The organism is Butyrivibrio sp. MC2021 (assembly GCF_000621605.1).
Lineage (GTDB): Bacteria > Bacillota > Clostridia > Lachnospirales > Lachnospiraceae > Butyrivibrio.
This window is the reverse complement of sequence record NZ_JHXX01000017.1, coordinates 1-54,686: the sequence shown is the minus strand read 5'-3', so window position 1 is coordinate 54,686 and position 54,686 is coordinate 1. Positions and strand designations below refer to the sequence as shown.

At 42.6% G+C, this 54,686-nt stretch carries 42 protein-coding genes; 9 read left to right on the top strand and 33 right to left on the bottom strand.

The genetic code is table 11. The annotated features are described in order from the left end of the window. Positions 1-70: 70 nt before the first annotated feature. Complete coding sequence (locus tag T359_RS0115835; protein WP_026518315.1) at positions 71-1,252, bottom strand: helix-turn-helix transcriptional regulator; 1,182 nt, start codon at positions 1,250-1,252, stop codon at positions 71-73. 131 nt (positions 1,253-1,383) lie between these two features. Between T359_RS0115835 and T359_RS0115830 the strand changes: the two genes are divergently transcribed. Together T359_RS0115830 and T359_RS0115825 are read left to right on the top strand one after the other, a co-directional pair. Further along, complete coding sequence (locus T359_RS0115830) at positions 1,384-2,901, top strand: MFS transporter (RefSeq protein ID WP_051545537.1); 1,518 nt, start codon at positions 1,384-1,386, stop codon at positions 2,899-2,901. Then, on the top strand, positions 2,894-5,110 hold the full coding sequence (locus T359_RS0115825) for a glycoside hydrolase family 2 protein (RefSeq protein ID WP_026518313.1): 2,217 nt from the start codon (positions 2,894-2,896) through the stop codon (positions 5,108-5,110). Before T359_RS0115830 ends, T359_RS0115825 begins: the two co-directional genes overlap by 8 nt. 133 nt (positions 5,111-5,243) lie before the next feature. On the opposite strand, the gene T359_RS0115820 is transcribed toward T359_RS0115825, so the two are convergent. The 10 genes from T359_RS0115820 to T359_RS0115775 form a co-directional block, all read right to left on the bottom strand. After that, positions 5,244-5,423: a hypothetical protein gene (locus tag T359_RS0115820; RefSeq protein ID WP_026518312.1), complete on the bottom strand. Its 180-nt coding sequence runs from the start codon at positions 5,421-5,423 to the stop codon at positions 5,244-5,246. Positions 5,424-5,552: 129 nt separating this feature from the next. Then, entirely contained in the window at positions 5,553-6,104 is a 552-nt protein-coding gene (locus T359_RS0115815) for a hypothetical protein (protein ID WP_026518311.1), read from the bottom strand. A 7-nt stretch (positions 6,105-6,111) separates the two neighbouring features. Then, positions 6,112-7,134, bottom strand: a complete 1,023-nt coding sequence (locus T359_RS0115810; RefSeq protein WP_026518310.1) for a hypothetical protein — start codon at positions 7,132-7,134, stop codon at positions 6,112-6,114. Positions 7,135-7,205: 71 nt separating this feature from the next. Continuing rightward, positions 7,206-11,669, bottom strand: a complete 4,464-nt coding sequence (locus T359_RS21855; protein ID WP_051545536.1) for a leucine-rich repeat protein — start codon at positions 11,667-11,669, stop codon at positions 7,206-7,208. 285 nt (positions 11,670-11,954) lie between these two features. Then, the gene (locus T359_RS21850) at positions 11,955-12,602 is read right to left on the bottom strand and encodes a hypothetical protein (RefSeq protein WP_051545534.1); all 648 of its coding nucleotides are present in this window, start codon (positions 12,600-12,602) and stop codon (positions 11,955-11,957) included. Then, positions 12,599-13,441: a metal ABC transporter permease gene (locus T359_RS0115795; protein WP_026518308.1), complete on the bottom strand. Its 843-nt coding sequence runs from the start codon at positions 13,439-13,441 to the stop codon at positions 12,599-12,601. Before T359_RS0115795 ends, T359_RS21850 begins: the two co-directional genes overlap by 4 nt. Further along, positions 13,438-14,145: a metal ABC transporter ATP-binding protein gene (locus T359_RS0115790; RefSeq protein WP_026518307.1), complete on the bottom strand. Its 708-nt coding sequence runs from the start codon at positions 14,143-14,145 to the stop codon at positions 13,438-13,440. The genes T359_RS0115795 and T359_RS0115790 overlap by 4 nt, the downstream gene beginning before the upstream one ends. 14 nt (positions 14,146-14,159) lie before the next feature. Continuing rightward, positions 14,160-15,182, bottom strand: coding sequence for a metal ABC transporter substrate-binding protein (locus T359_RS0115785; RefSeq protein ID WP_026518306.1), 1,023 nt, complete (start codon positions 15,180-15,182; stop codon positions 14,160-14,162). A 123-nt stretch (positions 15,183-15,305) separates the two neighbouring features. Continuing rightward, positions 15,306-15,626 (bottom strand): hypothetical protein, encoded by a 321-nt coding sequence (locus T359_RS0115780; protein WP_026518305.1) that lies wholly within the window; start codon positions 15,624-15,626, stop codon positions 15,306-15,308. A 136-nt stretch (positions 15,627-15,762) separates the two neighbouring features. Then, positions 15,763-17,361: an alpha-L-arabinofuranosidase C-terminal domain-containing protein gene (locus tag T359_RS0115775; RefSeq protein ID WP_026518304.1), complete on the bottom strand. Its 1,599-nt coding sequence runs from the start codon at positions 17,359-17,361 to the stop codon at positions 15,763-15,765. 140 nt (positions 17,362-17,501) lie between these two features. Between T359_RS0115775 and T359_RS0115770 the strand changes: the two genes are divergently transcribed. Beyond that, positions 17,502-18,158: a hypothetical protein gene (locus T359_RS0115770; RefSeq protein WP_026518303.1), complete on the top strand. Its 657-nt coding sequence runs from the start codon at positions 17,502-17,504 to the stop codon at positions 18,156-18,158. Between the two features lie 32 nt (positions 18,159-18,190). Then, the gene (locus T359_RS0115765) at positions 18,191-18,712 is read left to right on the top strand and encodes a cysteine hydrolase family protein (protein WP_026518302.1); all 522 of its coding nucleotides are present in this window, start codon (positions 18,191-18,193) and stop codon (positions 18,710-18,712) included. Positions 18,713-18,778: 66 nt separating this feature from the next. Here the strand turns inward: T359_RS0115765 and T359_RS0115760 are convergent, their stop codons facing one another. The 4 genes from T359_RS0115760 to T359_RS0115745 form a co-directional block, all read right to left on the bottom strand. Then, entirely contained in the window at positions 18,779-22,075 is a 3,297-nt protein-coding gene (locus T359_RS0115760; RefSeq protein ID WP_035784731.1) for a glycoside hydrolase family 2 TIM barrel-domain containing protein, read from the bottom strand. A 102-nt stretch (positions 22,076-22,177) separates the two neighbouring features. Continuing rightward, entirely contained in the window at positions 22,178-22,402 is a 225-nt protein-coding gene (locus T359_RS20740; RefSeq protein WP_035784729.1) for a hypothetical protein, read from the bottom strand. Positions 22,403-22,479: 77 nt separating this feature from the next. Then, the gene (locus tag T359_RS0115750; protein WP_026518300.1) at positions 22,480-27,561 is read right to left on the bottom strand and encodes a DUF4132 domain-containing protein; all 5,082 of its coding nucleotides are present in this window, start codon (positions 27,559-27,561) and stop codon (positions 22,480-22,482) included. Between the two features lie 2 nt (positions 27,562-27,563). Continuing rightward, positions 27,564-27,986: a hypothetical protein gene (locus T359_RS0115745; RefSeq protein ID WP_026518299.1), complete on the bottom strand. Its 423-nt coding sequence runs from the start codon at positions 27,984-27,986 to the stop codon at positions 27,564-27,566. Between the two features lie 149 nt (positions 27,987-28,135). Here T359_RS0115745 and T359_RS0115740 point away from each other — a divergent pair, with 149 nt between their 5' ends. Then, positions 28,136-29,053 carry a magnesium transporter CorA family protein gene (locus tag T359_RS0115740; protein WP_026518298.1) on the top strand — a complete coding sequence of 306 codons (918 nt, stop codon included), beginning with the start codon at positions 28,136-28,138 and terminating at the stop codon, positions 29,051-29,053. Positions 29,054-29,101: 48 nt separating this feature from the next. Here the strand turns inward: T359_RS0115740 and T359_RS0115735 are convergent, their stop codons facing one another. The 7 genes from T359_RS0115735 to T359_RS21845 all read right to left on the bottom strand — a co-directional run bounded on the left by T359_RS0115735 (position 29,102) and on the right by T359_RS21845 (position 36,323). Beyond that, positions 29,102-29,806, bottom strand: coding sequence for a hypothetical protein (locus T359_RS0115735; protein WP_026518297.1), 705 nt, complete (start codon positions 29,804-29,806; stop codon positions 29,102-29,104). Next, a complete protein-coding gene (locus tag T359_RS0115730; protein ID WP_026518296.1) occupies positions 29,803-30,483 on the bottom strand; it encodes a fluoroquinolone export ABC transporter permease subunit in 681 nt (226 codons plus the stop codon). Before T359_RS0115730 ends, T359_RS0115735 begins: the two co-directional genes overlap by 4 nt. After that, complete coding sequence (locus tag T359_RS0115725; RefSeq protein WP_026518295.1) at positions 30,480-31,325, bottom strand: ABC transporter ATP-binding protein; 846 nt, start codon at positions 31,323-31,325, stop codon at positions 30,480-30,482. The genes T359_RS0115730 and T359_RS0115725 overlap by 4 nt, the downstream gene beginning before the upstream one ends. Before the next feature lie 91 nt (positions 31,326-31,416). Further along, positions 31,417-32,007, bottom strand: coding sequence for a TetR/AcrR family transcriptional regulator (locus T359_RS0115720; RefSeq protein WP_026518294.1), 591 nt, complete (start codon positions 32,005-32,007; stop codon positions 31,417-31,419). A 68-nt stretch (positions 32,008-32,075) separates the two neighbouring features. Beyond that, entirely contained in the window at positions 32,076-34,229 is a 2,154-nt protein-coding gene (locus T359_RS20735) for an ATP-dependent helicase (protein WP_035784726.1), read from the bottom strand. After that, positions 34,219-35,265: a M42 family metallopeptidase gene (locus T359_RS0115710; RefSeq protein WP_081795622.1), complete on the bottom strand. Its 1,047-nt coding sequence runs from the start codon at positions 35,263-35,265 to the stop codon at positions 34,219-34,221. The genes T359_RS20735 and T359_RS0115710 overlap by 11 nt, the downstream gene beginning before the upstream one ends. Positions 35,266-35,354: 89 nt before the next feature. Next, complete coding sequence (locus T359_RS21845) at positions 35,355-36,323, bottom strand: HD-GYP domain-containing protein (RefSeq protein WP_197027111.1); 969 nt, start codon at positions 36,321-36,323, stop codon at positions 35,355-35,357. Positions 36,324-36,897: 574 nt separating this feature from the next. Between T359_RS21845 and T359_RS0115700 the strand changes: the two genes are divergently transcribed. After that, positions 36,898-38,319 carry an amidophosphoribosyltransferase gene (locus T359_RS0115700; RefSeq protein ID WP_026518292.1) on the top strand — a complete coding sequence of 474 codons (1,422 nt, stop codon included), beginning with the start codon at positions 36,898-36,900 and terminating at the stop codon, positions 38,317-38,319. A 64-nt stretch (positions 38,320-38,383) separates the two neighbouring features. Here T359_RS0115700 and rhaD read toward each other — a convergent pair whose 3' ends face one another. Genes rhaD through rhaB form a run of 3 tightly spaced genes read right to left on the bottom strand, consistent with a single transcriptional unit; the run spans position 38,384 to position 41,952 of the window. Beyond that, on the bottom strand, positions 38,384-39,208 hold the full coding sequence (rhaD, locus tag T359_RS0115695) for a rhamnulose-1-phosphate aldolase (protein ID WP_026518291.1): 825 nt from the start codon (positions 39,206-39,208) through the stop codon (positions 38,384-38,386). Positions 39,209-39,220: 12 nt separating this feature from the next. Then, complete coding sequence (locus tag T359_RS0115690; protein ID WP_026518290.1) at positions 39,221-40,483, bottom strand: L-rhamnose isomerase; 1,263 nt, start codon at positions 40,481-40,483, stop codon at positions 39,221-39,223. A 23-nt stretch (positions 40,484-40,506) separates the two neighbouring features. Further along, positions 40,507-41,952 (bottom strand): rhamnulokinase, encoded by a 1,446-nt coding sequence (gene rhaB / locus T359_RS0115685; RefSeq protein WP_026518289.1) that lies wholly within the window; start codon positions 41,950-41,952, stop codon positions 40,507-40,509. Between the two features lie 120 nt (positions 41,953-42,072). Between rhaB and T359_RS0115680 the strand changes: the two genes are divergently transcribed. The 3 genes from T359_RS0115680 to T359_RS0115670 all read left to right on the top strand — a co-directional run bounded on the left by T359_RS0115680 (position 42,073) and on the right by T359_RS0115670 (position 45,848). Continuing rightward, entirely contained in the window at positions 42,073-43,041 is a 969-nt protein-coding gene (locus tag T359_RS0115680; RefSeq protein ID WP_026518288.1) for an AraC family transcriptional regulator, read from the top strand. 82 nt (positions 43,042-43,123) lie between these two features. After that, positions 43,124-44,557, top strand: a complete 1,434-nt coding sequence (locus T359_RS0115675) for a TldD/PmbA family protein (protein ID WP_026518287.1) — start codon at positions 43,124-43,126, stop codon at positions 44,555-44,557. Between the two features lie 16 nt (positions 44,558-44,573). Beyond that, positions 44,574-45,848 carry a metallopeptidase TldD-related protein gene (locus T359_RS0115670; protein WP_026518286.1) on the top strand — a complete coding sequence of 425 codons (1,275 nt, stop codon included), beginning with the start codon at positions 44,574-44,576 and terminating at the stop codon, positions 45,846-45,848. Between the two features lie 248 nt (positions 45,849-46,096). Here T359_RS0115670 and T359_RS0115665 read toward each other — a convergent pair whose 3' ends face one another. The 8 genes from T359_RS0115665 to T359_RS0115630 form a co-directional block, all read right to left on the bottom strand. After that, complete coding sequence (locus T359_RS0115665; protein ID WP_026518285.1) at positions 46,097-46,477, bottom strand: hypothetical protein; 381 nt, start codon at positions 46,475-46,477, stop codon at positions 46,097-46,099. Between the two features lie 3 nt (positions 46,478-46,480). After that, on the bottom strand, positions 46,481-47,641 hold the full coding sequence (locus tag T359_RS0115660; RefSeq protein ID WP_026518284.1) for a hypothetical protein: 1,161 nt from the start codon (positions 47,639-47,641) through the stop codon (positions 46,481-46,483). Continuing rightward, positions 47,641-47,790, bottom strand: coding sequence for a cyclic lactone autoinducer peptide (locus T359_RS22250; protein WP_081795621.1), 150 nt, complete (start codon positions 47,788-47,790; stop codon positions 47,641-47,643). Before T359_RS22250 ends, T359_RS0115660 begins: the two co-directional genes overlap by 1 nt. A 159-nt stretch (positions 47,791-47,949) precedes the next feature. Further along, entirely contained in the window at positions 47,950-49,191 is a 1,242-nt protein-coding gene (locus T359_RS0115650) for a sensor histidine kinase (protein WP_026518283.1), read from the bottom strand. Beyond that, positions 49,192-49,917 (bottom strand): LytR/AlgR family response regulator transcription factor, encoded by a 726-nt coding sequence (locus tag T359_RS0115645; RefSeq protein WP_026518282.1) that lies wholly within the window; start codon positions 49,915-49,917, stop codon positions 49,192-49,194. Between the two features lie 93 nt (positions 49,918-50,010). Then, a complete protein-coding gene (locus T359_RS0115640; protein WP_026518281.1) occupies positions 50,011-50,553 on the bottom strand; it encodes an accessory gene regulator B family protein in 543 nt (180 codons plus the stop codon). 354 nt (positions 50,554-50,907) lie between these two features. Continuing rightward, positions 50,908-52,734: an ABC transporter ATP-binding protein gene (locus T359_RS21840; RefSeq protein ID WP_026518280.1), complete on the bottom strand. Its 1,827-nt coding sequence runs from the start codon at positions 52,732-52,734 to the stop codon at positions 50,908-50,910. After that, positions 52,734-54,545, bottom strand: coding sequence for an ABC transporter ATP-binding protein (locus T359_RS0115630; RefSeq protein ID WP_155840148.1), 1,812 nt, complete (start codon positions 54,543-54,545; stop codon positions 52,734-52,736). Before T359_RS0115630 ends, T359_RS21840 begins: the two co-directional genes overlap by 1 nt. Positions 54,546-54,686: the final 141 nt, after the last annotated feature.

The following is a 54,686-nucleotide window of genomic DNA, read 5'->3' as shown; positions in this document are numbered from 1 at the left end:
TTGCAGCAAAATCTTACCACATAAAAATCGGTGATCAACGAGACCACCGATTTTAATAAAATTAAAAAACTTACACACTTAACTTGACACTCTCTGTTTCTTTTCTGAAACATTTGACGAAATAGTTGCTATCGGGGATGCCAACGTTTTCACTGATTTCCTGGATGCTCTTCTTAGTGCCTGTAAGATAATTACAGGCCTTTTTTATTCTCAGCTGTCTGAGATAATTCATTGGGCTTGTACCGGTCTCTTTTTTGAATAGCGTCATAAGATAGCTTCTTGATACGGAAATCTCATTGCAGATGTCATCTATGGTTAACTCTTTGGTGAAGTTCGTATTCAAGTAAAAAATCGCATTGTAAATTATGGAGCTATATGCATTGGTGTTGTATTCATCAATAGCGCTACAGAAATTTCTTACCATTCTCTCCTTGCTGGAGAGGATTATATCAATGCGTGTTTCCCTTGAGACTTCTCGTGTGTTCTGACCTGATAGCTGGTCGATAAGGTAGGCCGGAAGCCCTTTTTTTGCCGCACACAAGCGAAGTGTGGTTCTTGTTATTGCACAGGCAATTCTTTCGTTTTCAATAGTTGATCCGATCTCTTTCATATAGCGAACATCACGCTGCATTTTATCCAGATATTTTAGAGCACCGGTTGCGTCACCGTTTTCAACGCAATGAATAAAGTTCTGCTCATTTGCATATCGTAGCTGAAGTAGGTTTATTCTGTCCTCTCTTAGCGTCTCAGAGGTGTCGTGAACACTGTCCACAATAAAATCCTCAGGATTCCTGATCTTGTAGTTTTTAGAATCCGGATCGCAAATCTTAATAAAGCAGTTTACTATGTGTTCTGCGGACTCTACACTTAAATTAGGAAAGTGCTCTCTGTATCTTAAATAATCATCTACGGATAGCCCCTTTATACCTGATTCCTTCAGAATATGAACAGCGTGCTGCCTGGATTGAAGGACCGGAGCGAAGGGACCAAATACAAAGAAATTTCCATGTAACATAAAGACCATAATCGACAGGAAAAAAGGGTCTGTAAGTCTGTAGATAGTGAGCGTATTGATACCGGAGCGCATGGCAAGAAGAGCATCTGCTGAAAGAACCATTTGGATGCTGCTTATCATATTGCGTTTACTGAATTCCTCAGCATCTCCTCTGTTATTGATCGCGCAGAGCCCCACCTGATAAAGCTCAGTTATCAATTTTGCACTGTTTTCCATGGTATCTGTAATTTTTTCCATATGGCAAACCTGTATAGTATTATATTTCTATCTAAGGTATTTGTATTCTATTATTATTTTACACTTAATGCTATCTTAATGCTATCAAAATAAAGATTTCATTCGGGTAATGAATATCGTAGGAGGAAGAAATGTCGGATAGTATTCAGGCGAAATACCAAAAGTACATGAAAGAAGACGGAATTCACTTTGTTCCTGCTTGGAGGATTATTGGATTTTCCGGAGCAAACATGGCAGTTAATCTTTACATGGGATTAACTATGATAATGTCATTCTATTTAAATGGATATGTTGGAATGGCAGTAGTACTTGCATCAAGTTTTTCTACCATCACAAGGTTATGGGATGGTGTAACTGATCCTATTGTTGGATTCTTTGTTGATAAGTTCAAGGAGTCAGAGAAGCTTGGCAAAACAAGGCTCTGTCTTATTATGGGAGGACTACTCCTTTTCATAAACAGCTTTCTAATGTTCAATGTAACTGACAGATTGCCGGAGGGCGGACTTAGGCCGGTATTCTTCATTTTCTTTACAGCTATCTACTACATTGGCTATACATTCCTTAATATCTCCAATCACGTTGGTAATGTATGCCTCACAAACGATCCTAAGCAGAGACCTATCCTTTCAATCGTAGGAACTGTTCTTGTAAGGATCATGAGAGCAGTAATGCAGATGGTTGTGGCAGCTCTTGCTGTTAAGTATGGATCAATGAAGAGCGCTGAGCTTTTCCATGAGTACTGGCTCATCGTGGCAATCATCGCAACAATCGGAATTATTATTGCATATATCTCTATCACACCAAAGGATGTTCCTTTCTTCTCAGAGACAACACCTAAGAAGAAAGAAAAAGTTAAGTTTTCAGATTATGTTGACGTCCTTAAGAACAACAGACCTCTTCAAATGATGATTGTTGCAAGAGCAACTGACCAGTTTTCTAATACATGTAAGACCAGCGCAATTCTGCTTGTTTTGTATGGAATAGTAGCCGGCAATTATGAACTTTCAGGTGGCTGGACTCTTTACACCACTATTGTAGGTCTTGTAATGATGACACTGGGAATCGGCGCTATCGGATCAAAGCTTGGTCTTAAAAAAGCTATGCAGGTTGGATCATGGGGCGTAATCGTATTTGATGCTATCGCAATTTTGATCTGGCTGTTCATGGATCCTAAGACACTTAGCCTTCCCGGATATGTAAACGGATATGGTGAGGCATTTAGCGGATTTACAGCATTCACAATAGCTCTTTTCCTTGTAACTGTTATAGGTGGAGGCTTCCAGATGATCACAAGCTCTATCGTGCCTCCAATGATTGCAGATGTAAATGACTATGAAGCATCACGTACAGGTAAGTATATCCCGGGAATGGTTGGAACAGTTTTTTCATTCATGGATAAGCTTATTTCATCCTTTGGACCTACATTTGTAGGTGTAGGATTTGCAATGATCGGATTCAAGGAAGCATTCCCGGATCTTGATACTCCATACAGCTTTAGTCTACTTATCATGGCTATCATATTCTATTATGGATTCGAGCTGTTGGGCGCTATATTCAACGTAATAGCAATGAAATTCTATGATCTTACTCCAGATAAGATGAAAGAAATTGAAGCTAAGATTTATGAGATGAGGAAAGAGAATGCATAAGATTGCCATAAATGATGGTTGGAAATTTAAAAAGCTTGCTAACGGGAATATCAATGATATTCCCGAGAGTGCTATAGATGAGAAGAATTTTGTAAATGTAGATCTTCCGCACACCTGGCATGCTGATGGGGCGTACAGAGGCCTTACACTTTATAGCAAGACTATATCAACGGAGCCGACCTGGAAGCACGCATTTATCGATATTCCGGGAGCTGATCAGCATGCAGTGGTTTTGGTAAATGGTAAAAAAGTAGCTGAGCACAAAGGCGCATATTCTGCATTCAGAGCAAGGATTACTGAGGATATGCTTGGCCAGGATGTAAGAATAGATGTTTATCTTACAAATAAGCTGGACGATGGTATTTCTCCTTTGACAGGTGATTTCACCATATTCGGTGGCCTTTACAGAGGAATGAATCTTCTTGTAACTGAAAGCGATGCTTATTTTGATCCAACATACTATGGAACAGACGGAGTTATCATAAGAACTGGGGTAGATGGTGATGAAGGTACATTGTCTGCAGAAATTCATGCTGTGATGGACGACGCTGACAAGATTCTGATTGAAATCGTTGATCCTGATGGAAACACAGTTTCTGAAATTTCTTCAGATAGGGTAAAAGAGCTATCAACCAGAATTCCGGATGTTAAGTTGTGGAATGGTAAGGAAGCCCAAGCACTTTATCGGGTAAAGGCCAGTATTTGGAATAATAGTGAAAAGCTTGATGAGGTGGCGTTGTCCACAGGTTTTAGGAGTGTTTCCATAGATTCCGAGAAAGGTCTTTGTCTGAATGGTAATCACTTCAGAGTAAATGGTGTAGCCAAACATCAGGATTTTGCAGAATGCTACAATGTGACGTCTGAATCGAATATTGAGAAAGACTTTAGTCTTATTGACGAGATTGGAGCAAACGCAGTCAGGCTTTCACATTATCAGCACCCACAGTTTGCTTACGACATGGCAGACCGGAAGGGATATCTTGTGTGGGCAGAGATACCCATGCTCAAAATGACTGATAATGAAGACCTTAAAGAAAATGCAAAAGAGCAGCTCAAAGAATTGATTATGCAGAATATTCATCATCCTTCAATTTTCTGCTGGGGAATTCAGAATGAAATAGGCATGTTCAGGGATGCGGCATATATGTATGTCACGCTTAGAGAGCTTCGTGACATTGCAAAAGAACTGGATCCATCAAGGCTTGTAACAGCGGCTAATCTGTATACGGTCAAGTTCAGGAGTGAGCTTAATTCATCAACTGACATGATCGGATACAATATTTATTTTGGCTGGTATTACGGCAACATGCATGATTATGACGAGTACCTAGACAGATTCCATAAGGAAAGACCTGAGGTTCCTATCGGTGTAAGTGAGTACGGTGTAGATTGCAATACAAAACTACATTCAGAAAAGCCGGTCGTTCAGGATTATACTGAGGAGTATCAGGCTCTTTACCATGAGACAGTTTACCCTATATTTGAGAGCAAAGATTACTTATGGGGAAGCTTTGTGTGGAACATGTTTGACTTTTCAAGTGACATGAGGAAAGATGGCGGTCTTTTGAATCTTAACGGTAAGGGACTTGTGACCTATGACAGAAACACTAGGAAAGACGCTTTTTATTACTATAAGGCAAAGTGGAGCAGTGAAAAGTTTGTTCATATCTGTTCAAAGAGATTTGTGAATAGAAACGGTAATGAGGCAGATATCAAGATTTACACAAACTGCGATGAAGTTACACTTGCAGTAAATGGAAAAGTCTTTGGGAAAAGAAATAACAGTGGAAATGGAATAGTTCTTTTCAGAAGTGTCCCTCTGCAATATGGTGATAATACTATTGAGGTTAGCTGTGGTGATTACAGTGATAGCTGTGTATTCAGAAGAAGTGATACCGAGGATGAATCCTATCGTCTTCCAAATAGTGGCGCCGGTCAGGCGGTAAAGAACTGGTTCTTGTCCGAAAATGACTTTGTAAAAGAAGGATTCTTTTCTATTGAGGATTCAGCCAACGACCTTATAGAGAACTTAGAAGCAAGAGAAGTTCTGAAAAAATACCTTCCCGAGCTGGTTGAACTGATGCTTACAAAAGATGTAATCCCGCTTGGACTGTCGATGCAGAGCATCCTTAGCAGGAATACACCTGAAGGTCTGGATATACTTGCCCTTAACAAAGAGCTAAACCAGATAAAAAATGATCTGGTTTAATTCGAATTTTTAATCTTTTTACAGATTTAGCTTAAACCGCCAACTGTTTTTGCCAACAGTTGGCGGAGGGGATAAGGAGGGTGTTCGCAATAATCGAACAACTATTCGCAAAACCCGCGTTTTGCGAATAGTTTTACTCAACCTTAACCTTTATCTTCGCTGGATTGGCACTGATACATATTTCCATGCTTGTGCATCCCTCCGGCTCCGGAAACATCTTGCTATATTTTTCAAAATCGCGAATTATGGCCTTCTGAGACTTCAGCTTCAGTGTACCGTTTTTAAATGAACAAAAAGCTTTCTTGGCTTTCAAAGCCTTCTCGGTCTCTTTTGAAATAAAAAAATTAGCCTGTTATATACCAATTGCGAATGAGGGTTCCCATTTTCTGACGAATGACACATGAAATAGGATGAATAACATAGATATTCCGGCTATTACCGATTACTTTTTTCTGGCAAATCCAATTTTGCCGGTAACCACGGCTTCAATCAGCAATATGGTTCCCACATAAATAGTGACTCTGGCAAAATTGTCTCTGACATTAAGAAATATAGCAATTGCAACAAGAAAAACAGTGATTATTCTGCAGGCAATCACTATCTTTTTCTTCATTTTCTCATCATCAAAATCGATCAAATATAAGATAAGGCCCAGGCTGGTGCATAAAGTAAGGGTGGTAATAGCTATGGCTTTGCCTGTTCCACGGCTGTAATAGAGATACCTCAGTCCGAAAAACTGAATGAAAACAGCAGCAATCAGCACTGTTATTGATATTATCTTTTTGACCTCTTCATTTTCTATTCCCGGAACCATTGCAGCCAGTCTGAATATGCCAACAATGTTAAGGAAAGTTCCTATGGCAAACAGTACCCAGCCTAAAATCCCCATTTCATCAGGCATGAAACCAAAAACAATGCAGCCGCAAACTATCAGCGCTGAGCATATTATTAACTCTTTAATTGAAAAAGTTGGTCTGTTATTTGAATTCTCCATAGTCCCTTTATTCTCCTGATACCGACAAAACGTACTTTCCGTCAAAATTCGAATTTTGCCATGTGTTCTCTTCATCCGCTCTCGGCAGGATAAAAGAGTGGGTTTTCTCATAAAACATGGCATTCATTCTGGTTATGTCTATCAAGCCGGAATCGTCTTTTTCTATCTTGGAATAGTTAATGGTATAGATGCCATTTTCTCTTTTGATTATCTCATCAACCTGATACCCTTCGCTTCGAATCTCCTCTGCAAGGTCGAAGCCGCAGACATTTGCTAATTCTTCTTCTGAAGCAGCGGTGCCAACATATTCTTTGAAATCCCCAAGAGACTCGTCATAGTAAAAATAGTAGTTCTTATAGGTATGGCCAAGCTCCATGGCCTCTGACTCTTTGCCTTCCTCATACTCATAGAGAGCATCATAATCACTGATAGAAATGGCGTAATCATCAACATCATCGGGTTTAAAGAAGTAGCCCAGCCCGGATATTGCAGATTCCTTGCAGGCTCCGTCTTCTACATAATAAAGATGAGAAATGACATTGGTGGTAAAGATTTCGTTTACGGAAATATAGGTCTTTCCGCCAACATCAAAGGTGTCTACCATTTCAGCCACACCATCAGTAAAGCCAAGATAATTGAATATTTCAGTACACTCCTGAGCGGTTACATACCAAAGCTTTGCCACAGCATTATCCGCTGAATCTGAAGATTCGGAGGCTGTCCTTTCTAAAAGAACAAAGGCCTCTTCTATACCATCGACGTCAAAATCCCCTGTTTGAGAAAAAAGGACATCATCTTTGTCCGCTCCTGTTTCACTCAACAGTTCCTCCACGAGATCTGACTTTTCCTCTATAGATGCAGTATCTGTGCTTTCCACAGTGGCAACACTTGCTGAAACCGCAGGAGCTTCAGTTGACGCTACAGTTGAAGCTTCTGCAGGCTTATCTGATGGTGGAATTGTTTCCGCTTTGGAACATGCAGATATGATTGTTGTTATTGCCACAAGGCCTATGATAATACGCTTTTTCATGTTTTCTCCCGGTTATAAAAATCAGACATAATTATAGCACAGATACCTAGTTCTCTTTTAGAACAATAGTCTCAGCCAAAGAGCCATTTGAAAAGCCCCAGGTTTTTGGTGCCTATCTTAAAGGTTGTCTTTACGCTTCCTACTGCTTTTTCTCCGTTGCCGGAAACAATAATTGTTGCCTTTCCGCGTTTTGTATTGTTTACATATCTTACAGTATAGGAACCTTCCGGTACTTCGATAAAGCTCTTTCCATCCTTTACAAGAACTCTTATTTCCGGTTTTATCTCTTTGCCGGTATATTCCTGCTTTCCAACAGCTACGTCTTTACCCTTAGAATTTTTCTCAAGTGCAACGATCTTAGCTTCGGAAAGGTTAACAATGGAATCATCGGCCTTTCTTACAAAATATGTTGCGATTACTTCCTCGGCCTTATAATTTCCTCTTCCGCTTACCTTAACTATGATTTCCTTTTGCCTAGTGGCATCATCAAACTCTATCTTGCTCTTTTTAGAAAGCTTTGTTTCGTCATCATAGTATTCCACAGAATAATTCTTTGCATTAAGAGCTACTCCATTCATAGAAACATATACATCAGATAAATAGCTTCCGGGCTTTGTATATACTAGATCCGCAGCCTCAACTTTTGCGTTTTCAAATGGGGCAGCGCTTATAGTAAAGGTATTACTCTTAATAGCAGCATGGCCGTTGTAGTTACCAATAAATGAAACTGTATATTTTCCGGTGCCTACTGCTTTGTTATTAGAATAAGATACTGTATAGTCTCTTCCTTCTACAAGCTCATCTGATTCGCCTTCAGCTTTTGCTATAGTAACTGTAACCTTAGGTTCAACCCCATCAGGGCTATAATATATCTCTTCTGAAGGACCAGAAAGTGCTACCTTTATTTCGCTGGTCTTATCAGGAAGGACCTTGAAGGTCTTGGTTACTTTACCCATGTACTCACCGCAGCCTGTGATAATAACTGTTGCAGTTCCGGCATCAACATTCGACTTATAGCTTACAAAATAATCAGTTCCTTCGATAAGAGGTGTCTTTGAATCCCCTGCTGTAACTGTTATCTCGCCTGCTTCTTCCGGTGTTGAGCAGCTTAAAACTACAGGCTCTCCGGTATATACATGAGAAGCTGCTTTTACCTGGGCCTTAATCGTATACTTCTTGGCGCTTTCTGCTTCAAGAAGCTTAACATTTATGCCTTCTATAGTTCCTTTAAAGTTTCCTTTGCCGCTTATATCTACCGTTGTATCAGCTTTTACAGGATCCTTTACACTAAGATCCATGTCTTTAGCTTTTAATGTATAGTCGCCATAAGTGATAACAGGACTGATCTTCTTTCCGCTCTGAACAGTTATCTCTTCGGGGACACTTAAAAGTCCCTTTTCATTTGCTATGCCAAGATCTGCCGGAAGGATATAGAAATCCAAGGTCTTCTTTCCGGAGTAGTTTCCTTTTCCTGTTACGATGACGGTGGAAGCTTTTCCTTTAGTACCGACATTTACATTGTTCTTATATGATATAGTGTAGTCCGTACCCTCATTAAGTATTCCCTTTGCTCCTACAACAAGTACAGATGGTTCTATTGAAACTCCGGTAAAAACAGTCTCATACTGATTATTTGATGCGTTATAAGTAAGTCCATCATATACATCTATTGCAGTATCAAAAAACTGAAGGCTAAATTCATCAATAGGTTTTTCAGTAAACAGTGCATTGATCAAAATGTTCTTATCAACAAGGAAACGATATGTAGCCTGATCTGAAACCAGTACTCCATCTTCATACCATCCGACGAATGTCTTACCTTCCGCAGGTGTTGCTGTAACCTGACAGAATTCACCAACATAGTATATTCCTCCGCCTTCAGCAGTTCCCGGACCCTTTGATGATACTTCAACTAATAAGTCAGTAATTTCATCCCTATTTTGTGTCACATCAGGCTCCAATATATCTCCGTCATTTCCTGTTACAGATAATGATTCTTCGGCTGCATCCACGATAATAGAATCATCCTTATTCACTTTTATCTTCTGGTAGCTTTCTACCTTATCAGGAATAAGTGCTTCACCGGAATACACAAAGGTCGATATCGATACTTCTCCCTCATCATATGCCCGTGCTTCTATCCTAAAATCTCCAGTTTCCGGAAGTATTACGACCTTTTGCCCATCTTCATCCACATCCGTCAGGACTCCATCTTCGATATCAATAGCTTCATTGTCGATGATCTGGCCGACAATATTTCCCTCAGCATCTTTTACAATAATGTCTACAGGGCAATTAAAGATGCTTTTCCTTTTTCCGCTTATTTCTTTTTCATTCAGATAATCATCTATTGAAAGAGTATCAACCCAAGCAAGTGTAAGTTCCGGATAGTGGCTTATTGCAATATAAGGTGATGCCTTCTTAAAATAATTATATGCTTTGTGTACTGAAGGGCTGTCAATCACACCAAGGATTACCACTAAAGTCTTTGCAAGATTCAAATGCCCCTGTTTCATCTTCTGCATGATGATTGAGTATATCGTATTCTGATAAAACATATAGTCATAGGGGCGAGGGAGTATCCTTGTAAGGCACTCCATAAGCGTTTCATCATATGACCGAATCTTCCGATTAGTGCCTGCTTTAACAACCTGTTTATTCAGTCGTTCTTTAGAATAATAGTCCCCCAGGATATTTTTGTATGTTCCCTTCATTTTGTCATAATTACGGGAAAAAGCTTTGCGGCGACTATTACCATCATCAATATAGTATGTTTTTCCAAATCTATGATACATCCAGCCATCGTCATTGAATGGAGCAACAAGTGGTACGAGGTCCACAAGATTGACAATATTGACAATATTATTGTAGTGGCTATCACGATATTTTCCATTTTGGGTGTTCTGTGGACACTCATAACAGAATGCATAGACATTTTCACTTGTTATGCCAGAGATAATACCATCATCAAGCTTAGCAGCCGTAAGATTTGATACTGCTGCAGCCCTGCTATATCCACAGATCCAGATCTTAACCTTTGATCTATCTGTCAGCTTATTCCGTGACAGATATGAACTGATACGTCTAATAACAGTATCTGATGCAATATCGAAGCCGTTATGGTTCTCAGTCAAATGTACTCCTCTGTCTCCGACATTTACGTTACCGGCCCACTCACTTAAATAACCTCCACCTCTGACAGCAACCATTACAAGTGTAAATTCGTCATCACCGTTCCTGACCTGTTTACTTCCAATTGCGGTTCCAATGGTATCGCCATTAGGATTCTCATAATTTATATCATTACTGGTGTAATTAAAGCCTAATTGATTCATAAGTTTTTTTATGTAATAGGCTCTCTGGCTTGTTCCGGTATATTCATCCGGATCCATTGCTGCCATCGCTACACGAAGTGACATCCTTATGAGACTTTCCTGATGCTCATAACTTGATTTGAAAAAGTCATAAAAATCAATTGTATAGTCATATTTGGTTGTTTCTACTTTACCATCATCATTTGAAAGTCCAAATGTAAACTGTCCACTATATGGCTTTAATTCTTCTACATATTCATAGTGAATTTTTGCTTTCTTGAATTTATCATTTCCGCTGGCAATTTCAATCTCTTGAAACTCCTTCTTTGTTCCTACAAAATATACATCCTTTAGGTTATCACAACCATCAAAACTGTTGCCTCCGATGCGACAGAAATACCTTGGGACAATAATTGATTTAAGCTGAGTACAATTCTGGAAAACTCCTGAATTAAGTCGTTCCATTTTGCTTGGAAGCGTTACTGAAGTCAGACTCGTACAGCCCTTAAAAGACCTGTCGCAAAGATCGGAAAGAGAGCCCGAAAGCTTAAGCGTCTCCATGCTTGAACAGCCCTCGAAAGCATTCTGGCTTATATTATAGACAGTATCGGGAAGAATTACCGAAGTAAGGCTGGAGCATCCATAGAAAGCATACATAGCTATGCTTTTCAACGAATTCGAGAATTTGACTGTTCTGAGATTCTTGCAATTTTGAAAAGCATAAAATCCAATTATCTCGACAGAATCAGGAAGTGTTATTTCAGTCAAATTCGTAAAATCGGCAAATGCGCTAGAACCAATATAAGTAACTCCATCTGCTATATCAACATGCTTTATCTGTTTTTTGTATTTTGCCCACGGAACCTCACCTTTGCTATACATCTCCCCTGTTCCATAGATATAAAGCGTATAATCATCATCTTCTTCAAGTGTCCAAAAAAGGGTATCTCCGCATAAGCCATTATCAATTGTCGTAAAGCCCACATCTTCCGCTGGTTCTTCCGTTGTTTCATATTCTTCACTGCTTATCTGATCCGCCTCTTCGGCTTCAGGCAGCTCTGTATCATCAAGAACTATTTCTTCATCCTCTATCAGATAAAGATCATCGCTTTCGTTGACTATTTCCATGTCTGATGCATAAGCAGTAATCCCATTTCCCCCAAACGAAGAAAAAGCAATCACTCCCACAAGTAATACTGATAATGCACGTTTTCCCCACATATAAAACTCCTCCGTAAAAATATACTTGTGAAACTAAATGATACTCATTGGTATTAAATCGTAAGACACTGCCTTTATTATATCATTGTCCTGACTTGTAGCATAAAAAATAGGTGAAAATCGCTTTAAAGTGTGCATTGCACTCGATATTCATCCACACTGATAATAGATTCGTCCCCTACTGTGTATTCCATCAGCTGATTTTTCCCAATATTCCTGATTTAATGATTCCCCTTGTTCACAATGTGAGCTTTTTATACGAAGCAGTTAATGATATACACCATCTCAAAATATCCGTTCCATGATGGCGTTTCGCAGGGTGCAATAGGTATAGCCGTCGTCTTCGTATAGGTCGAAGGTTCCTTCCACGATAATCTTATCGCCATCCTCAGGGAAATCATCGGGGTAAATATATGAATCTATGGGTTCAAACTCCACTCCCTGGGCGCAACAGGCGGTGGCATCGGTTATGATACAGCCGTAGAAGTTCTTGCCCTTTTCTTCGTCATAATAATCTGAAAATATGCCCTCCATGCGGATGACCTTTCCAACATAGCTTTCGGGATAATACATCATGTTGTAGACTTCGGAGTAGATCATGGTGCCTGAAAGAGCCGTCAGATCTATGTAATCCCCATCAGGAGTTGTAACTTCGGTGTCATCCAAAGTGGATGCTTCTATAGAAGCATCAGCCTGTGCCTGAGCCTCCTGTGATGACTCTTCAGAGGCTTCCGCGGAAGAAGGGACGCTTTCTTCCTCGATCACCACGGAGGCATCCTCCTTTGCCATATTTTCAGCCAGGACATCATTGACCGTGGCAGGTCCCGAATTTGTCCTGCTGACGGGGGTACCTGTGCTATTTTCAGCCCCGCAGGCCTGCAAGGTCAGAGCACAAAATACCATTATGGCCGGCAAAACATTTCTTATCCTCATGCTATACCTCCAATCAGCTTCCCTGAGAAGAAGCAGACAAAAAACGCAGCCACATCCACCGCAACGATTGTGGAACCCACCGGGGTTCCAGCCAGAATGGAAATGATGATACCTGCCAGGGCACAGATCACAGAAAAACCTGCCGCAAAAACAGTAACGCTCTTAAAACTTTTAAATACCCGCATTGCTGATAAAGCAGGAAATATCACCAGTGCGGAAATAAGCAAAGATCCCACAAGATTCATGGCAAGAACGATGATAACCGCAATCATCACCGCAACTATAAGGTTGTATCTGTCGGTCTTAACCCCGGTTGCCTTGGCAAAGCTCTCATCGAAGGTCACCGCAAACAATCTGTTGTACAAGATAACAAACATCCCAACAACCACCAGCGACAGAATCACACATGCTGTAACTTCCCCTGCTGTCAGCGTAAGAATCGAGGTAGAACCAAACAATGTACTGCAGACATCCCCTGAAATATTGGCAGAGGACGAAAACACATTCATAAGAAGATAGCCAAAGGCCAGGGCTCCGACTGAAATCATGGCAATCATGGCATCCCCTTTTATCCTGGCGTTATGCCCTCTTTTCAGCAGGACCACTGCGCTCAATATTGTAACCGGAAGTATCAGCGTCATTTTATCAGCCAGCTTAAGAACACTGGCAATGGCCATGGCACCGAAGGCCACATGGGACAGGCCGTCTCCGATAAAAGAAAACCTCTTCAGCACCAGGGTAACTCCCAAAAGGGAGGAGGAAAGTGCGATGAGAACGCCAACAATGATGGCATATCTAACAAAGGGATACTGGAGATATAAAAAGAGTTTTTCCATCATGCTATCGCACCTCCCTCCTGAGTAAATGTCTTTCCCATTCTGCTTCGGAGGTATTCATCTTTACTTCCGAAAAAGATGTTTTCGCCCAGATGCAGGATTTTGCCTGCATATCTGATACAGCTATCTATGTCATGAGAGATCATGATAATGGTGATACCTCCGTCATTTAGCTTTTTTATCTCGCTGTACATCTCGGCTGTGACCTTGGGATCCAGCCCTGAAACAGGCTCATCCAAAAGAAGTATTCTCTCCGCGGCACACAAAGCCCTTGCCAGAAGGACTCTTTGCTGCTGTCCTCCGGAAAGCTCCCTGAAGCATCGCTTCTTCAGACTCTCAATCTCCATCCTTTTCATATTTTCAGCAGCTTTTTGCTTTTCTTTTTTTCCGTAAAAAAATCTGTTTCCCAGGGAGCCTGCACAGCCGGACAGAACAATTTCTGCCACGGTGGCGGGAAAATCCTTCTGAACCTGGGTCTGCTGAGGCAGATATCCTATCTCATTTTTTCTAATGCCATCACCGAAAAGGATCTGCCCCGATATGGGCTCCTGCAGGCCTAAAAGTGTCCTCATAAGAGTAGTCTTTCCCGAACCGTTTTCCCCCACTATACATAAGTAATCGCCGCTTTCTACCTCAAAATCCAGCCCGCTTACTACCGCCCTGTTCTCATATCCAAGGGCAAGATCCTTTACAGTGATAAGTGCCATTTTTACCTCCTGAATCAGTTAAGTGCTTTCTTTAATACTTCAAGATTCTCTTCCATTATTCCCAGGTAAGATGCTCCCGCTTCCACATCAGCACCGGTGGTGGACTGCATGGAGTTCATGGAAAAAATCTCCTGATCCTTAGCCCCGGTATTATTTTTTACGGTTTCAGCTATCTTTCCGTCGCTGCTTTCTATGGTAAGAATTGCGGGAAGTCCCAGTTCATCCACTTTTCCCGCAAGAAAAATGATGGTTTCAAAACTGGCTTCGGTCTCAGCGGAACATCCCACAAAGGCTGCGTAGTATTTAAGGCCATAATCATCCACCAGGTATCTGAAGGGGAATCTGTCTCCGAATAAAACAGTGTCTAAAGAAGCCCCGGCAACAGCAGCTTCATATTCCTTATCAAGACTATCCAGGCCTGATACATAGGCATCTGCGTTTGCCCTGTAGATCTCGGCATTGACAGGATTTATCTCCTCAAGAGCCTTTTCTATGGCTCCGCAGAGCTTTTTAGTATTTTTCAGAGAAAGCCACACATGCTCGTCATATTCAACTTCCTCCTCTTCTCTTTCTTCGCCCTCTTCCTCTTCTTCCTCGGCCTCCATGCCCTCTACTATCTCTTCCTCTTTAATCTCATCCGCCAGGAGCTCCATCAGGTTAATAACCTTCATATTGCCGTTGACTGCTTCCTTAAGGGCATCCTCCACCCACTCGTCAGACTCGCCGCCCACATAGATAAAAAGATTGCAGGTGGATATCTTCAAAATGTCCTCTGCAGAGGGCTGATAGCTGTGAAGGTCCACGCCGTTATCAAGAAGCATTGTTGTCTGTGCCCCGGCGGGATTGTCTCCCAGAATGTTTTTTACCCAGTCGTATTCGGGAAAAATAGTTGTGACAATGCTGATGTCTGAAGGCGCAGCCGCCTTTGCAGTCTGAACATCATCAATAATCGCCGGGGAAGGAGCCTTGCTCCCACAGCCGGACAGGCACAAGATCAGCATGGTTGCAGCAAAAAATACAGAAAGAATTCTCTTCATAATTTCCTCCTATGGTGCACGAAAAATACCTCTGTCATTTCAAGACAGAAGTTTTACGTAATTATTTAATTGTCAGTTACTGTTTATTCAGGAAAAAAAGGCAGAATCTGCCCTTTAAGATACTTAATTATTTAGTCTGACCTTACAGCTGACAGGAGTAGGTGCGCAAAGTATTTCAAAGCTCTGCTTGATCAAAAGAATAGTAAGAACCAGGCAAGCGAATGCCACAGCTGCAGTAAGAATAACACTGCCCAGCTCATTTACAAAGCTCTCACAAACTGCCATGGTCTGACATATGGGACAGTCATCCATGTGGCAGTGATGGTCATACTCCTTAGCTAAAAAGAAGGCAGAGAAAGTCACACCAAGAAGAAGCCAGATGCAGATAAATGCAGCCGACAGCTTCTTTACTATATGAGTTCCGGTAGCTTTGCTAACGCTCATATCTTTTTCTCCTTTGCCTCGTTTAGTCAACTTCATTCTAGTATAGTGTTTGTTGTTGTGTCAAGCTAACACAAATATAGGAAAAAGGCCCGCGCCACAGCGTGATGCGAGCCTTCAGCGATCAATTATTTATTTTTTACTTTTCAAAAACATATACATTCCAGGAAAGAGGCTTAACGTGAACCTTGAGTTCTCCGTTCTCGAAGGTATAATTCTCCTCTTTTTCCGGCATAAGGAGCTCGTCATTTTCAAAGCTGTTCTTAAGATCCATATCCTCTGTGAAAAGTCTGTAGGCTGCGGCAGGTCTGTAGCCTTCAAAGCCCTTAAGGTCAATGGTAAGAGGATACTCGGCGTCCTCGTTTCTGTTGATGGCAAATACAGTAAGGCGGCCGTTTTCCTCATCCCAGGCGGAAGCAGCATCGATGAAGTTGACGCCCTCTTTTCCTGTGTACTGTGAGGTATCTTCGATGGCATAGCCGGGCATATCGTAGGTCTCGCTCTCCACCTTGGTGTCCAGGGATGTTCCCTTGGCATACTGAAGAAGCTGCATGTATACGTAGTGGGAAGCAGATCTCCATACGTGGTCATGGTTTGAAGAAGCCAGTGCTCCCAGGCCTCCTGTCATACAGCCGATCTTAACTCTGTCAGCGTGACGAAGAAGTGCCAGCTGAATTGAAGCCATGGAAAGGGCGTGGAGCATATCTCCGCCGGGGAACTGGCGGTCAGGCATGTTGTCCGGATCGTGGAGAATATATCTTCTCTCGGGATCAAAGCGATAATGATTTCTTGCCATGTTGTATCTTCCATAACCCGGATGAAGAGGCTGGTTGGGCATTACCATTGCTCCGTATTCATCAAAGGAAAGCATCACCTGCTTAGGTGATCTGTGCTTGGAAGCCACGTAATCGATCATGGCGATCTCAGTATTGATGAAGTCCTCGTAGTACAGTGATCCGCCCAAAAGAGACCTGATATCTCCGGGAGGTGCGCTGTGATAGTGATGAACGGAAACATAATCAACTACGTCATAGCACTTGTTAAGTACCGCCTCATCCCAGGAAGGGAAGCCCTCCATAAAAGGTGCTGAGGAGCCGCATACAGCGGTCTTAATGGACTCATCTATCCACTTGATGGCCTTGGAAGTCTCAAGGACCTTGCAGCCGTAGCCCTCAGGATTCTTATCCCAGGCCCCCAGCTGCCAGGGGCCGTCCATCTCATTGCCCAGATACCACATCTTTACATTATAGGGATCCTCGTGACCGTTCTTCTTACGAAGGTCTGACCAGTAGGATCCGCCCTCATGATTGGTATATTCCACCAGGTCCATGGCATCCTGAATCGTGCCTGTTCCCATATTTACGGTATAAAGAGGCTCTGTCCCCACCTTTTGAGCCCACTGAAGATATTCGTCATGTCCCACATCATTCAAAATGTACTGATGCCAGGCGGGATCCAGGTGAACCTTCCTCTGGTCCATGGGACCGATGGAGTCCTTCCACTGCCATGCTGAAACGAAGTTGCCTCCTGGCATTCTCACTGCCGGAAGTCCTGTCTTTTTCAGAGCATCGATAAAATCTCTTCTGAATCCCTGCTCGTCCGCTGTGGGATGCTTGGGATTGAACATGGTTCCGTTGACCATTGTTCCGATCGGTTCAAGGAAAGCCGAAAAGAGCTTGTCCGATATTTCACCCACTTTATAGGCCGGGTGCACCGTGATTTTTGCATTTTGTGCCATTTGCCATACTCTCCCAATTTTTATAGTCAAGATATATATTACCTCAAATTGGCGTAAAATGGCGCAAATATAAAATGACTTTCCCCCATTTGCTGTATTATAATGATTTCGTTGACTTAATATCAGTTGGGGAGGACAAAATGGACAGAATACTCAAGATTATCGACGGCAAACACAAGCTAAAAGAACTGGGATCCCAGGGATTCTCCGGTCTCAAGGTCAAGGGGATGACCTTCACCATGAATTCCTACGAAGCAGAGGGCCTTGGCTACGTTTCAACCATGGTTGCCAAGGGATTTTTCGGACTTCTTCAAATGGATACTCTTATCATCAATCCTACGGTTCTTGATCTTCCGCTTTTTTCCTATGACAGGATCCACGCCTTCGGCAAAGACAAGGCCATGATCGAATTCTACGATACCATGGTTGAGAAAACTTCTCTTGAAAAGCTTCACCCTATCAAAGAAAAAAATATGAACTACGTATTCACTGAGGAGGCTAAACCTGCCTGGTACGACGATGTGCGCCTTCCCGAGACTGTAAGCTATCAGGGAAAAAAGGCAGACACCCCGGCCATTGATGCTATATGCCTTGAATATTACAGGACTTTTTTTGAGATCGAGGCACCCAAGGTAACTGACCCTGAGGCCAAGGCAAGAAAGATCGACTACTATGTAGACGGACTTCTTAATAACGGCGGTCCTGCCACCGACGTATTCGTTCAGAAATTCGGCAAGGAAAAAACTACAGCATTGTTCAAGAAAGTGCTTTTCTTAAGGAATAATCCGACTGTATAATGGTGGGAAAGATTTTATTTGTTGGAGGAACTATGAGAAAAATACTTATTGTTATTGATATGCAGAAGGACTTCGTAGACGGAGCCCTGGGAACCAAAGAGGCTGTAGCCATCGTTCCGGCCGTTGTGGATAAGATCAAAAGCTATGACATAGCTGATGTATTCGCCACAAGAGACACTCATCAGCCCGATTATATGACTACTCAGGAAGGCGCATTTCTTCCTGTTGAACACTGTGTTGAAGGCACTCCCGGATGGGAGCTGGATTCCAGGGTCGCAGAAGTATTAAAAGGTGCAACCCTGGTAGATAAGCCAACCTTTGGCTCAACAGCTCTTGTAGATACGATCAAAAAAATCTCTGAAAAGGAAGAAATCGAACTGGAACTTAACGGTCTTTGCACCGATATCTGCGTAGTTTCAAACGCCCTTATGCTCAAGGCCTTTATGCCTGAAGTTAAGATAAGCGTTGATTCTTCCTGCTGCGCAGGAGTCACCCCCGAGAAGCACGAAGCAGCTCTCGAGACCATGAGATCCTGCCAGATTATAGTAAAATAAGTAATTTCAAAAAGCTGTCAGAGCCTTTTATTATCAGCTCTGGCAGCTTTTTTATACTCTAAAATATCATTTAAAGATAACTGTTTTAAAATCAAAGTAGCATCCCGGCAGGAAAACGAAGGATGCTTCCCACTTTCCACATCTCTCCTTTATCTTAAAGCTCTGATTGGTATAGTCATCACACTGAGTAAATTCCAGTATCTCCCTCTCTTCTGTTCCGGTCTCCTCATCATAGAACCTGAGATGGATGGTATTAGCATTCCTAGGTGCTCTTCCCTCAAGAGTAACACTGGTGGCGCCCTTTTCTCCGAAATCCAGAACTCCAAAGCTCACTGTGACATTGTTTCCAATGGCTTCAATAGCATCAGAGGCCATGGTGTAGGTGTCTCCATATACGGAATCCGCTTCAATAGCAGGTATTCCTGTATAAGCTCTAAGCTGTCTTGCAAAAGAGAAGCCCTTGATATGAACCTTATCGAATACCTTGAAGCTGACGGTCTGAATTCCTGTAAGCCTCTCATCCAGAGTCCAGGTATCCGGCTGATATACGTTCCAGATGGACTTCTTGTGGTAGACAACTTTGCCGATAAGAACAGCTCCTTCGCTTCCGGGAATTCCCTTCCAGATCTCGAAATCGTAGGGATCATCCGACAGCCCAAAGATATCAACTGTTATTTCATTGGAACCGTCTCTTCCAAAATCAACACCCTCAAAGGAAATAACCGTCTCCTCATCTCTGTAGCTGGCTACCCCCTGCTCATTTCCCGCTCCGGTTTTGCCAATGGATGAAGTATAGGAGCTTCCGTAGATATAGCCGTAGGGATCAAGGTAGGCTGTACCTATTCCTGCAACCTCAAATTCAAGCTCTGAGATGACCTTGACGCAGTCCGCGCCATTAGTGGCTTCGCACCTCAATCTGAACTGGCCGTCTCCAAGGGCTGTGATAACGGCTTTATTGCCCTCTGTTTCTATCTTTGCAAGATTGGACTCCGTTCCCTTGCTGTTTAGAGCTCTGAAAGTAAGCTCCTGCCCTACGGCACTTGCAGGGAAAATGTCGGCGGTCACAACGATTGTCTTAGAATCCGGGCCAATCTTTTGTCCTTTGTCCGATGAGAGTCTGATTGCTCTTACAGCTGTAGGTTTCTGAAGCTCCGCTACTATTTCAACCTCAGCGCCTTCAGAGTCACTCTGAACAATAGCCAGGAGTTTGCCTCCAAATAGCCTTCTTGTATCGGCCTTGTAGCTGTCATAATCTGTGCTGTCGCCGTTATCAAGTCCTAAGAGCCTGCCGCCCTTTACTGATACGTGCACATAGTCATTGGCATTTTCCACAGGATTACCCTCAACATCAAGGGCACTTATCTCTGCAAAAATGATATCTCCGAAGGTATTTCCCTTGCCGGCCTTGATATCCAGTTTCACAGTATCTCCAAAGGATTTTCTCACATCCCTTGCTATCTCATTTCCCTTTTCATCATAGACCACGGCCTCCAGGCTTCCCTTTTCATAGATGAGGCTGTAATCCGCGATGATGTGGTTTCCGCTTCCCGGCTCATGGGTAAGGCACTGCCTTCCGAGGCTCTTTCCGTTTAAGAAAAGCTCAACCTCATAGCCGTTACTAGCCACTCTTACATCTATCTCCTGGCCTTCATTGAAGTCCCAGTACGGGAAAATATGAACGAAGGGATCCTTTTCCCTGCTTACCCAGGCAGATTTCCACACATAATAGGCATCCTTGGGAAAACCAGCGGTGTCGATAAGTCCGAAATAGGAATTCTTGGTATGGTAAGGAGTTGGCTCCCCGATATAGTCATAACCGGTCCAGATAAACTGTCCCAGGGAAAACTTAAGATCTCTGTCATAGCAGATGCAGTTTTCTATGCTCTCCGCTCCCCAGCTGGTGGTGCTGTTTTCCAGTGATGAGCACTGAAGGTCTGTATCTGACAAAATCTTTTCCCTGAGAGGAAAATGATAAATGTTCCTGCTCTGAACGATGGAGTAGGTCTCACTTCCATAGATTATCCAGTCAGGATGCTCTTCGTGGTGCTTCTCATAGAAATTCTCAGCGTAGTTATAGCCCACAACCTCCAGCTCCTCGGCGCATTTCTGGGCATTTTCCCAGGGCATATAGTTGGAAGCAGAGGTTACAAGGGCGTTCTTCAGAGGATCATGGACTTCAACAAGCCTTCTAAGTTCCTTTGTGATCTCCCTTCCTCTGTCATCTGCGTGAGTGTCATAGATCTCATTTCCGATACTCCACATAAAGACACTGACATGGTTTCTGTCCCGACGAACCCAGCTGGCCACATCCTTTTCGTGCCACTGCTCCCAGAACTGAGCGTAGTCATAGTCTGTCTTGGCTCTCTCCCACATGTCAAAGGCCTCGGAGTCGATGAAAAAGCCCATTTCATCCGCCAGCTCCAGTACCTCCGGAGCATAGACGTTATGGGAAAGTCTTATGGCGTTGACGCCCAGATCCTTGAACTGGCACATACGCCTTCTCATGGCATTTTTGTTAAAGGCAACGCCCAGTGCCCCAAGATCGTGATGGATGCACACTCCCTGAATCTTGGTGCTCTTTCCGTTTACAAAAAATCCCTCTGCGGGATCAAATCTAAGATCCTTAAATCCGGTTTGTATGCGCTCCTCCTGGAGAACCACGCCTTCTGAGGAAAGGGCTACTCTCAGCTCATAAAGGCTGGGGCTGTCGGGGCACCAGAGCTTTGGCTCAGCTACAAAAAAACTGATCTCTCTACCCTTATCATCTCCAAACTGCTTTGAGAGCTGAACTTCATTTCCTTCAAGGTCAAATAGAGCGCAGGAAACCGTAGCAGATTCTGCCGCTTCTCCCAGTACCTCGGTGCGGACCTTAACTATGAAGCCGCTTCCCTCCTTCTCGGAGTGGACATAGACGCCGTTCTCGGGAATATAGGTCTCCTCCAACTCTTTTATCCAGACATTTCTGTATATTCCGGCGCCGGTATACCATCTGGCGCTGGGATATCTGCTTCTTACTCCTACAAATATGCTGTTTTCCCCGGCTCTGACCAGACCTGACACATCAAGAACAAACTGGGAGTAGCCGTTTTTCCACTCTCCCGCAGGAGCATCATTGATATAGACAACGCTGTCCATGTAGGTTCCATCGAAAATAAGGAAAATCTTTTTGGAAGGATCAGCCACCTCAAAGCTGTTGCAGTACCAGCCGGTGTTGTCCTTATAGAGATTATTGGAATCTTCTATCATCCAATCATGAGGAACGGAAACCTCTGCGAAACTGCCGGCCGCTGCCAATGCAGTCTCATATTCCGTTCCGTATTCGAATTTGCGAAACTTCCATCCGTCATTAAACAGTTTTTTCATACTTCCCCCTTTATTTAAACGCTTTTCTATAATTATACAGGATTATTAAAAGAAAAAGTGAAACTATAACAGTTAAGTTACAGTTTCACTTTTTTATCCTATTCAAAGCTCTTTACCACATAACGGACAATAATTGATGTATTTATCAAATTCCTTGTCCAGCTTCCCGTCAGCGGTGCTAAGGTTCAGCACCAATTCCTTTCTGTCAGGATCGATCTGAAGTGAAGTAATCACTTCTTCGCAATTGTCCCGCAGTATCTTCTCAAAGAATATGACCTCTTCGCCGAAGGAATCTCCGGGTTCCCTTTTCTCACAAAATGTGCACATAGGCGTAATCTCCGATTGATATGATTAGTATATATTTAAACTATATGATACTCACAATATCCGTAAGATACAACACATTATTTGCTTGAAATCTGTTCAAGAATAAAGGGATCCTTAATCTTCTGATCCTGGGCAAAAAGCAGGATCTTGGAAATAACTTCTGCGGTCTTTGGATCATCATCCACAAAAGGAAGGAACAACTTTCCTCTGTGCTGTGAATGTACCGGAAGAACGTTTAACATAGGGCCTCCCGCCAAATGGATCACGCCGCTTCCAAGGTGAACAGTGTACTCTCCTCTTGTGCCCTTGATCTTGGCAAGGCGATCTGTAAAGGTAACGTTGTCCAGTTTGAACAGAGGCAGTGTAAACTCTGCAATGGCCTTTCTCATCTCCACTGTGGAATGTGTGAACTCAGGATCAACTTCTCCTGCATGAGCCACGCTTACAGCCAGATCCACATCTCTCATAACTTCTGAGAAAAGAATATCAGGCACATTCTCTATCTTAAGCTGCTCAAAGGTCTTTCTGTCATAGAAAACAACATATTCCAATGTGGGCGCTTCTATATCAGAGGGTGAGAACCAGTCTGCCAGTGCGTAAATTGAAGCAATGATATTCTTCTTGTAGTACACCTTCTGAAGTCCGTCCTCAATGTCCGCGATCCAGCGTCTTGTCTTAAAAAGGGCCACTGTACGTCTTGGCTGAACCTGATTGCCTGCAAATCTCATGGACCTATGCTTATCCTTTTCTTCCTCGGTCTTAACATACAGCTCTCTGAAGACCTGCTTGAAGGGCTGTATGATCTGCTCATTGAAGATCCTCTTCTGAAGATCGTGCCATACACCGGCCTTATACATGTGATAAGGGTGAGCAACCAGAACCTCATCCTCATCTTTTCTGTCCTCAAAATCAGAGAGAAGGCCGAATGCATCACCAAGCTTGAATATAAGCTTACCTACCATAGGCTTTATTACAGGGCTTCCGAACAGTGCTCTGATCTCCCCCAGGGTAAAGGCTGTCTCCTCCTCCATGGCGTTTTCAAACATCTCTTTTCCTCGTGAGAACTGCATAGACAGGGCCTTTTTGGCCTCTGTGAGTTCCAGGATGTAATCATTTTTCTTAAGTTTTGCAGGAACGCTCTTTAATTTCTTTCCGTCCTTTTCGCAGACAAGAACTACTTTTCCTGCGTCGGAGGCCTCGAGGTAAACCATATAATCCTCGACAGCAGCGGGGTTAAAGTAGCTAAGAAGTCCTTCCGCCACTTTGCTCTCCATCCTTAATATGAATCTCATGCTGTCCTGGTAGCCGTTGGAAATGGCCATATTATCAATGGCGATCTCGGAAGCCAGTTTCTCACTGGCTCTTCTCATCTGGCCGAACTTTCTGCTCTCTTTTTCAAACTTCTGGATAAAGACGTAGCGGTCTCTTAAATCCTCCTCTTTTTTGGAAGGAATTACGCCAAGAGCCATGAGATAATCCTTATTTCTCTTAGCTTCAATCTCCTTCTTTGTCTCTTCTATATCCATTCTTCCCAGAGCCGCATCAGCGTATTTTCTGGCTCTGGTGTGCTTTGAGCCGCTGGTAATGTACTTGCAGGCATCATATAAAAGCTTGAAGTGCTCTTCTCCAAGGCCCTCATAGGCATCCTTGAACCAGTTACTGTCAAAGGCTCCGTTGTGAAGAGCACTGGGAGAAAGAGGTGTAAACTTGGCTATCATGGCCGCTCTCTTTTCATCAAAATACTCATTCATATGAGCCATGAAATAATAGCTTCCTGATAAAAATCCGTTCCAGCCAAGATAATCTCCCACAACTTCAATCCATTCTGGAGCATACAGGGCGGTTTCAAGGAGCTTCTTTTCCGAGATCCTTGTACCCTTGAGAAGCTTCTTAAGGGTCTTAGCATTCTCTCCCTCCCTGGGAATACATACGGAAAGAAGCATGCTCAGAGCCTCCGCTCTATCCGGATTATCTCCGTAGTGACCGTACATGGACCTGTCAAATTTGGTATTACCCAGAGCTACCATCAATCTTACAAAATAATCTGTGCCGTAAATTCTGTTAAGGTGAGATACGTATTTCGAATAGGGTGATACCATCTCGCCTCTGACAAGCTCAGCCTCCACGATCCTTGAGGCTATATCGTCATAGACCTTGTTTATGATCTCAGTAAGTCTCTCATTTCTCTTTTCATCATCATTGTAAAAAAGCTGATCATCAGGCCTGTTGGATGTATAGCTGCGGGTTCTGTTTGCCACGGATCTGCCTTTATCCCTGATGCACTTAACATAATCCGAAAGAATCTCCACGGAATCCTTCATCCAGCGCTCATCCCACAGCATCTTTTTAAAGAAGTCCTCAGAAATAAGGCCTGCCTCATAAGCTCTGATATAATCCTGAATTCCCGGTGCCTTCAAGAAATAGTGGTTACTGCGATAGCCTGTATATCTGAAGGACTGATTGGCCTCGGAGTCAAGTTCTGCCTTGATGTTTGCAGCATACTTAAGGGGGAATACCCTTATAAACTCCTCCGGTGTCAGAGAAAATCTATGCTCATTGTAGTAAAAGCCCTCCATGATATTTCTAAGGGTAAAATGATCAAAAATGCTTCTGTGATGATTGGTCACAACACCGGTGTATTTATTTTTTTCGGTATATCTGTATATTATAGGATTCTTATTCTCATAAAGAAGATAATAAACTGCGGCGGCTGCCAGTTTCCTCAGGAGCTCATCATCTCTGTACTTTTCCTCCAGGAAACTTATAACCTTTCTGACCACTTCGGAGTGTTCCAGAGAAAAGCACTGAATATAGTCATTTCCAAGCAGCTCCTCCAAAGTAGGGTTAAAAAGAGCATCAACTTCCGGATCGTCAGGGAATACCATAAACAATGAGAGCTTTAAAGCATCCTCATAGCTTCCGATCTTCTTTTCATAAAAATCATCCCAGACTTCCTCAAGATGGGCATGACGTTTGTTATCCTCCCAATAGGTGATGGATACCAGGTCGTCTAGCAGAACTTCATCATCGTTATAGTTCTTGAATTCCTTGTCCTTATTTTCTTCTGCTACAGCATCAAGATCATGGAGGATTCCAATATATTTTTCATATTCATTCTTTCTGTCAGCCTTTTTTACAAAGGTTGAAGCAGGGAATACTCTGGCAAATTCTGCCTTGCAGCTCTCTATCCAATCCATATCGATCACAGGCTCGTAATCAGCCTCGGGATTGGGGATAAGGCTGCCTTCTTCTTTCTTTTCAGTGGTAACGCTTCCTCCGTTGATTTCACCTATGAGAACCTTTTCCTGATCGGTGGGATCCGCAATAAGCTCAGTCAGAGAAACAAGCCTGCCGGACTCCTCCTGCCTGTTCTCATCCTTTTTAATAAGAGAAATGATTTCCAGGGCTCCAAGCCTTTTTTCCAGGGATGAAGCGGTCAAAAGTCTCTGCAAACGCTCCTCAAGCTCAGCGCCTTTTAGTCTGCACAGATTCTCAATTGCTCCGGTCCTTATATCGGCCCTTTTAAGCCTGAGAGAATCCTCAAACTTGTCGTAGTCCTCTTTTTCAAGATCCATAAATTTAAGCAGGTTAAAAGCAGCTGACCGAGCCCAGGAATCGGAATTGGTAGTCATGGCTCTTATGGTTTCCTGCTGAACAGGGCGATCCGGCTCAGAAGCAAGAAGCACCAGCAGGTGATATCGCTGTTCAGCCTTATCAAGGCATCTCAGTGTGTCATCCATTCGCTTCTCATCCTCAATGGCACTTGAAATATAAGCCATGGTAGTCATCACATCATTGGCAGAAAGCTTTTCTGAATGCCAGGGAAATACACAGGGGTCAAAAACAAGCTCCTTTTTGGGTATATTTTGCAAAAGTTCCTTCAGACTGTCGAAAAGCTCTTCATATCCTGCTTTATCACCAAGTCTTTCCTCAAATTCAGGAATAATACGAGGAATTGGCTCCTGAATCTTGGTCTTGGAAATATAATCATACAATTTGGGATATGCATCTTTGATTCTTTCCCATGCGATATCCCTGAGCTGCGGTAAGACCATTGCCATAAGCTGCATATTGTCGTTGTGAAGTTTAACGGCCTCAGCCAGAATATCATTAGCTACTTTCATGGCTTTAAGATAGAACATTGCCACCAGCATCTGATGGGCTGTTCCGCTTTTAAGAATCTCTTTTGCCTCTGCGAAGCTGTCGTTGGCATCATGGGCTCCCTTAACCCACAGAGCCATGTAGATCTCCATGGAATCTTCGCTGGTTGAAAGAGCCTTTTTCCTCTCATCCTCATTATTCATATAGAGGTGTAAAAGCGCCAGCTGCTTATTATTGATCCGCTGAATTTCAGAATATCCCGCTCCAAGACCAATCCATGTAGCCGCTGCCCTTACCACAGAGGAAAAACGCATCAGATTGTTGTCCAGAACCACCTTCAAAAGATAGTTAAAAGCTTCCTCTCTTCCGCAGTCCATGCTCTCACAGATCGACTGCCTGATGCCCTCCTGAAGCTGCGCCGCAAGAAGGAGCTTACCAAGAGCCTCATAAAGCCCGGTGTCCTTACTGCGCATAATTCCGGTGATCATGTCCCACTCAATATTGCTGTTATCTTCGAAGATCTGTCTTTCCAGGAAATCGTGAAGCTCCTTATTTCCTCTGTCAAGCTCCGCAGCGATCAGAAAAGAATGTAATAAACAGTTCCTGTGCTCGAGATAGTCCTTTTCATCCGCTGATAAATTGCCTGTGATGATGCTATGAATATCTTTATCTATTACAGAATCCAAATGATAACATTTGAGGATATGGGATATTAGATCAATATTATCGACATATTTCTTATTACGAAGGCATCTGCGATAATACCCCTGTATATTCTGGAAATAGATGGAATCGTCAATACTGGTGTAAAAATCCTCCAGAAGGTCCTCTTTTATCCAGCCCTTGAAATCATCTTTATGTTCTCTGAAAAACTGACTTGGCTTATTGTCAGTATTCTTAAGAAAAGCGGAAATCTTCTTTCCTACCGCTGTTAAATGCATATCTATCTGATAAAAACTGTTGGTTTCTTTCAGGAACTTCTTCACATCCTTGGAATATGTCTCAAGAAGCTCCTGCTCCCGCTTCTCGAAAGCCGCTTTTATCTCATCGTAACCCATATTTACCACATCCTCCCTGCCAGCATCGCCAGCCTTATAAATGTTACCTCATCATTTTCTTTGAGGTTTATCCTGCTCTCCGGTTCACCGGCATCTTCACTTCCTATAAAAAGTTTCACTAGGCCGTCCTTGTAGGCCTGCAGCGCCGTATCAACGGCCTTTTCCCGGGTTATTTCTTTTTCCCCGTACACAATTCCGAAGGCCACTTTCCCCATTTCAGCCATATTGCTGATCTCTTCCTCTGAAAGGACCTTCCCAAAGTTCTCTTCCTCAGTGGGTTTCTTCATAAAAGAATCGTACATGATGTTAACTGTTGCCGTGAGAAATTCTTCGACGGTGGAAAAGCTCTCGGTGTAATCGAATGGTACCGGTTTGATTCGCCTTCCACTCTTGGATAGTTGTTTGACGTTTACATATATTCGCATAATAGCCCCCTTGGCATGATATAGCCTGATTTTACTTTTTTCCCGGACTCAAGTATACAGTATACATGGCGTTTTTAGCCACTTTATTTTGAAGGATACGACAAATAATGCTATACTTTCCTATAGAAGTATTGTTCGGGAGGCAAGTCATGTATTTTTTAATTCGTAATACTTTGGAAGAATGTAGCGCAGCACAATGTCACGATTCGGGTTCTCCGTATGTAGCTGTTCTGACACCTGAGCAGTGGCAGGAGCAGAGCGAAAACTTCGATATGGGTATCGATATTGATATAAATCCTGATGACGTATTTACCACCAAAGCCGAGGTTAACTACGACTCTCTCACCGGAACCTTCTGTATTCCCGCCCAGTCAGCCATAACAGATGAGATCCAGAAGTTCTCTTTTGCACTGGACGAAACGGGAATTGTCTTCATTGATGAGGGAAGAAGCGCTCTATCACTGGTAAAACGCATCCAGAGAAACAAAAAATGGAGAAAACCTTCTCTTGAGAGATTCTTATATGATTTCCTTGAAATGCTGATCCATGATGACCTGCAGATCATGCAGAGATATGAAAGAGAACTTGAGAAGATAGAAAAAGAGATCATGGAAAATACGGAGGAAGCTCCTATCCAGCGAAACAACGAGATCCGCGGCGATATAAGAGACCTTCGTATCCACTATGAGCAGCTTCAGGACTTTGGTCAGGAACTTGAGGAAAATGAGAACGGCTTTTTTGACGAGGACAATCTCAGATACTTCCATATGTTCTCAAGCCGCGTGGACAGGCTCTATGACGCAGCCACCCATCTTCGTGATTACACCATTCAGCTCAACGACCTCTATCAGTCACAGCTTGATGTTAAGCAGAACCGCATCATGACAGTGCTCACCGTGGTTACCACCATCTTCATGCCTCTGACCCTTATCGTCGGCTGGTATGGAATGAACTTCAAGTACATGCCTGAGCTGGAATCAAGACTTGGTTATCCTGTTGTGATCATCGCAAGTCTTATCATCGTGGCCGGAAGCCTTGCATACTTTAAGATCAAAAAGATTATCTGATTTCCCAAAAAAAAGAGTGTATAAAAATATTATACACTCTCAAAACTTCTAATATCTACCGCGTCTTGCCAATATAAGGATCCTCACCGCGGAAACCATCACCGTCGGAATCACATACAGCGAATTGTTACAGGTTACCATCATTCCGGTCCAATAGGATGGCATAAAGAACAGCATATAGCTGTAAGGTGTTTCCAGGAAAAATGGTCCTGCGGCCCCAAACATCAGAAGAGAAGCCAGTTTGGTAAGGGCCATTCCCTCCAGCTTGTTAGAGGAAAGATTCACTACAAGCATGGCGATTATTACTCCCTGAAGCGTCCCTGATATGGCCAGAAACAGGACTTTTATAAAAGCCATTTCGGTAAGTCCGCATATTGGGAGTATAACACATGTTATTGCAAAAGCCAGCATGGCAGGCAGAATTACCCGGGATATGTAGTAGCCTTTTTTGCCAAGTTTCGTCACAAAAAGATACCTGTCGATATGATCGTCATGCTCCTCCAGCATCACCATGGCAGCCACAAAACAGAACATGGCGGGAGTTATAGCCGCAAACAATATGTCGATAAGTCCGTAGTAGGGCGAGATCACCCGGGGAAGTCCCGTAAATTCCATAAGAAGCCCTTCAATACAGGGGATTCCGAATCTGATGGCTGCCCCCATAAGAACAGGGGACACTCCAGCCGCCAGCAGCATCATATCCGCCGCCATAAACTTTATCATCTGCATAAAACTCAGTCTTACAGCTTTCATAGCTTAACACCCCCCTGCTCCTGCCACATTTTTCTCACAAGGCGGCAGGCTGTCCAAAATAGCAGAATAATGGTCAAAATGGTAAGAAGCATCCCAACTGCTGAAGGTTCCTTTCCCGCCACCAGCTCCATACAGGCCACCGGAGGATACAGCCGGAAGCCGGGATGCAGATCTAAGAATAATCCAAGCACAGCAGGCACAAATCCAACAATCTCCACCGGCACCGTGGCAAGAATGAACTGGTTGAGACTCACTATCTTCGTTGCCACTATAATGCCGCAGAGGGTATAGACTGTGCTCGCAAGAAGAGTTCCCATCGCAACTGAAATCACTGACCTGCTGCCGGATGCGGCAGCCATAATCACAGCCACAACCACAGAAATCGCGCATAAAGAAAAAACTTTTGAAGCAACATATTCCCTGGCACTTACGGGAGTTATGGACATAAATGCCGTTACTCTCTGGCTCTTTTCCAGAAGAACGATGGCTCCCATAAAAAACAGGCCCATGGCAGCAGGATCCGAATATATCAGGATCGCAGCGGCCCTCTCCTTCCAGGATATGGGAAGGGCCAGGATAAATGCCGCATACAATATGGTCAAAAAGGTATACAGCAGATAGAAGCCGTATCTTGCCTGGAACTTTACGTCCCAGATAAAAAGATTTTTCATTCTCATACCAGAGTCCTCCCTGTGATCTCAATGAAAATGTCATTTAACGTGGGCTCACTGCTATGAATGGAAAGAAGCCTGTTCTCTGAAATGAGCTTACTTAACCGCTGATCATCAGCCACACAGTCAAGCCTGCAGCTGCCGCTCCTTTCTCCGTTTTCATCCCAGGTGTAGGTGAGCTTTGCAGCACCCTTGGACATTATCAGGTTGTGGGGGCTGTCCAGGGCATATATCTGACCTCCCACGATAAAGGCAACTCTGTCACAAAGCTCTGTGGCATCCTGCATATTGTGGGTTGTAAGAAGTATGGTCTTTCCCCTTTTCTTTTCCTCCAGGATCATGTCCTTCATCATGCGGTTGTTGGTGGGATCAAGGCCGCTGGTGGGTTCATCCAGAAAAAGCAGCTCCGGATCATGGATAAGAGCCTTGACGAAATTAAGACGGCTTTTCATACCCTTGGAATAATCAGAAACCTTTTTGTCTGCGTCATTCTCAAGTCCCACCCTCTCCAAAAGCTCATTTATGGGGCGCTTTTTTCCTTCGTAAAGTGAGGAAAAGAACTCAAGATTCTCTCTGGCTGTGAGCTTCTCGTACATGGTGGAATATTCAAAATCAACGCCTATCATCTGATAAAAGCTGTCTCCATGCTTTCTGCACTCTGTGCCCCCTACTGTTGCCAGTCCCTGATACCCCGGAAGCATTCCCAGAAGTATCTTCTGAAGAGTGCTCTTTCCTGCTCCGGAGGGTCCAAGAAAGCCGAAGATCTCGCCCTTTTTAACATCAAAGTTCATATCCGTGATAAAGGGCTTATTGGTATAACTAAAGGTAAGGTTTTTTACTTCAATCATTGCATCTCCTCCTAGGTTTATTTGACCATATGTGTTTGTTTAGTCAATAAAAGAGTTGTATTTAGTCCGGCCATAAGCCGGACTGTATAAATCAAATAATCTGCTTAAGTATTCCGTAGATCATGAGCTTCAACGCCTCATCATAGTGCTCAGCTCCAATCTCATCCTTATGCAGTGTAGCGAAGTACACTGCATGGAAGGCAGCACTGACAACCTTGACATCTACCTTCTTTTTCATGGGAAACATGGAAAACATCTGCTCTATTGTATCGGTGTCATCCTGATAATGGGCCGCCACCACCTCCGGAGGAAGCTTTCTCACAAGAAGCTCAACCTCTCCTGAATCCATGAGCTTCAGTATGGGCATCTCCTCGGTCTTTTTGAAAAACTCAAAGACAAGCTCCGTGAGAACCTCTGCTGTGATGGGCTGATCCGCCATCTGTGACAGCGCCGTTGCCAGCTCATTGTTAATGGCTTCGTGGAGGTCCTGGATCACTTCAAATAACAGAAGCTCCTTGGACTTGTAGAACAGATAAAAGGTTCCCTTGGGAATGTTGACGCGCTTAACAAGCTCATCCACCGTGGTGCGTCTTACGCCGTACTGGGCAAGGCACTTGGCGGCCTCTTCCTTAAGGCGCCTGACTATATATTCCTTTTCCTGATCCGAATAGCTCTTAGGCATAATCTATATTCCTTTTTGACTAAATCTGTTGATATAGTCAGTATAATGTCATTATTTTCTTTTGTCAACTACTCAAGAATCTTCATTCCTGTGGTAAAGGCAAAGGGAAACATGAACTTCCTCTCGGTGCCGTCATCAAACTCTACCGTGAACTTGGTGGGAATCTCATCCTCATCCCAGCTCACATCACTGATAACACCCTCACCATAGCGCTCCTGACTGATCCTCTGCCCTATTATAAGGTTCTCCGGTACATCCTCCCCGGAGGATACAGGTTTCGCCTTTTTCTTAAGAAGAGGCGTTGGTTTTGTAAGGATGTTTTCTTTCTTTTTTGCAGTCGCTTTGGCTGATTCCTTCTTAACCTTAGGAGACAGCTCTCCCACAAAAACCGAGGGTTCATCATCATACTTAAGAATTGTGAGTTTATCCCTGGCTCTTGTCATTCCCACGTAGAAGATACGTCTTTCCTCCTCATAGTCCTGCTTTTCCTGAGGGGTAGCGGTCTTAAAGCTTTTTATCATCTTTCCCGGGAAGACGCCGTTTATCACATCCATAAGGATGACATTGTCATATTCAAGGCCCTTACTGGAGTGTATGGTGGACAAAATGAAGTCCGCCCTGTAGTTCTCTCTTTTCTCGGTAAGGATCGTTCTAAGCTGCTCCAGTCTCTCCAGGAATTCCGGAATGGTCTTCTCGTTCTGAGCCAGCATCTCAAGGATAAAGAGCTTGTCCTCATCCATGTTGTTGTCCCTGAGGTAATCTCCGTAGCCCATGGCATTATCTATGCGCCAGAGGGCCTTGGCGGGAGTCTCGGATCTCATGTTTCTGAAATGAGTCCTGAGAGCTCTGACATTTCCCAGGATTCTTTTGTTGATATCCAGTTCCTCGACAGCATCCAAGATGCCTGTGTGCTTTATATCCGCAATATAGCACATCTGCTCTGCATCAGGCTTACGAAGGTATGTCTGAAACTTGAAGTATACCTTCATAAAAAGCTCAGGATCCATGGGATTAAGCGCAAAATTAAGGATATTTGTCACATCAACCACAACTCTGTGGGTAAAAAAAGCCATATCCGCGCTTTTTATCCTGTAGGTCACCCCCTCACGCTCCATCAGATCCACCAGGGGCAAAATGCACTCGTTGTCCCTGTAGAGCACCGCTGTCTGGGATTGATTGTCTTTTGCTATATCAAAAAGGTACTTGTACTGGTCTTTTCGACTCTTAAGATTGACGTAAGAAATGTCGGAAGAAGCTTCTCTGGTGGCACACATGTGCTTTTCGTGGCGGCTGAAATTCTTCTGGATAAAGCGGTCCGCGGTTTCAACGATCCTGGCGTTGGATCTGTAGTTTTTATCCATCACAAGGACCTTAGCTCCGGGATGATCCTTCTCAAAATTAAGGAGAGCGTCGGGATAAGCGGCCCTGAAGCCGTAAATACTCTGATCCTCGTCGCCCACCATGAAAAGATTGCCTGTCTCTCCCGCAAGAAGGGATATTATCATATGCTGTATCTTGGAAGTGTCCTGTGCCTCGTCCACGCAGATATATCTGTATTTATTCCTGTAAAAATCAAGGAGTTCCCGGGAGCCCTTGAGCATCCTGTAGGCATAGATCATCTGATCGTCGTAGTCCATAAGGCTTCTGCTCTTGAGCTCTGTATTGTACCTGTCGTATATCTCCCAGAGCTTTATATCTTCCTCTTCACCTCTTTTTCTGATCTCATCCTCTGTAAGCATCATGTTTTTGCAGTAGGTTATCAGAGTTCGGATGTTCTTGATATCGCTCTCAGTGGGGTATTCCTCCATGAGCTTTACATAGAGGTCAGTGAGAATCTTGCCGGATAGCTTCTCATCTGTGATTAGGTCAAAGGATTTTTTGCCTATAATTCTTCCGTAGTGGCTGATGATCTTGGCACAGATGCCGTTGATAGTTCTGAATTCCAGGTCCTCGGCTGGTTCTTCTCCAAAAAGATCCCTGAATCTTCTGGCCATATCTGCGGTAGCAGCCACGGTATAGGTCAGGGTGAGGATATTCCCGGGATTGATTCCCTTTACATAAAGCATGTATCCGAGCCTGTTCACCAGAACCGTGGTCTTACCGCTTCCGGGCACCGCCAGAAGAAGAACCGGGCCCTCAACGGTCCTTACAGCCCTAAGCTGCTCATCATTCAGTCTCTGTCCGTATTGTTCAAAAAAAACCTGTTCTGTATCAAAGTGCATATTCGATCAAAAGCCTCAGTACATTCTCTGCCCCATCTCTGTGGCTTCTCTCATATCCGTGGGATGCATATACGCCTGCGCCGATAAGGCCGTGCTTAAGGTCATTTCCTGAGCGAAGTGTGGCCTCAACATCACTTCCGTAGTGGGGATAAATATCCACCGCGTAATCCGCGCCGCTCTTTTTGGCTGCTTCCACAAGGCCCTTTACAATATCATAGCTGTAAGGTCCTCCGCTGTCCTTGGCGCAGATGGAAACCTGTTTTTCAGTGCAGGTAAGACCTTGTCCCACACAGCCCATATCCACGGAGATAGCTTCGGTGCAGCCCTCGGGAACACTGCCGCAGCCGCCGTGGCCTACCTCTTCGAATACTGTAATATGGGCATAAAGAGCTCTCTTTGGAGTGATCTTTTTATCTTTAATGTATTTGGCAAGTCCCAGAAGGATTCCTACGCTTAATTTATCATCAAGGAATCTGGACTTGATATAACCTGACTTTGTAACTCTTACGTTGGGCTCAAAGCAAACGATATCTCCCACTGAGATTCCCAGCTTTTCTGTGTCCTCTTTCTTTTTTACATCCTCATCAAGAACGACTTCGCAGGTCTCCCAGGTTCTCTTTTCATCATTGTACTTGCCGTTTACATGGATTGAAGCGTTGTTAAGCTGGAAGGTTCCTTCATATATTCCGTCAAACTTGGTAACAACGCGTACATTCTCAGTCTCTGCGTTATTGGGATTCATGCCGCCGAGGTTGGTAAGCTCAAGCCTTCCATTGTCCTTGATGGTTGCCACCATTCCGCCAAGGGTATCGGTGTGGGCCTCAAGAAGAAGGCCGTCTTTCTTGTCCTTGCCGGTAAGATCAACGATAACGCCGCCCTTATTGGTTATAAACGTTTTAAAACCAAGCTTATCAAACTCTTTCTGCACCCAAAGCGCTGCTTCCTGTGTGTAACCTGTGGGTGAATCGATGTTTAATAGCCTGGTCGTCTCTTCAACAATGAAATCCGTATATTTTGTCAGTGAAATCTTTTTCATGTTTCTTCTCTCCTTGGTAAATGACTAATTTCGCCTTATTAGAATAACACAAATCCCATGGGGATAAACATTTGATTTTATCTGACTTTTTACTCATCCGCATAAACTTTTTGTATCTCAAGGATCTTATCAAAGCTGCGGTCAAAAATCTCGACAACAATAGGTGAAAACTGACTTCCGCTCTGGGCAACAATCTCAGCCCTTGCCTGTTCGCTGTCCCAGGGTTCTTTATAGGATCTCCTGCTGGTAAGAGCATCGTAAACATCAGCCACAGCAACGATCTGGGCAAAAGGAGAAATATCATCTCCCGACAGCCCATTGGGATAACCGGTGCCGTCCCATCTTTCATGGTGCTGGCTGGCAATAAGCCTCGCCATAACTATCTCTTCTCCTTTAGAATTCGCCAGAATCTCGTCTCCGTATGTGGTATGAAGTCTCATTATCTTGATTTCTTCTTCAGTGAGTTTACCGGGTTTTTCAATTATTTCTCTTGGAACCAGAAGTTTTCCCACATCATGCATCATGGATGCAATCTTTATCTGCTCAACCTGCTCATCGTTAAAGCCATATTCCGCTGCAAGAAGGGCGGAATACTCAGCCACTCTTTTTACATGCTGTCCTGTCTCTCCGCTCTTGGCCTCAGATATTTCCGAAAGCTTGGCAATAATGGCTCGTTCACTATCCTGCAGTTCCCGCATATACTCGATTTTTTCTGCCTGTTCCTTGGAGGCTTTGATATTGAGCCTTGCAAATCCTGCAAAGAATAAAAATGACACAATTGCGATGGCATCCATCCACAGATTTTTTACATCAAAAACATTATCCGGCGCTCCTGAGAAGATATAATAGCCTCCATACAAAGCATCCAGAAGGAAGAAAAAGCCCAATTGATAATGAAGAACGGGAAGCCATTCTATGATATCCGAATGTTCTATAACATACTGCATTCTGGTAAAAAAGAAAGCAACTGCGACAATGACAGTCACAATGAATACAACCAGATAAGAAGCTGCTGTCAAAGAAAGCAGCATGCACATTCTGTCCATAATGACATACATAAAATAGACAGTTGCCCCCAAGCTCCATTTTTCGTGCAGAATTTTGGAAAAAATGTACGACGGAATAATAAATGTGATTAAATCCATAGATACTTTGAAAAGCATCTTTGTAGCCATCTGCATGTTTAAATCATATCCTGCAATGGCCTGATCCAGATAAACAGAATTGATAAACTCATAAAAAATATCAGTTAATACAGCAATGGTTGTTGCGGCAATGAAAAAGAAGACGATAAAATTGCGTAAAAAATGTTTTTTATCATCTGATTTTTGGGCAAGTATGGATGCATTGGTAAATGCAAACCAAATACCTACCAGTACTCTTGACCACTGACTTTGTAAAACCTGTAATACCATGCTGTGATCCTCATAAAGGAAATCATTATTGCATTTTTGCGTATATTCACTAACATTATATCATTTTGCCGCAGATATCATCCAGTAAAACATTGGTAACAAAAGGAAAATAAAAATAAAATTCATCAAACAATTTTTCCCGGAATATGTTAGAATACATTCTGTTATTGGGCTTTTACCATAAGCAACTAAAAATATAACGCATTAGGAGGATTCCATGGGCGGTTTTTTTGGCGTAGCATCTCGTGAAAGTGCAGTTTTTGATCTTTTTTATGGTACTGATTACCATTCCCACCTTGGCACACGTCGTGCCGGACTCGCAGTTTACAGCAAAAAGAACGGATTTGACCGTTCGATCCACAACATCGAAAGATCTTATTTCAGACCTAAGTTTGAAGATGATGTTCAGAGAATGGAGGGTAACCTCGGAATCGGCTGTATCTCTGATTTTGAGCCCCAGCCACTGATCGTAAGATCACACCACGGCACCTTTGCCATCACAACAGTAGGCAAGATTAACAACATCGATGAAATCACCAACAAGCTTTTTGCTGACAACCGCTCTCACTTCCTGGAGATGAGCGGCGGAGATATCAACCCCACCGAGCTGGTGGCATCCATTATCAACCAGAAGGTAACTATTGTTGAGGGTATTCGCTACGCCCAGGAGGTCATCAAGGGCTCCATGTCCATTCTTTTGATGACACCTGAAGGAATCTATGCTGCCAGAGACAGATACGGCAGAACTCCTATTCAGATAGGTCACAAGGACGAGGGCTACTGCGTATGCTTCGAGAGCTTCTCATACCTGAACCTTGGTTATGACCATTATAAAGAGCTGGGGCCCGGGGAAATAGCTTATATCACCCCGGAAAGTGTTGAGATCGTGGCTCCTGCCTTCGATGATATGAGGATCTGTACCTTCCTCTGGATCTACTACGGCTTCCCGGCTTCCTGCTATGAGGGGCTTAATGTAGAAAAGGTAAGATACGGCTGTGGTGCCAAGCTTGCCCAGCGTGATATGCAAAGGGGTCTCCACCCCGATCTTGTTGCAGGAGTACCGGATTCCGGTGTTGCACACGCCATCGGCTACTCCAACACTTCAGGAATCCCTTATTCAAGACCTTTTGTAAAATACACCCCCACCTGGCCAAGATCCTTTATGCCAACCATGCAGTCCAGAAGAGATCTTATCGCCAAGATGAAGCTTATTCCTATCAATCAGCTCATCAATAACAAGAGCCTTCTTCTTATCGATGATTCCATCGTAAGAGGAACACAGCTTCGTGAGACCACAGAGTTCCTTTATAAGAGCGGCGCAAAAGAGGTTCATATAAGACCTGCCTGCCCTCCTCTTATTTATGGCTGTAAATACCTCAATTTCTCAAGATCCAACTCCGAGATGGAGCTGATCACAAGACGTGTAATTGAGAAGCTTGAGGGTTATCCTTCACCTAACGAAGATACCATCAGGAAGTACACAGATCCCGATTCACCTCAGTATGAGGCAATGCTTGAGGAAATCAGAAAAGAGCTGAATTTCACCTCACTTCACTACCATCGTCTTGATGACATGGTTGAGGCAATTCCTCTTGAGCCCTGCAAGCTGTGCACCTACTGCTGGAGCGGTAAAGAGTAAATTACATATTTTTTATGATGAAAATGGCCGGGGACTGTCCCCGGCCACAATTTTTTCTCAGCTATTATTTCTCATAAAGAAACTTCTCAGGAAGAGTTACATTAAAGTCCTTAGCCAGATGTCTGAAATCATCAGGAGTGATGGTCTGACGCTTCTGTCCTGTCATGGAGAGCATTTTAACAAGGATCTCTGCTGCCTTCTCAACGGTGTGCAAAAGTCCGAAGGTGAGGTCAAAGTCCTCTCCTGCTGCAAACATTCCGTGATGAGCCCAGATAGCCACATCATATTTTTCCATGAGCTTACTGGTCTCTACTGCGATCTCTCTGCCTCCGGGAACCATCCAGGGCACAACACCGATACCGTCAGGAAATACCACAGGACACTCGGTAGCCATCTCCCAGAGCTCTCTTGTGAAGGCCTCATCAGTAAGTGGAAGCACAAAGGTAAGGGCTATGGTGTTAGTGGTATGTGCATGGTAGATAACTCTGTATCGACCGTCTGTAAGTCTCTTTTTTACCTCATGGTTCATAAGATGGGAAGGAAGCTCTGATGTAGGTCTTCCGCCGTTTACAAGGCCCCATACAATGCGGTATTTCTCGCCTTTTTCGTCTATCTCCACGATGCACAGGCTGTCCTCAGGCTTGATGATGACGTTTCTGAAGAACTTGCCGGAGCCTGTAACCAGGAAAAACTCCCCTGCAAGGCCGGGAACTGTGGTTCCGATATCCTGCCAGTCTCCCGCTTTAAAGTCCTCCTTAACAAGCTCAACTTCCACGCTCTTCATTCTATAGGACAGATTGCCTCCGTTTCTCTCGTGCCATCCCTGCTCCCAGCCGTCATTGGCCATACGGATAAACCCTTTTGTAAATTCTGCATCTAATACTTTCATGATAAATCTCCTTTATACTCTCTTAGAGAGCACTTCCTTCTCATATTTTTCAACTTCTTCAAACCATTTGCCATCCTCAGGAGCGCCGCAGCGTCTGCAGTACTCATTCCATACATCACCGAAGGGCATGGTCTTAAGCTCTTCCTGCTCAACAAGAAGTCTGGTGAAATTGCTGCTGTCCTGAAGCTTCTTAAGCTCCTCATTGGGAGTAAGAAGGGCATTTAAAAGAGCCTTCTGAGTGTTCCTGAAGCCCGTTACCCAGGCACCGATCCTGTTGATGGAGGCGTCAAAATAGTCAAGAGCCATGAATACTCTGCCCTCAAGGCCTCCGCAGCGAACGATCTCCTTGGCGATCTCTTTTGTCTCATCATCAAAAAGAACTACATGGTCGGAATCCCAGCGCACGGGTCTTGTGATGTGGAGCGCGATGTTGGGGAAAAAGGACAAAAGCGCAGGAATCTTGTCGCTTACAACCTCTGTGGGATGGTAATGTCCGTTGTCCATAAGAGGAATGCACTTATCTGAGTGTGTGGCCGCAAAGGTAAGGGTAAACTCAGCACTTCCCACGGTATAAGACTCTACGCCGATGCCAAAAACCTTGGACTCTACGCAGGGCTTAACCTTGTTAAAGTCAAAGGGCTCAGACAGGATCTGCTCGATGGAATCCTTATATCTGTCTCTGGGGCCCTTTCTGTCTGCGGGAACATCCTTGAAGCCGTCGCCGGTCCAGATATTCATAACGCAGGTCTCTCCCAGCTCCTCTGCCAGATAATTGGAAATCCTGATGCAGGCCTTGCCGTGCTCGATCCAGAACTTTCTTGTCTCCTCATTGGGAGAAGCCAGTGTCAGGGGATCGCACTTAGGATGTGAGAAAAAGGTGGGATTAAAGTCGCAGCCCAGTTTTCTCTCCTTGCAGAAATCAACCCATTTCTTGAAATGCTTGGGTTCAAGCTTGTCTCTGTCAACCCAGCCGCCGTTTTCCTCATCAAAAATGGCATAGCTGGCGTGAAGGTTCATCTTGGCTCTTCCGGGAATCAGCTTAAGTACCTCATCGATATCAGCCATAAGCTCCTCGGGGGTTCTTGCTCTTCCCGGATAATTGCCGGTGGTCTGGATTCCTCCTGTAAGGGGCTTACTTGGATCTGTATCAAAGCCTCTTACGTCATCGCCCTGCCAGCAGTGAAGCGCTATCTCTGCATTTTTAAGCTTCTCAATGGCTGCTTCTGTGTCAATTCCGATTGCCGCGTATCTCTCTTTTGCCTGTTCGTAACTCATATTTTACTCCCTCCAAACTGTTTTTATCCAAACTGTTTAATATCAAAGCTTCTGAAAATGCAGTCTCTGGCATCTGCAAGATCCTTGAAAATTCCTGCGTTTATCATCTGTATCACAAGGTTGCCTATGGCAGTTCCCTCGATGGGGCCTGCAAATACCGGCAGTCCTGTTGCCCTTGCGGTGAGCTCGTTTAGATAAGCATCCTGGCAGCCGCCACCTATGATATTTACTGCGGTTATTTCTTTTCCCGTGATTTCGGAAATCTGCTTCACCGTATCGGCGTAGCACTTAGAAAGTCCCATGTATACACACTGCATGATCTCTCCCACAGTCTCCGGGACTGCCTGACCACTGTTTTTACAGTAGTCCTTGATGGCATCTATCATGCTGACCGGGGATAAAAAGGATTCATCATTGACGTCAAGCACTGTCTCAAAATCCGCACTGTTTCCGGCTTCCTGAATAAGATCCGGGAAGCTGTAGATCTTACCGGTGGCATACTTACTTTTTCTTCCCTCAACATATTCAGTGCCGTTGAGCTCGCGCCTGATGGACTGGATGATCCACAGTCCCATGATATTCTTAAGGAATCTGTATCTGTAAAAAGCGCCGCCTTCGTTGGTGAGGTTTGCTTTCTGAGCGTCCTGTGATGTGATGGGCTCAAGGTTCTCAACTCCCAGAAGACTCCAGGTTCCGCTGGATAAATAAACTGAGGATTCATCCCTGGCAGGCACCGACAAAAAGGCTGATCCGGTGTCGTGGGTGGCAGGAAGGATCACTGTGGCAGAAAAACCTACTTTTTCCTCAAGCTCGTGGCTTAAGGGGCCAACTATGGTTCCGGGAACGGACAGCTCGCCGAATAATCTCTCGGGAAGCCCCAGTTTTCTGATGATTTCCTTGTCCCAGGTCTTATCCGCTGCGTTCACCAAATTGGTGCTGGTGGCGTTGGTGTATTCCTGCTTTTTTACTCCTGTAAGCCTGAAGTTCAGGTAATCCGGCAGCATCAGGAATGTCTCGGCCTTCTCAAGGTCCTGGGGCGCCTGCTTCTTCACCGCCATCAGCTGATAGATGGTGTTGAAGGGCTGCTTCTGGATTCCGGTTCTCTCATAGAGCTCTCTCTCTGGAATCAGCTCAAAAACCTCTCGGTCCATGCCTTTGGTGCGGTCATCTCTGTAAGCCACCGCATCGCCTATAAGCTTGTCCTCACCGTCCAGCAGAACAAAATCCACTGCCCAGGTATCGATGCCGATGGTCTCCGGAATCATTCCCTCTTTTTTGCAGGCCTTAAGTCCCTCTGTAACACCCTCCCAAAGGTTATCAAGGTCCCAGCAAAGATGCCCGTCCTTCTCCTTCTGCCTGTTCTCGAAGCGGTACATCTCTCTGAGCATCATTTTGCCCTCTTCCATCCAGCTCAGCATATGTCTTCCGCTGGAGGCTCCAATATCAATTGCTAAAAAATATCTGTTCATATACGTACCCCAATACATTTCATGTTTATAATGCTATAATAGTATGCGCAAGCGCTCTATTCTAGGACCATATTAGCGCCAAAATGGAACCTTATTTGACATTAATTCTGAGGACATATTATGAGAAAAGAAATCCTTGATCATCTATATAAAATTACAGCGGAAGAGGAAAAAATCGTTAAGGAAAATGCGGGAATTTCCAAGGATCTCTACACCTCTGAGGATGAATTCGTGGTAGACAGCAGCAAGCTCCTTCAGCAGGGCAAGCTCATCGCGATCCGCCCCCACACCAGGTTTGCGCACTTTCCTGAGCACAGACACAACTACATCGAAATGGTAGTGATGCTCCACGGAAGCCTTACCACAAGAATCGTGGACGGCGATACCATAACATTAAAAAAAGGCGACATCCTTCTGATGAACCGCCACGCAAGGCACGAGATCATGCCCTGCAAAAGGGAGGATCTGGCACTGAATTTTATTATTTTACCGGAGTTTTTTTCCAGGGGAAATGTGTCCTACGACAGGGAAAATATCCTCAGGGACTTTATCATAGCCTCCCTTTCCGAGAAAAAAAGGTACAGCGACTACCTCCTCTATCACGCAGAGGGGGTAATCGCTGTTGAAAATCTGATGGAGAACCTTATCTGGACTCTCATCTATCATCCTGATGACATGAATCAGATCGTCCATTCCACCATGGACCTTCTTTTGATGAACCTTGCTGCCCTTTCAGCAGACACCCTGAAGGACATGCGCTCCAAGGGTCAGAACATCACCATCACAGCGCTGGAGTACATAGACCACAACTACGAGAAGGGAAGCCTTGAACAGCTGGCGGATATTACAGGGTACTCCACCGCCTACTTAAGCAGGCTTCTTAAAAACAACACCGGCTGCAATTTCAAGCAGCTCCTTCAGCAGCGCAAGCTCCAGCAGGCCGCTTATTACCTGGAGAATACCCCTCTGACCACGGAGAGCATCATAGAGAAGATAGGCTACGAAAACAGCGCCTATTTCTATAAGGTCTTTGCCCAGAAATACGGCTGTTCCCCAAGGCAATATCGAAAAAGGAGCCTTCAAAGATGATTGATTATACGTGAGCAATGGCTTACAATAAACGAGTCTGCGAATGCAGAAAAATGTTTTATTTTGTGAAAGGAGACATTTGATGAAGGCAGAATTTTCACCATATCTTAGAAGCATTGCCGCCGGCCTGAAAGAGCTTATAGTAGAGCTTTCCCAGTACTTTGATTATGTCAGTGTGCTTTCTACAGATTCTGTAGGCTTTTCCATGGCAGCTTCCCCAAGGGTTAAATCCATTACGGGCAACACACTTATGACAGAGAGAGGAAACGTAGTAAGAGTCTATAAGAACGGACTTTACAGCGAATACTCTTTTAACCTCTTTGATCCTGACAAGGTAAAAGAGACTGCGGACAAGATCAGAAAGATCCTTGACGCACAGATTTCTTTATTAGAACAGACAGGTTCTCAGGTTTATACCACCAAGATGCTTGAGGACGAGCCTCAGGAGCTCTTTGTGGAGATGGAAACAGACTCTCTTCCGGAGACCACTGATCTTGCAAAGCTCATGGAGAAGCTCATAAGCTTTAGCAGCGAAGGCATGTCTCTTTCCGAAGAGATTGTGGACTGCAACGTAAGAGCCCAGTCCACCCACGTTTGCAAGATGTTTTTGACTAAGAACAAGGACCTTCGCCAGAGCTATATTTACTCCGAAGGCGGCATCTCTATGACAGGTGTTCGCGGAGAAAAGATGGACTACTCTCACAACGGCGTATCCGACAGAGAAGGCCCCCACATTTTTGACTTTCTTGGAGAGACCATTCAGAAGACCTTCAAGGAGCTTAATGACAACTTAGGTTCAGAGCGCATTGAGCCCGGCGAGTACGATATCATCACAACTCCCGAGGTTTCCGGCCTTATCGCCCACGAAGCCTTCGGCCACGGCGTTGAGATGGATATGTTCGTTAAAAAGCGTGCTCTTGGCGCTTCCTACATCGACAAGCGCGTAGGTTCCGATAAAGTTACCATGCACGAAGGCGCTAAATGCGTAAAAGACGTTGCAAGCTACGCTTTTGACGACGAGGGAACCCTGGCAGGAGACGTTATCGAGATTGACAAGGGAATCCTTAAGACCGGTGTCTGCGACGCTCTTGCTGCCCTGCGTCTTGGTTGTGAGCCCACAGGTAACGGCAAGCGTCAGAACTTCGAGCACAAGGCCTACACCAGAATGACCAACACCATGTTTGATCCCGGTGAATACACCAAGGAAGAGATGATCGCATCTGTTAAGAAAGGTTATCTTCTCTCCGGCATGTTCTCAGGCATGGAGGATCCCAAGCACTGGGGTATTCAGTGCATCATCGCAAGGGGCTATGAGATTATTGACGGCAAGCTCACAGGCAAGGTTGTTTCCCCTGTGGTTCTGACCGGCTATGTTCCAGATCTTCTCGGTTCCATCACAATGGCAAGTAAGGACTATGTATCCTTTGGAAACGGTGCCTGCGGCAAGGGATACAAGGAATGGGTCAAGGTATCCGACGGCGGCCCGTATCTCAAGGCAAGAGCAAGACTTGGTTGATTAATAGGAGGAAAAAATGACAGACAAGATTATTGAACTTTTGAAAGCCTCCGGCGCTACTGCCTATGAGGTTTCAGATACAGTTACAGAGGGCTGGGAGTTTTACTTCATCGGCCACAAGCTTGACCAGAACAGAGTTCGCGACGTTGAGCACATTAACGTTACAGTATACAAGGCTCTTGAAGACGGCAAGTTCCTGGGAAGCGCATCAGACGAGATTGCTCCCACCGCAACAGAGGCTGAGGCCAAAAAAATCATCGAGGATCTTCTTGACCGCGCAACCTTTGTTAAAAATGCTTATTTTGAGCTCAACAAGGAAAATACCCAGATTGAGAATAAGGACTACGACGTAGAGAAAATGGCCAGGGACTATATCGAGGCCCTTCAGCAGATCCCTGAGACATCAACCGAGGATATCAACTCCTACGAGATCTTCGCGGAGAAATGCACCAAGCGCTACGTCAACTCTGAGGGAATTGATGTTACTTTTACCTATCCCAGCTCACAGGTTGAGGTGGTGGTCAACGCCAGAAAGGATGATCACGAGATCGAGCTGTACCGCATGTACAAGGCCGGAAGCTGCGACAAAGACTATATTGTAAAAGAGCTTACCGACACCCTTCGCTTCGGAAAAGACAGACTGGTGGCAACACCTACTCCTGCCCTTAAGAAGGCAACAGTTCTCTTCTCCACCAATGACGCTACCACTCTTTTCCAGTATTTCGGTGCTAAGCTTATGGCAAGCCTTAAATACCGCGGCCTCTCCAACTGGGAGATCGGCAAGGAAATCGCTGAGGGCGTAGCCGGTGACAAGATCACCATGAAGGCAGTAAAGGAACTGCCCAATTCCTCAGCCAACAGACCTGTAGACAGCCAGGGTGCTGTGATCCGTGATATGTATCTTTTAAAGGATAATGTTCCCGAGAATTTTTGGGGTGACGTTCAATTCAGATATTACCTTGGAATCAAGGATTCCTTTATTGCGGGAAACTTCGCTGTAGATGGCGGAAGCAGCACAGAGGCAGAGCTTCGCTGCGGAACCTACCTTGAACCCGTTGAATTCTCTGATTTCAGCGTAGATCCCATTACCGGTGATATTGCAGGCGAGATCCGTCTTGCATATTATCACGATGGCGACAAGGTAACTCCCGTAACAGGCGGCTCCGTATCAGGCAGCCTTCCCGAGCTTCTTAAGAACATGAAGCTCTCCAAGGAGCAGACCCAATATGACTGCAATCTCATTCCTTCCGTGATTAAGATTGAGAATGTTACAATCGCAGGGGCGGAGTAAGCAGAAGTCAGTGGGGACGGTTCTCTTTTAATATACTTAATTAAATAACATGATATAGGTGCCAAAAGTCATAAATGCGTACATGCTGGCATGTTAAGCATTTTGACTTTATGGCCCAAACAAATATGAGGAATTAGCAATTTACGCAGTAAATTAGCGGTTTCCGAATATTTCTACAAATGTAGCTCTGATACTCTTTAACAACAGGGGGTATGCACATACTCAATAATTTGTTCCTGATCCTGATATCATCTTCCTCCGGGATATTCTAAATAGCTCATGCTAACATAACCTTCAACAGGCGAAGCAATCCACAACCATCCAGGCACATTTGCTTTCCCTTTTGTAATAAAGGGAGATTCAACTAAGGTACCATTTGGTAATGTTGCTATAACTTTTCCCGTTACCGGCCAGTCCCTAACATTTAAATTTCCACTGCTAACCCTTACAGCATACATATACTCAGGATCAATTTTGTGTGGATCTGGTATAGGATTAAGCTCAGGCAAATCTATTTTCCATTGTTCCTCTATTGCACTTTCGCTATTTTCATTTGCATATACTGTCGTGCCACTTAACATAACACTGCAAACCACAGTAGCAATCATCCCTGCAATTATCCTTTTCATACATTAATTCTCCTTTACAGTTTCAATTAAATATGGTTCATCAATCTTGATTCGCTTCATAAGGAAATCTGTAACATCATAGAAATATAACCATTTTCCGACTATACTCATATTTAATGTAGAGCCCAAAAGCGTATTATCTGAATTGATTCTATATATCTCTTTAATGTCGCCTTCCCAATTACAAAAAATTATTGCATACTCTTTTTCCGATATAATCTGCAAGCCATAGAACCCATTATTATCGTATGTGTTATACCCAACATACTTATCCCCATTGATTTTACTGTTATAAATTATCCTTTCATCTCCTGTAGCGTAATCTACAAGAAAAATATTATTATTTTCTTCTTCGACCTTTCTTAATAATGCTCCATATGGCGTTAACAATACATCGCTTACTCCTTCTATAGTATTTTTTTTGCCTTCGGACGTCTCGATCTGCAGATTACCTTTTATACTCTCAGTTCTATCAGTCATATATGCATTATTGATATGAGCATCAAAAACTGCAACAATCGGATAATAATGATTAGTTAGATCTCTATATACCCCCTCCAAGTCAGCTTCATGCTCCGGTCCCAATAAATATCTGGAAAAAGTTTTTGTTCCTTCAATATCTAAATGCTTACCTTCAATATGCATTCCAATATATTGCGAATACCCTTCAGAATCAGAAATATCCACATTTTCAACCAGCCTAGTAATGCTATAGTCATCTATATCAAAAAACGCTAAATTATAATGTTCTTCGAAATTATTGGTGACACATTCGCATAAATACACTCCATCATCTACAACAGCTCCCAAATAGTGGTCCCCATCTGTCACTTTTTCAAAACTGGTATTGCTTTTATCTGTTACATATATTCCTTCCGGGGTTTCGACAAGTGTCTTTCCATCACATACTTTGGTTGAAATATTGTAATAATGGTTAACATTGTAAAAAGAATTAATAGTATTCGTAGTTTCTTGATCTGAATTGCTTGGTATTAACTTGGAGCTCTCTATATTATCCAATTCACACTCCATTTTTTCAGAGAAAGCATTACTATCTGCTTCATCCTTGTATATAAATACAAACGCCATCAGAATACAGATAATAAACACCGATGCTGACATGCATAATACCATAATGGATTTAAACAGCTTATTATTACTCATTAAATCTCCCCCTTTTGCCTCATCTTGGCAATACATGTTGGTTCATTTGGCTGATAGTTAATCCATAGACAAGTGGTGTTTGTATCAACCTTTGCCATAATCATTCCAACTTTTAACGCCGCATCTTTCATAGTTTCTGTAACCTTCATTGTAAATACCTCCCAAAGTTTTATTTATGCTCCAAATTATAAGATCTTTTTCTTCAAAAAAATCCTAATTGTAATAATTAACGCTCTACTCGTAACTTTTGACATAAAAACCGGTATCAGATGTCTTTTTCTACATCCGATACCGGTACACTAATGTTTTTATGTCAAAGGAATCATCCCTTCTACTACAAAAAATTCTTCTGTAGCTTTTATATCTATATTTCCGTTCTGCTGACTTATAAGATCTTGCACGCTCCTTAGACCTATACCATGACTATTAATGCTCCTTTTTCCATGGACACGACCGTTCTCAATCTTTATATTTCCTCCATATGTATTCTTTATCCGAAGAAACAGAACCCCTCTTGAAAACTGCATGGTAAATATTATCTTCTTTTCTTCAGCCTTTGCCGCAGCATCAATGGCATTTTCCAGAAGATTTCCTACTATAACATTAAGCTTGCACTGCGATACATCTATGTCTTCAGGAATCTTTATATCACAGTCCACTGTTATTTGATGGTTCTTTGCACTATCAAGCAGATAGTTGATAAGACTGTCTGTTTCATACTCCCCAGTATGTACCATCTGTTTTGAATCAGCAAAAGTACTGCGCATCTCTTCTATGTAATCACAGACCTTTTCGTTTTTACCTTGCTTTGCCAGGCCTTCTATTTCAAACAGATGATGCCTGAGATCATGCCTCAGATTCTCCTCTTTTCTGTTTGATATACGCATAAGCTCCATCTCATGTCTGTATGCTTCTACTTCTCTTTCAAGATACTCTTTTCTCATCCTGTCACCAAGATTTATGGCCAGGCTGTTATATAGACTCACTGATAACAGTGAAATCCCTACAACACATATACAGGCTACAAATCTGTATATGCCTGAATCCATAGCTGTAACACAATAAAGGATAATCGCCGCCATAACCGGGAATCCTGAAAGTGCCAGCATCTCTTTTCCAACTATATCCCAAGTCTTCCCTCTACGAATTACTACGCCCAGGGCTCTTTCTATTATAAGAAGAAAGAGCACCGTAAAAGTTACACTGTAGAAATAATCATCTTCTTTCAAAAATGGTGTTGCTACTACATAAGCCAGCATATCACAGGTAGCACCCAGAACTGCTATAAAAATACAGGTCAAAAGTTTCTTTATTAAACTGCCCTCATAGGCGCTTGCTATAAGCAGCATCAAAAGAATATTGACAATAAGATTTATCATAGGTATATGAAGCCATTCATTTATAGCAAATGTGGCAACAACCCAAATGCTTGAAAATATCATTACCTTATTTTTATTTTCAAAATCAAATTGTAGGGAGTCCCCCAAAAACTGACATATAGAAAATACCAGGCCAATATTACATATTATATTAATCAGATAGTATTCCATTTAATCCTCACAATTAATCTTCTTCCAGCGTGAAAACATTCTGTTCCTAAAAGTTTCTGTATATTTTCTGCTGATGCTGATCTGTTCATCATTGTTCATGATAACATGATCATTACTGCTCATCTTTAATGCATTTAAGTTTATGATGTAGGAATTATGTATCTGAACAAAATAATCAGGGAGCTTTTTAAGCTCATCTGATAACTTTCCATAATATTCAATAGTTTCATCACAGCAAACTATATTGATAACCCTCTTATCGCTTGATAGATACAGAATTTCTTTACAGCTTATTGTGATGTTTTCTTTTCCAGACTTGCATGTGAAAAAATCTTCTGCTCTTCCTATTATCTCAAATCCCCGGTTTATGGCCCTGATAAGCGCCTCTGGTTTTACCGGCTTTACAATAAAATCTAGAGGTTGAACAGAAAAAAGCTTCATTGCATAAGTTTCTTTTGATGATACATATATGATCTGTGTATGGAAATTTCTGTTTTCATCACGCAGGTATTTTCCCACGTCAATTCCTGTAGCCTTGGCAAGTTCTATGTCAAGGATAAAGAAATCATAAGATGCTCCGCACCTGATATGCTCAATAAGTGCTTCTCCTGTATAAAACACATCTATATCGAATGATGCTTTCAAGACATCAGTATTCTCTAGTATTATATTTTCAATTTCCTGACAAGTTAGGAATTCATCATCACATATGGCTACTCTGTACATTGTTGTACCCCCCCATTTATGGGATTTTCAGTATGTACCGTGTTTTCTTCACCTCCAATAGTAGGATTGTCTCTAAATAATTTACTTTTCACATTAACTCCTTTTTGCACTTATACAATTAACTATTTTCTGTACTGTAAGATAAAAAGCCTCTACCGTGATTACCAAAAATAAAAGCATTTTTATAAAACCATTATCCAGACATATAAAGAATATTGCCACCTCAACTATTGTAATAGCAATGGATATGATTTTATACCTTACTTTCTCTTCCTTAAAAAGTCTCTTATTCGCGGTATCTACAGGTGCCAGCAGTATTATTACAAAAGCTCCTGCCAGGAGTATTGCTGAACATATCCTTCCATAAATCCATCCCCCTTCAGTATTGTTAAGAATAACTGCAATCACCACAATCAACAGTGATGATGCTATTGCACACATCCATATAGATGGAAGATGCAAGCCTCCGGCAAATATCCTGAGTGGTATAAAAAAAAGCAAAAACAGAAATACTCCCAAAACATTTTCCATAATCAGTCCAATTATTGCGACCACTGCCATAGATGCCATAAATATCCCCAGGCGTTTTAATCCATATAAGGCAATTTCTTTTTCTTCATCAGTATAATTGCTCAATTACTTTATCCCTTTCAATAATATAAATTCCTTATAAACCATACTACTGAAAAAGATAAATCTGTCTTAATTGTAATAATTAACGTCCTACTCGTAATTATTTGCAAAAATGCTCAATTATTTTTTTATCAGACATAACTCACCTTTACATAATACCCCAAACTATTACAAGGAGCGGTTCATTCATCAAATGTGCCGACTTTTACTATCTTACTAATTTTATTCCTGCATGATTTTATCCATTTTGAATTCAGTTATCGCAACCACAAAGGCAGCTATTGGACACTTCTAATAGAAATCCATAGAAATTTATTACAATTATCAATTGCTACAGCTTTTTATTATCAAATCCACTTATGCATAATATTGCGCTTGCGCATTCCATAGGCGTTTGTATAACCCCTCATTCATAATCAATTCATCATGACTACCTTGCTGAACCACATTTCCATCTTTAAAAACAAGTATTTTTTCGCAAAACTTACAAGATGCCAGTCTATGTGATATGTATAGTGCTGTCTTTTTTCCAACCATCTTGTCAAATCCAGCAAACACCTCACATTCAGATACTGGATCTAAAGCTGCTGTTGGTTCATCCATTATGGCAAAAGGAGCATCCTTATATATAGCTCTTGCAATGGCTAGTTTTTGTTTTTCTCCTCCAGACAGATTTATGCCATTTTCTGAAAAATCTTTTCCAACGTATTTCTCCGGCCAATCAGGCATTTTCCCCATCAAATTTGCAAGGCCTGCTTTTGCAACTGCTTCTGTTCCCTTTGAATCATCCATAACATCGTCACTTGCCACATTTTCACCAATCTTAAAAGACAAAATTGAAAAATCCTGAAATACTACGCCAAATAAACGCATGTACTCATCATAATCATAGTCTTTAATATTGATTCCGTTTAGCTTTATAGTTCCTTCTGTTACATCATATAATCGTGTAAGCAGTTTTATAAATGTCGTTTTTCCAGAGCCGTTTGGCCCAACAACTGCAAATTTGCTACCACTATCGAGTGTGAGGGTTAAGTTTTTTATTACATAATTATCTGTTCCGGGATATTTAAAGCTTACATTCTCAAATTCAAAAGAAAAATTATTTTCTATAGATTCTGTGGCAATAGTTCCTTTATGATTACGCGCACCCATATCCATATATTGGCAATAGAAAATACTTCTCTCCGCAAGAGCTGGTAATCCTTCCATAAATTCAACAATAAGAGTATTCGATTTTAACGTCTCTGTTACAGCAGATACTATTGTAATAACTTCACCAATTGATAGCAGTCCTATATAAGCTCTATAGACTGCAAAAGTATAGATTATTATAGTGCATATTCCCATAACTATTTCTGTTAACGCTTCTTCCCTAAAATAAGCCATTAACGCTTTTTTCATTATTAAAAGAATATGATCTTCTGCATCATCATAGTCATTTTTTACACCATCTAACTGATTAAATATTCTAATGTCTTTTCCATTTTCTATTACAGATAAAGTATCCTTGTACCACCCTGTTTTCTTAGTATACGGCGCACTTAAAACAGTCTCTGTATCTAAACCTTCCTTCATTATCACTGATCCACACTTTAGCTTAAACACAAGCAATATCATAATCAAAACTATCATTATGACAGTTGAGATATTACCAGAAAAAGGAGTCATGCTATCTATTTCTTTATTCATAATAAGTGGAATCATTACAACAAGAGAAAAAAGTAGTGAAAAAAAGCCTTCAGATATTTTATCCAGTAGTTCAAACATCTTCCCAAATATTCCTGAACCACTTTTGTTCATTGCTTCAAATTGCTGTCTAATATTATTCCACTTTAGATCCTCAAGATGCTCATAATCTTCTGTAAGGCTTTTTTCGGCAAAGACTCTATTTGTAATCTCTACCATGTATTCTTCCTTAGCACTTGCGAGTTCTTTTATCTTAATTGAAATAATTGTAAGTAATCTTGATAAAACTATTGCAACCAAAGCCCAACTTATTAGTGTTTTTACATCAACTCCGAGCGTTGCAGCATCAATTAGTCGCCCTATTAGAACAATAGTTATGTAGGGCGCCATTGCTTTCAAAAAAGCTCCGATAAGACACATTACCGGCATCTTTATATCCATTCTGCAATAATCTAAAAAAAGCCTTTTTATGCTATATAATTCTTCCTTTTGCATCAGAAAACTCCATCCAGTTTTTGAGGCATAGTATCGTCAAAACTATCACCAAAAACTATTGCTCTTTTTTTCTTTTCATCCATTTCTTTGTAGTACATACTTTGTACATCAAAAAGATGTTTGTATATTCCATCTCTATCCATTAAAGTTTCATGTGTTCCTTCTTCAACAATCTTTCCTCCTTGAAGAAGGACTATTCTATCGCAAAATCTTGTGCTGGAAAGCCTATGAGAAATGTAAATCATCGTTTTCCCACTCACAGCTGTTGCAAGATTCATATATAGATTATTCTCTGCAACAGGATCTAAAGCCGATGTGGGCTCATCTAAGATAATTAATGGTGATTCTTTATAAAGAGCTCTGGCAAAAAGTAATTTTTGCATCTCCCCGCCTGAAAAACTCACAGCATCATCATTTACTTCTCGCACCAACTTGGAATGTCCTTTTATCTGTAAAGAATCATATTTATCTTTGAAACCAGATAATTCAAGGGCTTTAACAAGTTTATTATTTCCAGAAGCATCTTGCGATGCTTGACTTCCAATAATGTTTTCATCTATAGTCCATGGCAATAAGATTGATTCTTGAAACATCACAGATACAAGTGCTTGCCAATTAGCATATGAAAAACTTCTCTGCGGAAAATCATTAATATACACTTCTCCAGAGGTTGGTCTATATAAGCCACATATTATTTTTACAAGAGTAGTTTTTCCTGCTCCATTTAGTCCTAATAATGCTAGCTTCTCGCCCTTTTCTATCGTCAAATTAACGTTTTCAAGTGTAGGCTTAGATGTGCAAGGGTAGGTATAAGATACATTTTTAAGTCTAAGAATTATACCATCTTTCTTAATCAAATCTATTTTTTCATTTGATACTGTATCTTCCCATCCACTATTATCTTTTTGTTCTAGTGCTTCTCTTATATAACTTATTGCTACAGAAAATGGCGGAAGCGTAGAGTATTTACCAATAAGCTCAGCAAGTGCTGAAGAAAAACCTCTTATACTTCCGAGCAAGAGAACAAAAGATGATATATCAATTCTATTTGCTGCTAGCAAATAAATAAGATATGCGTACGCATAAAAATCAAAAAAGCTACCGAGCACCTCTGAACCAGCTTTTGCCAAGAAATATCCATTATGTATATGCGAATATACATTTTCCATATTGTCCAAGCAACTATCATACTTTTTCAAAAGCCATCCAGATAAGTTAAATATCCTTATATCTTTTCCCGCCCTTTGATCCATTGATACTCGATTGATATACATAGCCTTCTTGGCATCGAGCTGAAGTTTATCAGCGTATGAAGCATGCTTTTTTCTTGCCATGTTAAGAAAAAACATTCCCAAAGATACATTTATCACTGCTATAGCAAGAATAATCGCATTTATTTTTCCAACTATAACTGCGTAAACAATAACTGCAACAATGTATTGTGCGCAGTTATAAATTCCCAAGTAAAATCCATAAAGATGCCATGGTCTTCTCGACGCAGCCAATCCATTATTTATCTTTTTTTGAACCGAAGGATCCTCCAGCAAATCATAATTGATGCTTAATTCTTTGCCGATAATATCGCCAGTAATGCGTTGCATTAGATTAACAGATGATGCTATTTTTTGCTGTCCTAGCCATGTAATTGTTTTAAATAAAACAATTATCGCCACCATGCAGACTACATATAGCAAAACTGTTGTTAAAGAATATCCTCCAATTAGCTTATCAATCACTACTGCTGGAAGATATGTGCTAATTATACTTGCACATGGAGACAATACAATCATTGCAATTAAAAAATTGGGCAATATAAAATCAAATTCTTTAAGCTTAGATAAAATCCATAAGCTATTACTTGACTATGTAAAATAAAGTGTGTAAGTTGAGTAACCATTAACTTACGCACTTTATTTATGTTATAGGGTGCGGTACATTAGAAGAAAGGACTG

Excerpts from the sequence above, each read along its gene's own strand:
- T359_RS0115835 (WP_026518315.1), bottom strand. The coding sequence starts at position 1,252 with ATGGAAAAAATTACAGATACCATGGAAAACAGTGCAAAATTGATAACT.
- T359_RS0115830 (WP_051545537.1), top strand. The coding sequence starts at position 1,384 with ATGTCGGATAGTATTCAGGCGAAATACCAAAAGTACATGAAAGAAGAC.
- T359_RS0115825 (WP_026518313.1), top strand. The coding sequence starts at position 2,894 with ATGCATAAGATTGCCATAAATGATGGTTGGAAATTTAAAAAGCTTGCT.
- T359_RS0115815 (WP_026518311.1), bottom strand. The coding sequence starts at position 6,104 with ATGGAGAATTCAAATAACAGACCAACTTTTTCAATTAAAGAGTTAATA.
- T359_RS0115810 (WP_026518310.1), bottom strand. The coding sequence starts at position 7,134 with ATGAAAAAGCGTATTATCATAGGCCTTGTGGCAATAACAACAATCATA.
- T359_RS21855 (WP_051545536.1), bottom strand. The coding sequence starts at position 11,669 with ATGTGGGGAAAACGTGCATTATCAGTATTACTTGTGGGAGTGATTGCT.
- T359_RS21850 (WP_051545534.1), bottom strand. The coding sequence starts at position 12,602 with ATGAGGATAAGAAATGTTTTGCCGGCCATAATGGTATTTTGTGCTCTG.
- T359_RS0115795 (WP_026518308.1), bottom strand. The coding sequence starts at position 13,441 with ATGATGGAAAAACTCTTTTTATATCTCCAGTATCCCTTTGTTAGATAT.
- T359_RS0115790 (WP_026518307.1), bottom strand. The coding sequence starts at position 14,145 with ATGGCACTTATCACTGTAAAGGATCTTGCCCTTGGATATGAGAACAGG.
- T359_RS0115785 (WP_026518306.1), bottom strand. The coding sequence starts at position 15,182 with ATGAAGAGAATTCTTTCTGTATTTTTTGCTGCAACCATGCTGATCTTG.
- T359_RS0115780 (WP_026518305.1), bottom strand. The coding sequence starts at position 15,626 with ATGAGCGTTAGCAAAGCTACCGGAACTCATATAGTAAAGAAGCTGTCG.
- T359_RS0115775 (WP_026518304.1), bottom strand. The coding sequence starts at position 17,361 with ATGGCACAAAATGCAAAAATCACGGTGCACCCGGCCTATAAAGTGGGT.
- T359_RS0115770 (WP_026518303.1), top strand. The coding sequence starts at position 17,502 with ATGGACAGAATACTCAAGATTATCGACGGCAAACACAAGCTAAAAGAA.
- T359_RS0115765 (WP_026518302.1), top strand. The coding sequence starts at position 18,191 with ATGAGAAAAATACTTATTGTTATTGATATGCAGAAGGACTTCGTAGAC.
- T359_RS0115760 (WP_035784731.1), bottom strand. The coding sequence starts at position 22,075 with ATGAAAAAACTGTTTAATGACGGATGGAAGTTTCGCAAATTCGAATAC.
- T359_RS20740 (WP_035784729.1), bottom strand. The coding sequence starts at position 22,402 with ATGTGCACATTTTGTGAGAAAAGGGAACCCGGAGATTCCTTCGGCGAA.
- T359_RS0115750 (WP_026518300.1), bottom strand. The coding sequence starts at position 27,561 with ATGGGTTACGATGAGATAAAAGCGGCTTTCGAGAAGCGGGAGCAGGAG.
- T359_RS0115745 (WP_026518299.1), bottom strand. The coding sequence starts at position 27,986 with ATGCGAATATATGTAAACGTCAAACAACTATCCAAGAGTGGAAGGCGA.
- T359_RS0115740 (WP_026518298.1), top strand. The coding sequence starts at position 28,136 with ATGTATTTTTTAATTCGTAATACTTTGGAAGAATGTAGCGCAGCACAA.
- T359_RS0115735 (WP_026518297.1), bottom strand. The coding sequence starts at position 29,806 with ATGAAAGCTGTAAGACTGAGTTTTATGCAGATGATAAAGTTTATGGCG.
- T359_RS0115730 (WP_026518296.1), bottom strand. The coding sequence starts at position 30,483 with ATGAGAATGAAAAATCTTTTTATCTGGGACGTAAAGTTCCAGGCAAGA.
- T359_RS0115725 (WP_026518295.1), bottom strand. The coding sequence starts at position 31,325 with ATGATTGAAGTAAAAAACCTTACCTTTAGTTATACCAATAAGCCCTTT.
- T359_RS0115720 (WP_026518294.1), bottom strand. The coding sequence starts at position 32,007 with ATGCCTAAGAGCTATTCGGATCAGGAAAAGGAATATATAGTCAGGCGC.
- T359_RS20735 (WP_035784726.1), bottom strand. The coding sequence starts at position 34,229 with ATGCACTTTGATACAGAACAGGTTTTTTTTGAACAATACGGACAGAGA.
- T359_RS0115710 (WP_081795622.1), bottom strand. The coding sequence starts at position 35,265 with ATGAAAAAGATTTCACTGACAAAATATACGGATTTCATTGTTGAAGAG.
- T359_RS21845 (WP_197027111.1), bottom strand. The coding sequence starts at position 36,323 with ATGTATGTCATTATGGACAGAATGTGCATGCTGCTTTCTTTGACAGCA.
- T359_RS0115700 (WP_026518292.1), top strand. The coding sequence starts at position 36,898 with ATGGGCGGTTTTTTTGGCGTAGCATCTCGTGAAAGTGCAGTTTTTGAT.
- rhaD (WP_026518291.1), bottom strand. The coding sequence starts at position 39,208 with ATGAAAGTATTAGATGCAGAATTTACAAAAGGGTTTATCCGTATGGCC.
- T359_RS0115690 (WP_026518290.1), bottom strand. The coding sequence starts at position 40,483 with ATGAGTTACGAACAGGCAAAAGAGAGATACGCGGCAATCGGAATTGAC.
- rhaB (WP_026518289.1), bottom strand. The coding sequence starts at position 41,952 with ATGAACAGATATTTTTTAGCAATTGATATTGGAGCCTCCAGCGGAAGA.
- T359_RS0115680 (WP_026518288.1), top strand. The coding sequence starts at position 42,073 with ATGAGAAAAGAAATCCTTGATCATCTATATAAAATTACAGCGGAAGAG.
- T359_RS0115675 (WP_026518287.1), top strand. The coding sequence starts at position 43,124 with ATGAAGGCAGAATTTTCACCATATCTTAGAAGCATTGCCGCCGGCCTG.
- T359_RS0115670 (WP_026518286.1), top strand. The coding sequence starts at position 44,574 with ATGACAGACAAGATTATTGAACTTTTGAAAGCCTCCGGCGCTACTGCC.
- T359_RS0115665 (WP_026518285.1), bottom strand. The coding sequence starts at position 46,477 with ATGAAAAGGATAATTGCAGGGATGATTGCTACTGTGGTTTGCAGTGTT.
- T359_RS0115660 (WP_026518284.1), bottom strand. The coding sequence starts at position 47,641 with ATGAGTAATAATAAGCTGTTTAAATCCATTATGGTATTATGCATGTCA.
- T359_RS22250 (WP_081795621.1), bottom strand. The coding sequence starts at position 47,790 with ATGAAGGTTACAGAAACTATGAAAGATGCGGCGTTAAAAGTTGGAATG.
- T359_RS0115650 (WP_026518283.1), bottom strand. The coding sequence starts at position 49,191 with ATGGAATACTATCTGATTAATATAATATGTAATATTGGCCTGGTATTT.
- T359_RS0115645 (WP_026518282.1), bottom strand. The coding sequence starts at position 49,917 with ATGTACAGAGTAGCCATATGTGATGATGAATTCCTAACTTGTCAGGAA.
- T359_RS21840 (WP_026518280.1), bottom strand. The coding sequence starts at position 52,734 with ATGCAAAAGGAAGAATTATATAGCATAAAAAGGCTTTTTTTAGATTAT.